The sequence below is a fragment of the Campylobacter volucris genome (genome assembly GCF_008011665.1).
In the GTDB taxonomy this organism is placed as follows: domain Bacteria; phylum Campylobacterota; class Campylobacteria; order Campylobacterales; family Campylobacteraceae; genus Campylobacter_D; species Campylobacter_D volucris_A.
The window spans coordinates 173,014-226,493 of sequence record NZ_VOWJ01000013.1 but is presented as its reverse complement, the minus strand read 5'-3'; the positions used below and the strand labels follow the sequence as shown (position 1 = coordinate 226,493).

General features: G+C 28.1%; 50 protein-coding genes and 1 pseudogene (1 of these 51 running past the window's edge). 26 read left to right on the top strand and 25 right to left on the bottom strand.

The features are described from left to right. The 3 genes and pseudogenes from FPD38_RS01915 to FPD38_RS08250 form a co-directional block, all read left to right on the top strand. A partial coding sequence (locus FPD38_RS01915; protein WP_187153078.1) for a bacteriophage T4 gp5 trimerization domain-containing protein occupies positions 1 to 776 on the top strand: 776 nt, incomplete at its 5' end. Positions 777 to 829: 53 nt separating this feature from the next. Beyond that, positions 830 to 1,744: pseudogene (locus FPD38_RS08255) on the top strand (ankyrin repeat domain-containing protein); the annotation flags it as partial. Then, positions 1,739 to 3,697, top strand: a complete 1,959-nt coding sequence (locus FPD38_RS08250; protein ID WP_315969944.1) for a BspA family leucine-rich repeat surface protein — start codon at positions 1,739 to 1,741, stop codon at positions 3,695 to 3,697. The pseudogene FPD38_RS08255 and the gene FPD38_RS08250, both read left to right, overlap by 6 nt. A 232-nt stretch (positions 3,698 to 3,929) precedes the next feature. Here FPD38_RS08250 and dnaE read toward each other — a convergent pair whose 3' ends face one another. Further along, the gene (dnaE, locus tag FPD38_RS01905; RefSeq protein WP_147555102.1) at positions 3,930 to 7,520 is read right to left on the bottom strand and encodes a DNA polymerase III subunit alpha; all 3,591 of its coding nucleotides are present in this window, start codon (positions 7,518 to 7,520) and stop codon (positions 3,930 to 3,932) included. 101 nt (positions 7,521 to 7,621) lie between these two features. Between dnaE and FPD38_RS01900 the strand changes: the two genes are divergently transcribed. Then, complete coding sequence (locus FPD38_RS01900) at positions 7,622 to 7,861, top strand: SelT/SelW/SelH family (seleno)protein (protein WP_261798267.1); 240 nt, start codon at positions 7,622 to 7,624, stop codon at positions 7,859 to 7,861. Positions 7,862 to 7,879: 18 nt separating this feature from the next. On the opposite strand, the gene FPD38_RS01895 is transcribed toward FPD38_RS01900, so the two are convergent. Then, positions 7,880 to 8,449, bottom strand: a complete 570-nt coding sequence (locus FPD38_RS01895; protein ID WP_147555101.1) for a DJ-1 family glyoxalase III — start codon at positions 8,447 to 8,449, stop codon at positions 7,880 to 7,882. 413 nt (positions 8,450 to 8,862) lie between these two features. Between FPD38_RS01895 and FPD38_RS01890 the strand changes: the two genes are divergently transcribed. Next, positions 8,863 to 11,265 carry an autotransporter outer membrane beta-barrel domain-containing protein gene (locus FPD38_RS01890; RefSeq protein WP_147555100.1) on the top strand — a complete coding sequence of 801 codons (2,403 nt, stop codon included), beginning with the start codon at positions 8,863 to 8,865 and terminating at the stop codon, positions 11,263 to 11,265. A gap of 14 nt (positions 11,266 to 11,279) precedes the next feature. Here FPD38_RS01890 and FPD38_RS01885 read toward each other — a convergent pair whose 3' ends face one another. From FPD38_RS01885 to FPD38_RS01870, 5 genes are all read right to left on the bottom strand, one after another. Then, positions 11,280 to 12,152 carry an N-carbamoylputrescine amidohydrolase gene (locus FPD38_RS01885; RefSeq protein WP_147555099.1) on the bottom strand — a complete coding sequence of 291 codons (873 nt, stop codon included), beginning with the start codon at positions 12,150 to 12,152 and terminating at the stop codon, positions 11,280 to 11,282. Then, complete coding sequence (locus FPD38_RS01880; RefSeq protein WP_147555098.1) at positions 12,112 to 13,035, bottom strand: cation diffusion facilitator family transporter; 924 nt, start codon at positions 13,033 to 13,035, stop codon at positions 12,112 to 12,114. The genes FPD38_RS01885 and FPD38_RS01880 overlap by 41 nt, the downstream gene beginning before the upstream one ends. After that, on the bottom strand, positions 13,032 to 14,009 hold the full coding sequence (locus FPD38_RS01875; protein ID WP_147555097.1) for an agmatine deiminase family protein: 978 nt from the start codon (positions 14,007 to 14,009) through the stop codon (positions 13,032 to 13,034). Before FPD38_RS01875 ends, FPD38_RS01880 begins: the two co-directional genes overlap by 4 nt. A 55-nt stretch (positions 14,010 to 14,064) precedes the next feature. Further along, positions 14,065 to 14,214: a hypothetical protein gene (locus FPD38_RS08120; protein ID WP_187153077.1), complete on the bottom strand. Its 150-nt coding sequence runs from the start codon at positions 14,212 to 14,214 to the stop codon at positions 14,065 to 14,067. A 137-nt stretch (positions 14,215 to 14,351) separates the two neighbouring features. Beyond that, a complete protein-coding gene (locus FPD38_RS01870) occupies positions 14,352 to 14,948 on the bottom strand; it encodes an MBL fold metallo-hydrolase (RefSeq protein ID WP_147555096.1) in 597 nt (198 codons plus the stop codon). A gap of 65 nt (positions 14,949 to 15,013) precedes the next feature. Between FPD38_RS01870 and FPD38_RS01865 the strand changes: the two genes are divergently transcribed. The 5 genes from FPD38_RS01865 to FPD38_RS01845 are packed head-to-tail and all read left to right on the top strand — an operon-like array spanning position 15,014 to position 19,546. Beyond that, a complete protein-coding gene (locus FPD38_RS01865) occupies positions 15,014 to 15,745 on the top strand; it encodes an NAD+ synthase (RefSeq protein ID WP_147555095.1) in 732 nt (243 codons plus the stop codon). Beyond that, positions 15,742 to 16,644, top strand: coding sequence for a tetraacyldisaccharide 4'-kinase (locus FPD38_RS01860; protein WP_147555094.1), 903 nt, complete (start codon positions 15,742 to 15,744; stop codon positions 16,642 to 16,644). Before FPD38_RS01865 ends, FPD38_RS01860 begins: the two co-directional genes overlap by 4 nt. Before the next feature lie 9 nt (positions 16,645 to 16,653). After that, positions 16,654 to 18,060 carry a threonine synthase gene (thrC, locus tag FPD38_RS01855; RefSeq protein ID WP_147555093.1) on the top strand — a complete coding sequence of 469 codons (1,407 nt, stop codon included), beginning with the start codon at positions 16,654 to 16,656 and terminating at the stop codon, positions 18,058 to 18,060. Next, positions 18,057 to 18,785 carry a 3-deoxy-manno-octulosonate cytidylyltransferase gene (gene kdsB / locus FPD38_RS01850; RefSeq protein WP_147555092.1) on the top strand — a complete coding sequence of 243 codons (729 nt, stop codon included), beginning with the start codon at positions 18,057 to 18,059 and terminating at the stop codon, positions 18,783 to 18,785. Before thrC ends, kdsB begins: the two co-directional genes overlap by 4 nt. Next, positions 18,782 to 19,546 carry a transporter substrate-binding domain-containing protein gene (locus FPD38_RS01845; RefSeq protein ID WP_147555091.1) on the top strand — a complete coding sequence of 255 codons (765 nt, stop codon included), beginning with the start codon at positions 18,782 to 18,784 and terminating at the stop codon, positions 19,544 to 19,546. Before kdsB ends, FPD38_RS01845 begins: the two co-directional genes overlap by 4 nt. On the opposite strand, the gene FPD38_RS01840 is transcribed toward FPD38_RS01845, so the two are convergent. Continuing rightward, the gene (locus FPD38_RS01840; protein WP_410002922.1) at positions 19,543 to 20,322 is read right to left on the bottom strand and encodes an amino acid ABC transporter permease; all 780 of its coding nucleotides are present in this window, start codon (positions 20,320 to 20,322) and stop codon (positions 19,543 to 19,545) included. The genes FPD38_RS01845 and FPD38_RS01840 overlap by 4 nt on opposite strands. 114 nt (positions 20,323 to 20,436) lie before the next feature. On the opposite strand from FPD38_RS01840, the gene dsbD reads away from it, so the two are divergent. Further along, on the top strand, positions 20,437 to 22,128 hold the full coding sequence (gene dsbD / locus FPD38_RS01835) for a protein-disulfide reductase DsbD (RefSeq protein ID WP_147555090.1): 1,692 nt from the start codon (positions 20,437 to 20,439) through the stop codon (positions 22,126 to 22,128). Positions 22,129 to 22,131: 3 nt separating this feature from the next. Here dsbD and FPD38_RS01830 read toward each other — a convergent pair whose 3' ends face one another. Further along, complete coding sequence (locus FPD38_RS01830; protein ID WP_187153076.1) at positions 22,132 to 23,307, bottom strand: NAD(P)/FAD-dependent oxidoreductase; 1,176 nt, start codon at positions 23,305 to 23,307, stop codon at positions 22,132 to 22,134. A gap of 104 nt (positions 23,308 to 23,411) precedes the next feature. Here FPD38_RS01830 and FPD38_RS01825 point away from each other — a divergent pair, with 104 nt between their 5' ends. The 3 genes from FPD38_RS01825 to FPD38_RS01815 all read left to right on the top strand — a co-directional run bounded on the left by FPD38_RS01825 (position 23,412) and on the right by FPD38_RS01815 (position 26,026). Beyond that, complete coding sequence (locus tag FPD38_RS01825) at positions 23,412 to 24,776, top strand: sodium-dependent transporter (RefSeq protein ID WP_147555088.1); 1,365 nt, start codon at positions 23,412 to 23,414, stop codon at positions 24,774 to 24,776. Between the two features lie 60 nt (positions 24,777 to 24,836). Continuing rightward, positions 24,837 to 25,295, top strand: coding sequence for a hypothetical protein (locus FPD38_RS01820; RefSeq protein WP_147555087.1), 459 nt, complete (start codon positions 24,837 to 24,839; stop codon positions 25,293 to 25,295). A gap of 149 nt (positions 25,296 to 25,444) precedes the next feature. Then, entirely contained in the window at positions 25,445 to 26,026 is a 582-nt protein-coding gene (locus FPD38_RS01815; RefSeq protein WP_147555086.1) for a hypothetical protein, read from the top strand. Here FPD38_RS01815 and FPD38_RS01810 read toward each other — a convergent pair. From FPD38_RS01810 to FPD38_RS01790, 5 genes are all read right to left on the bottom strand, one after another. Continuing rightward, positions 26,020 to 26,883: a pyridoxal-phosphate dependent enzyme gene (locus tag FPD38_RS01810; protein WP_147555111.1), complete on the bottom strand. Its 864-nt coding sequence runs from the start codon at positions 26,881 to 26,883 to the stop codon at positions 26,020 to 26,022. The genes FPD38_RS01815 and FPD38_RS01810 overlap by 7 nt on opposite strands. Beyond that, positions 26,870 to 27,811 carry an OmpA family protein gene (locus tag FPD38_RS01805; RefSeq protein WP_147555085.1) on the bottom strand — a complete coding sequence of 314 codons (942 nt, stop codon included), beginning with the start codon at positions 27,809 to 27,811 and terminating at the stop codon, positions 26,870 to 26,872. Before FPD38_RS01805 ends, FPD38_RS01810 begins: the two co-directional genes overlap by 14 nt. Further along, positions 27,798 to 29,129 carry a MotA/TolQ/ExbB proton channel family protein gene (locus FPD38_RS01800; protein WP_147555084.1) on the bottom strand — a complete coding sequence of 444 codons (1,332 nt, stop codon included), beginning with the start codon at positions 29,127 to 29,129 and terminating at the stop codon, positions 27,798 to 27,800. The genes FPD38_RS01805 and FPD38_RS01800 overlap by 14 nt, the downstream gene beginning before the upstream one ends. A 74-nt stretch (positions 29,130 to 29,203) precedes the next feature. Continuing rightward, positions 29,204 to 30,268, bottom strand: a complete 1,065-nt coding sequence (gene fbaA / locus FPD38_RS01795; protein ID WP_147555083.1) for a class II fructose-bisphosphate aldolase — start codon at positions 30,266 to 30,268, stop codon at positions 29,204 to 29,206. Further along, positions 30,268 to 31,083 (bottom strand): peptidylprolyl isomerase, encoded by an 816-nt coding sequence (locus FPD38_RS01790; protein WP_147555082.1) that lies wholly within the window; start codon positions 31,081 to 31,083, stop codon positions 30,268 to 30,270. Before FPD38_RS01790 ends, fbaA begins: the two co-directional genes overlap by 1 nt. An 81-nt stretch (positions 31,084 to 31,164) precedes the next feature. Here FPD38_RS01790 and nth point away from each other — a divergent pair, with 81 nt between their 5' ends. Continuing rightward, complete coding sequence (nth, locus tag FPD38_RS01785; protein WP_147555081.1) at positions 31,165 to 31,788, top strand: endonuclease III; 624 nt, start codon at positions 31,165 to 31,167, stop codon at positions 31,786 to 31,788. Positions 31,789 to 31,820: 32 nt separating this feature from the next. On the opposite strand, the gene gltS is transcribed toward nth, so the two are convergent. From gltS to FPD38_RS01765, 4 genes are all read right to left on the bottom strand, one after another. Next, entirely contained in the window at positions 31,821 to 33,029 is a 1,209-nt protein-coding gene (gltS, locus tag FPD38_RS01780; protein WP_147555080.1) for a sodium/glutamate symporter, read from the bottom strand. 115 nt (positions 33,030 to 33,144) lie between these two features. Then, positions 33,145 to 34,485 (bottom strand): TolC family protein, encoded by a 1,341-nt coding sequence (locus FPD38_RS01775; RefSeq protein WP_187153075.1) that lies wholly within the window; start codon positions 34,483 to 34,485, stop codon positions 33,145 to 33,147. A gap of 1 nt (position 34,486) precedes the next feature. Then, the gene (locus FPD38_RS01770) at positions 34,487 to 36,418 is read right to left on the bottom strand and encodes an ABC transporter permease (protein WP_147555078.1); all 1,932 of its coding nucleotides are present in this window, start codon (positions 36,416 to 36,418) and stop codon (positions 34,487 to 34,489) included. Beyond that, positions 36,415 to 37,548, bottom strand: a complete 1,134-nt coding sequence (locus FPD38_RS01765) for an efflux RND transporter periplasmic adaptor subunit (protein WP_147555077.1) — start codon at positions 37,546 to 37,548, stop codon at positions 36,415 to 36,417. The genes FPD38_RS01770 and FPD38_RS01765 overlap by 4 nt, the downstream gene beginning before the upstream one ends. Positions 37,549 to 37,679: 131 nt before the next feature. On the opposite strand from FPD38_RS01765, the gene FPD38_RS01760 reads away from it, so the two are divergent. Beyond that, positions 37,680 to 38,285, top strand: a complete 606-nt coding sequence (locus FPD38_RS01760; protein ID WP_261798266.1) for a nitroreductase family protein — start codon at positions 37,680 to 37,682, stop codon at positions 38,283 to 38,285. 80 nt (positions 38,286 to 38,365) lie between these two features. Here FPD38_RS01760 and FPD38_RS08245 read toward each other — a convergent pair whose 3' ends face one another. The 3 genes from FPD38_RS08245 to FPD38_RS01750 are packed head-to-tail and all read right to left on the bottom strand — an operon-like array spanning position 38,366 to position 41,620. After that, positions 38,366 to 38,506, bottom strand: coding sequence for a hypothetical protein (locus FPD38_RS08245; protein ID WP_261798265.1), 141 nt, complete (start codon positions 38,504 to 38,506; stop codon positions 38,366 to 38,368). After that, the gene (locus FPD38_RS01755; protein WP_261798264.1) at positions 38,493 to 40,376 is read right to left on the bottom strand and encodes a CocE/NonD family hydrolase; all 1,884 of its coding nucleotides are present in this window, start codon (positions 40,374 to 40,376) and stop codon (positions 38,493 to 38,495) included. Before FPD38_RS01755 ends, FPD38_RS08245 begins: the two co-directional genes overlap by 14 nt. Then, the gene (locus tag FPD38_RS01750) at positions 40,373 to 41,620 is read right to left on the bottom strand and encodes an MFS transporter (RefSeq protein ID WP_261798263.1); all 1,248 of its coding nucleotides are present in this window, start codon (positions 41,618 to 41,620) and stop codon (positions 40,373 to 40,375) included. The genes FPD38_RS01755 and FPD38_RS01750 overlap by 4 nt, the downstream gene beginning before the upstream one ends. Before the next feature lie 245 nt (positions 41,621 to 41,865). Between FPD38_RS01750 and FPD38_RS01745 the strand changes: the two genes are divergently transcribed. Genes FPD38_RS01745 through mnmH form a run of 7 tightly spaced genes read left to right on the top strand, consistent with a single transcriptional unit; the run spans position 41,866 to position 47,112 of the window. Beyond that, on the top strand, positions 41,866 to 42,810 hold the full coding sequence (locus FPD38_RS01745; protein ID WP_147555075.1) for an NAD(P)-binding domain-containing protein: 945 nt from the start codon (positions 41,866 to 41,868) through the stop codon (positions 42,808 to 42,810). Further along, positions 42,804 to 43,496, top strand: a complete 693-nt coding sequence (locus tag FPD38_RS01740; protein WP_147555074.1) for a tRNA1(Val) (adenine(37)-N6)-methyltransferase — start codon at positions 42,804 to 42,806, stop codon at positions 43,494 to 43,496. Before FPD38_RS01745 ends, FPD38_RS01740 begins: the two co-directional genes overlap by 7 nt. Then, positions 43,486 to 43,857, top strand: coding sequence for a YkgJ family cysteine cluster protein (locus FPD38_RS01735; protein ID WP_147555073.1), 372 nt, complete (start codon positions 43,486 to 43,488; stop codon positions 43,855 to 43,857). Before FPD38_RS01740 ends, FPD38_RS01735 begins: the two co-directional genes overlap by 11 nt. Continuing rightward, positions 43,833 to 45,071: a tetratricopeptide repeat protein gene (locus FPD38_RS01730; RefSeq protein ID WP_187153074.1), complete on the top strand. Its 1,239-nt coding sequence runs from the start codon at positions 43,833 to 43,835 to the stop codon at positions 45,069 to 45,071. The genes FPD38_RS01735 and FPD38_RS01730 overlap by 25 nt, the downstream gene beginning before the upstream one ends. Next, positions 45,056 to 45,646, top strand: a complete 591-nt coding sequence (locus FPD38_RS01725; protein ID WP_147555071.1) for a beta/alpha barrel domain-containing protein — start codon at positions 45,056 to 45,058, stop codon at positions 45,644 to 45,646. The genes FPD38_RS01730 and FPD38_RS01725 overlap by 16 nt, the downstream gene beginning before the upstream one ends. Position 45,647: 1 nt before the next feature. After that, on the top strand, positions 45,648 to 46,136 hold the full coding sequence (locus FPD38_RS01720; RefSeq protein WP_147555070.1) for an HIT family protein: 489 nt from the start codon (positions 45,648 to 45,650) through the stop codon (positions 46,134 to 46,136). Next, positions 46,129 to 47,112, top strand: a complete 984-nt coding sequence (mnmH, locus tag FPD38_RS01715) for a tRNA 2-selenouridine(34) synthase MnmH (RefSeq protein WP_147555069.1) — start codon at positions 46,129 to 46,131, stop codon at positions 47,110 to 47,112. Before FPD38_RS01720 ends, mnmH begins: the two co-directional genes overlap by 8 nt. Here the strand turns inward: mnmH and FPD38_RS01710 are convergent. Genes FPD38_RS01710 through FPD38_RS01700 form a run of 3 tightly spaced genes read right to left on the bottom strand, consistent with a single transcriptional unit; the run spans position 47,101 to position 50,532 of the window. After that, on the bottom strand, positions 47,101 to 48,624 hold the full coding sequence (locus tag FPD38_RS01710; RefSeq protein ID WP_147555068.1) for an inorganic phosphate transporter: 1,524 nt from the start codon (positions 48,622 to 48,624) through the stop codon (positions 47,101 to 47,103). The two genes, mnmH and FPD38_RS01710, sit on opposite strands and share 12 nt — an antisense overlap. 43 nt (positions 48,625 to 48,667) lie before the next feature. Then, entirely contained in the window at positions 48,668 to 49,768 is a 1,101-nt protein-coding gene (gene pdxA / locus FPD38_RS01705) for a 4-hydroxythreonine-4-phosphate dehydrogenase (protein WP_147555067.1), read from the bottom strand. Next, positions 49,765 to 50,532, bottom strand: a complete 768-nt coding sequence (locus FPD38_RS01700) for a pyridoxine 5'-phosphate synthase (RefSeq protein ID WP_147555066.1) — start codon at positions 50,530 to 50,532, stop codon at positions 49,765 to 49,767. The genes pdxA and FPD38_RS01700 overlap by 4 nt, the downstream gene beginning before the upstream one ends. A 55-nt stretch (positions 50,533 to 50,587) precedes the next feature. Here FPD38_RS01700 and FPD38_RS01695 point away from each other — a divergent pair, with 55 nt between their 5' ends. Genes FPD38_RS01695 through FPD38_RS01685 form a run of 3 tightly spaced genes read left to right on the top strand, consistent with a single transcriptional unit; the run spans position 50,588 to position 52,655 of the window. After that, the gene (locus tag FPD38_RS01695; RefSeq protein ID WP_147555065.1) at positions 50,588 to 51,565 is read left to right on the top strand and encodes a Ppx/GppA phosphatase family protein; all 978 of its coding nucleotides are present in this window, start codon (positions 50,588 to 50,590) and stop codon (positions 51,563 to 51,565) included. After that, positions 51,562 to 52,005 (top strand): GatB/YqeY domain-containing protein, encoded by a 444-nt coding sequence (locus FPD38_RS01690; protein WP_147555064.1) that lies wholly within the window; start codon positions 51,562 to 51,564, stop codon positions 52,003 to 52,005. The genes FPD38_RS01695 and FPD38_RS01690 overlap by 4 nt, the downstream gene beginning before the upstream one ends. Continuing rightward, positions 52,002 to 52,655 (top strand): DNA/RNA non-specific endonuclease, encoded by a 654-nt coding sequence (locus FPD38_RS01685; protein WP_147555063.1) that lies wholly within the window; start codon positions 52,002 to 52,004, stop codon positions 52,653 to 52,655. Before FPD38_RS01690 ends, FPD38_RS01685 begins: the two co-directional genes overlap by 4 nt. Positions 52,656 to 52,690: 35 nt before the next feature. Here the strand turns inward: FPD38_RS01685 and dnaK are convergent, their stop codons facing one another. After that, a protein-coding gene (dnaK, locus tag FPD38_RS01680) for a molecular chaperone DnaK (RefSeq protein WP_147555062.1) crosses the window boundary here: on the bottom strand, positions 52,691 to 53,480 show its 3' end. It continues 1,079 nt past the right edge of the window; only the last 790 of its 1,869 coding nucleotides appear in the window; its start codon lies beyond the right edge, outside the window — the gene reads right to left on this strand; its stop codon occupies positions 52,691 to 52,693.

The following is a 53,480-nucleotide window of genomic DNA, read 5'->3' as shown; positions in this document are numbered from 1 at the left end:
GAAAAGATAATACCGATGCAAAAGCAAGAAATGAAATCACTTTAAAAAATGATATAGACAAGGAAGAATTTTACATTCTAGCACAAAAAGATTATAAAGAAGAAATAGGCAACAACTATGAGCAAACCATAAAAAATAACAAAACCTCAGAAGTAGGAGCTTTATATACCGAATTCATTACTTTAGGGCATATGCAAAATATCATAGGTTTTAGAAATGTCAATGTAGGTGCGCAGTATCTAGAAAACACCTTGCTTTCTAAAGACACCAATGTGGGTTTAAGTAATACTTTAAATGTAGGAATTAGTAATGAAGTCAATATCGGACAAAATCATGAAGAAAAAATAGGAAATGATAAAAGAGTAATCATAAACAACAATCTAGAGCAAGATATCAAAAATGATTTTATCCAAAGAATAGGACATAATAAAAATGAAACCATAAAAGGTTCTTACGTGCTTCAAACCAATCAAAGTATAAAATTTCACTCCAAAAAAGATCTAAGCATAGAAACAAATGAGTATTTCAAAGCTGAAGCTGATGATTCTATTAGTTTTAAAGCTAAAAATAATTGTTCCTTTACAGCTGATGAAATAAATACTTTAGCTAATAAAGAAAGCACTTTAATAGCACAAGAACAAATCATCTCTCAAGTAGGTGAAAATACCACCATCACACAAACAAAAGATAAAATCATACTTCAAGTAGGAAAAATGCAAGTAATTATAGATGATAAAGGTTTAAGGGTAAAAGGAGGTGATTTAAGAGCAGATTAAAAGCAATTTTCTTGAATTAAAACTAAAATTACAAAAAAACTAAAGGAAAAACAATGAAAACATTAGAAGATATCAAAGCTATGAGCTATCAAGAAAAAGATGAATTAGAAGATTTAGTTCTTGAAATTATAGATAATAATGATTTAGTTAAGCTAAAAGATATTTTAAAGGATTATCCTGTAAAAATATCTTGTTATGAGCTTAATATTAAAGATGAGGATGGAGACTTTCCTTTATTTGATCCTTTTAATCTAATAATAAGAGCTGCACATGCTTGTGAAGATAATAATAATGATTTTTCTATTTTAGATTATTTATTTGATGAGTATGGTTTAAGTTTAAAAGATCCTAAATATAATTTTGCTTTTCATGATATGAAACATATCAAAGAAGCTAATGAAAAATACATCTTAATGAAAAAAGTAGAAGGAAATAGCATTATTTATCAAAATGCCCTAATCTATGATTATATACTCAATGCTGATAATCCAAATTCTCAAATCATACAATATCTAGTCAATCGTGGAGCTAAATTTGAAGTGCATAAAGATGACTTTGGTTGGACTCCTATGCATTTTTGGGTTATGCAAAATAATTATGAATTATTAGAACTAGCTATTAAAGGAGGGGCTAATGTGGATATGCAAACCTTGCTTGATCCAAAAAGCAAATATAATGAAACTCTTTTATTTGAAGCTGTAAAAGAACCTGAAACTTATAAGGTTACAAAGCTTTTAATCGAACTTGGAGCTAATGTGAATTTTATCACCCCAACTGCACCTTTAGATAATGCAAAAGGATCTAGAAATAAAAAACTTTTAAAAGATGCAGGAGCAATGACTTCAGAACAACTTGATAAAAAATACAATATATACTGGGATAGCAAAGAGTGTGAAAAAGATAAAAGCTATATGGAAAAATACTGTAAACTTTTAAACGATGCCATAAAAAAGGCTAAGAGAATGGAGAAAAAAGATGTAAATAAAGTTTCAACACAAGAAACTACAATAATTTTAGGAAAAACTCCTAAAGAGCTTATAGATGCTGTGCAAAATTTTAAAGTTTTAAAAGCTTTAAATTTATTACAAAATGGCGCTATTAAAAGCATCGACAAAGACATTTTAAAAATATGTGATGATGCTATAAATGAGTTAATCGATAAAGTTGTAGTAGATTCTAACAAAGGTAAAAATATAGGAGATGGTATTTATATAGAATTTAGTGAATTTATTTGCATTGATTATAATAATGATGGTTATAAAGATTATAGCAAGAGCGTAAGGAAAGAACTCAAAAAAAGCAGTCTTTACGAACTAAGAAAGATTTTAGAAGATATTATAAAAGGTAAAAGCATAGAAAGCACTTTGCGCGATTGTGCTTTTTATAATAAAAAAGGTAAATTTAAACCAAAACATCCAAATCTTTGCTATATTCCATTTAATCTTTTTGAATTAAAAATATTAGTAGAGATGGAATTTATATCTTTAGGGCAAATTGATTTAAGTTACATAAAAGACCTAAATCAACTTTTTGCTAGTTATTCTATGGAAATCATTCATTTGCATACAAATAGGAAAGATTTTAGCGGGATAGAGTCTTGGGATGTGAGCCAAATCAAATACATGAATGGACTTTTTAAAGGATTAAAAGATTTTAATGCAAACTTAAGCAAGTGGAAAGTTACAAATGTAAAAGATTTTGAAGAGATGTTTTATGATTGTGAGTCTTTTAAAAGTGATTTATCTAAATGGAAACCAAAAAAAGCTGAAAATATCAATTCTATGTTTCATGGAGCAAAATCTTTTGACTGCGATTTAAGCGAATGGAATCTACCAAGCGAATTAGTAGAACAATCAAACAATATATTTAGCGACTGCTCTTTACAAAATAATCCACCTTCATGGTATAGAGCAGTATTTGATATGGATAATCCAAGCTATGAATTATTATGTAAGCTTGTTAAGGCGCGTGATTATAAGCAAGCTAAGATTATTTTAGAAAAAATAATTCCTTTGCAAAATGAACAATACGAACATATCACTCAGCTTTGTTTTTATGTACCAAAAGGGACAGTAAGCAATGCAATGCCAGATGAGGATTTTTTTAGTACTCTTGTAAAAAACGCAAAATCTCAAGGCTTTCATATTCCTATTAGTGATGAAGTGATGCATATTTGTTTGCGTTTTGATAAACTAGAATATGCTAAATTTCTTAGAACATTAGGCTATAAAGTAGTAATTACTAAAGAAAACAAATTTGGTTTATCTGTTGCATTAGAACATAAGTTGAGCACAGAAATTAAAAATATTTTAGAATTTATCTTGGATAATCTTGATAGTAAAATCGATACTACATTTTTTGAAAACATTAGACTTAATCAAACGCCTAATATAAGATTTTGCAATGCAGATGATGAAACACTTGATTTTTTCTTTCAAGAATTAATAAAGCGTTACCCTAAAGAGATGCTTGATGAAAAACTACTAGTTATGTTTGTGCATAGCGATCTTATTTATTTACTTTTTAAACATGGATTAAAAATAGATTTAAAAAATATACCATATGATCTAAATATAGTAGGAAGGTATTACTTAGCGCCGATTCGGAAAATGCTCGCTTATGAAATAAAGGGAAGAGTATCAAGATTTTTACAGCTTTTAAGACATAATTTATTGCGTGCAGATTCTATTATAGAATATCATACTGGAGTAAAAGCCCCTGCGTTGCTTATTTTTTTAGATAATTTTAAGGATAGATTAGATCTTGATGGTAAAGAATACCCAATAAAAGACATTTTAATAGAATTTGCAAGCCATAATGTAGATATACAAAAGCTTGGAACTTTTTATGATAAAGATTTTTATGAAATTTTAAAATCAAGCGAATATAAACAAGAAATATTGACAATTTTTAAAAAATAAATATATAAATATTTAATAAACAAAAATGGTTTTTTATATATTTTAGTTATCTTAAAATTCTGCCTTAATAAAATAATTAAATTTTAACTAAAAAATATATAAAAACCTTCTTTGAGACATTTTACAAGACAACCTTGTGATTTTTCAAAATGGCATTGAATTTTATCAACTTAAATTTGCATATATAAAATCTCATATAAAATAAAATTCAAACCTATTTTTATTTAAATACTTAAGTTTTGCATTTTTGAGAAATTTCTTCAAAAACCTCTTTAGAAATCACAAAACCTGTATGATAAAGCAAACAACTACCCACATCTAATACTTTTAAAACTAATTTTTTATTATTAGTATCTTTTGGATTGTGTTTAGAATTTGCTAAAGAATAAATCTCATAAACCATATCTTTACTAAGCTTATTTATATCAAGCTCTATAATATTTTCTTCAAATTTAGCAGGTTCTTGAGTATATTCTTCTTTTACTTCTTTTTTTTGAAAATTTTTCTTTTTATTGAAAGATTTAATCTCATTTTCCTTAGCTTCTTCTAGGGTATAAATTTCATTTAAACTAAAACTTAGATCATTGTCATTGTTTTTATATCGAAGTAAAAATGCAAATGCTTGTTCTTTTTTTTCTTTGAAAATATTTTCTACTTTTTCCACCTGAGCTTCAAAAATAATCATTTCAAAAGAAGAATAAAGATCTAAAATTTCTGCTTTAGCATATCTTTTTCCATTTTTGCTCATCATAGATTTAAAATCTTCAATTTTACCAATGGTTAAAATTTCACCCTCACCTTTTAATTCTTCAAAATCTATGCTTTTATAATACTCTATACCTTCCATTTGCGAAGAAAATTTATCCAAAGGATGTCCTGATACATAGATTCCAAGCATTTCTTTTTCATACCCAAGCTTTTCCATCAAATCAAATTCGTTTTTATTTTCTCGAATTTCTACCTTAATATCTCCTGCGATCTCATCTTCTCCAAAAAGCGAAGCAGTAGAATTTCGCTTAACTTCAGCAATTTTTTTACTTGTTTCAGAAATAAGCTCAAGATTATCAATTAAACATTTTCTTGTATAGCCAAAATCATCAAAAGCGCCTGATTTAGCTAAATTTTCTATGGTTTTTTTATTAATTTTACTTGGATCAATTAAGCTTATAAAATCATTAAAATCGCTAAAACCACCATCTTTGCGGATATCCATGATATTTTCTATAGCAGGAATTCCCACACTTTTTATAGCTCCAAGTCCATAAATAATCGCTTCAGAACCATCTTCAAGCTTAATAGCACTAAATTCTCTTTGAGCTTTGTTGATATTTGGAGGCAAAAGCTTGATGTTCATTCTTTTCATTTCTTCAATGTATTTTGCTATTTTATCTACATTGCTTTCTTCGCTAGTTAAAAGTGCAGCCATAAATTCACTCGGATAATAAGTCTTTAAAAAAGCTGTTTGAAAAGTAATAAGTGCATATGCTGCAGAGTGAGATTTGTTAAAACCATACTCAGCAAATTTTAAAATAAGCTCAAACAAATCATCAGCTTTTTTCTCATCATACCCTTGTTTTTTAGCTCCTTCTAGGTATTCGGCTTTAAGATTGTCTAAAATTTCTCTTTTTTTCTTACCCATAGCACGACGCACATTATCAGCTCCTCCTAAAGAAAAACCGCCTATTTTTTGCACAATCTGCATAACCTGTTCTTGATAAACTATAACTCCATAGGTATTTTCAAGTATGGGTTTTAGTTCTTCAAAAGCATAGCTTGCAGCTTTTCTACCATGCTTAATCTCGATAAAATCATCCACCATTCCACTATCAAGTGGTCCTGGTCTATATAAAGCCAAAACCGCAATTAAATCTTCAAACCTTTCAGGTTTTAATCTAGCATTTAAGCTTTGCATGCCTCCTGATTCTATTTGAAAAATTCCTAAAGTATTTCCACTTTGTATGGTTTTATAAACCTTAGGATCATTTACATCTATTTTTTCCCAAATGACATCTTTGTTATATCTTTTTTTAATAAGTTTGATTGCATTATTAATTACTGTTAAAGTTTTAAGTCCCAAAAAGTCAAATTTGATTAAATCTACATCTTCAAGATATTCTTTAGAATACTGCGTAACCAAATGCCTTTCATCGTTTTTACTTTGTCTAAAAAGTGGAGCTTTATTCCACAAAGCTTCATTAGATATTACAACTCCTGCTGCATGCATACCTGCATTTCTATTTAATCCTTCTAATGCCTTAGCAAAATCCCAAACTTGATGCCCTTTTGGATGAGAATTTATAAATTCAGCTATTTTTGGTTCTTGTTCATAAGCTTTTTCTAATGTGATCTTTAGCTCTTCGGGGACTAATTTTGCCAATGCATCAGCATCAGGTATGCTCATATCACAAACCCTAGCTACATCTCTAATCACCCCTTTTGCCAAAAGCTTACCAAAAGTAATTACTTGTGCTACTTTTTCAGCTCCATATTTATCGATAACATAATCAATCACCTCCCCTCTTCTATCTTGACAAAAATCCACATCAATATCAGGCATAGATACACGCTCAGGATTTAAAAATCTCTCAAAAAGAAGATTATAAGGTATAGGATCTAAATCTGTAATTTTTAAACAATACGAAACCAAGCTTCCTGCTGCACTTCCACGACCTGGTCCCACCGGTATATCTTTTTCCTTAGCTGCTGCGATAAAATCATGAACTATTAGCATATAGCCTGAAAATTTCATATTTTTAATGATGTTAATTTCTAAATCAAGCCTAGCTTTGTATTCTTCATGCTTACTCTCATCAATAAATTGAAGTCTTTCTTCTAAACCTTTTTTACAAAGATGCTCAAAAACTATATCATCATTATCAAAACTAAATTCTTTATCTTCAATTAAATTAAGATTATATTTGCTAGCATATTCTCTTGTAAATTTAAAATTTGGAGGAGTAGGATCTCCTAGCTTTAATTCTAAATTACATTTGTTTGCAATTTCTTGAGTATTTTCAATAGCTTCAGGGATATCTGCAAAAAGTTCGCTCATTTGCTGTGGGGTTTTCACATAAAATTCATGCACTTCATGTCTTAAACGCCCTGGATCATCAAGCTTAACACCCATAGCTATACACATAAACACTTCATGTGCAGCCGCTCTTTCTTTAAAGGTATAATGAGTGTCATTAGTGGCTATGATTTTTATATCAAGCTCTTTGGAAAGTTTTATAATAGACTCATCGATAAATTTTTGATCTTCAATCCCATGGCGCATTATCTCAAGATAAAAATCATCTCCAAAAACTTTTTTATACCACAAAGCTGCTTCTTTTGCTCCCTCATAGCCTTTTGCGCCAAATTTAATATTTCTTTCATTTTTTGTATTTAAATGCCAATTTACCTCTCCTTGCAAGCATGCTGAAGAGCAAATCAAACCTTCACTATGTTTCTCTAAGAGCTTTTTATTAATCCTTGGGTAATAATACAAACCATGGATATAACTTTGAGAACTTAAAAACATTAAATTTTTATAGCCAATTTCATTTTTAGCAAATAAACAAAGATGAAAGCGTTGTCTTGAGCTTTTATCGCTTAAATCATCGTGATTATGCAAATACGCTTCAAGGCCTATAATAGGCTTTATCCCTTCAGCTTTCATAGTTTTATAAAAATCAATCGCACCAAACATATTACCATGATCAGTCATAGCAACACTGGTTGCACCTTGTGCTTTTAAGGTTTTAGCAAGCTCTTTGAGTTTATTTGCTCCGTCTAATAAAGAATATTCTGTGTGTAAATGTAAATGTGTAAATTGGCTCATACTATCCCTTAATAATTTTTCGTAATTATAAAAAAAATCTTTAAATTTAAAATAATTGGATAAAAAATGTATAATATCACACTTAAAAAAAGGAGTAAAAAATGGAAGTAAAAATTTATTATTGTAATTTTTGAAACTACAAACCACAAGCTGCAAGGGTTGCAGAAGAAATACAAAATGAGTTCAAAGATGCACAAATTTCTACCATAGAAAAAGGTGGAGGACATTTTATCGTTGAAGTAAATGGTAAAATCATTTATTCAAAAAAAGATTTATTTAATTGTGAAGTGGATAGATTTCCCCATGAAGGAGAAATCACTCAGCTAATCAAAACGATGTAATCTCTCAAAATTGAGAGATTATTTTGTAAGTGACACAAGCATACCTTCATAAAGTTTTTCATAAATTTCTACCGAACACAAGTGTTTAGCAAGCTCTAAACCAAACAATATCGCTGTAGCAGGTCCTGCTGAAGTGATGACATTTTCATTTACCACAACAGCTTTGGAAACTCTAACTCCATCAATACCACTTTCACATCCTGGATAACAAGCAAATTCTCCATTGATCACTCCTGCTTTAGCTAATACTATAGGTGAAGCACAAATTGCTGCTACTATTTTTTTATCTGCATGAAGATCTTGGATGATTTTTATGATGGTTGGGTTATTTTTGAGATTCATCATTCCTTCAAATCCACCAGCCATAGCAATGGCATCTAAATTTTTAGTATCAATCTTAGCTAGCGATGTATCTGCTTTAATGCAAATTCCATTTGCTCCTTCAACCATAAGCTCATCATCTAACGAAGCGATAATAAGCTCTAAATTTCCACTCATTTTAGCTGCTCTTTTTAAAACATCAGCTATGCCTATAAATTCAGCCTCTTCAAAACCCTTTGCAAGGGGTATTAACACTTTTTTAGTCATTTTTTTTCCTTTTACTATTGGTTATAAAATTATACAAAATATTAATAATTTTAAAAATATAATTCATACGATTAATAAAAAATTAATAATTATTTTAATAAAATGAATTAGTCTAAATGAAATTAGAATTATAAAATATATAAAGGATAAATATGAAAAAATTTCATATACATGGGGGGGGGTATGAAGCCTCGTTTATATAAACATACTCTACTGGGGGGGGGTATAAGAAAAAAATAATCCTTTCTTTAGCCTGTATTAGCTCACTTTATGCAAACACTCCAAAAATTGATTATGATATAGAAGTTAGTAATAAAAACATAACTTTTAATGGAAGTGCTTCAAATTTTAACGAAGAAAGAAAAAAACAAATTCGAGAAGACTTAGAAAAATGGAATAAATTAAAAATTCCAATGATTGATGGAAACGATCTTAATGTAAAAGTGGAAAATTCCGATAATTTATGGTTTATTGAAGTAAAAGACAAAATAGGACAAGTAGATATAAAAGATAGTTCATTAAAACATATGGAATTTAGTGCCGGTGGAGCCAATAACAGTTCTATCAACATTAATAACAGTAGACTAACTGGATGGCTTAGTCTTACAGGAAACAATTCTATAGAAAATATAAAAATATTTAATGGTGCTTATGTAGATAAAATACAAATAAACTCTTATATCACTGGTGGCATAGAAGTAGATGGTGCAAATAGTTTTGTTAGACAAATAACATGGCTTGGCGGAAATGGAACCCTTGTCAAAGATATCATTGCTAAAAATAATGCTTTGATAGGATATATTGATCCTATAGAAACTAAAAAAGTAGCTGCAGAAGATGGAGGACATATCTATCTTATCTACAATCATTATTTTTTAAAAAGCAACACTAATATATATGCCAAAGACAATGGAGTTATTCACTATATAGTTAATAATTCCATGAATTTAGCAAATATATATGCACAAAATGGCACGATCAAAAATTTTTATAATTTAAACAGCGAAACTAAAAAAATAGAAGCAAAAGAAAATGGAGTCATAGAAAATATAGTTAATAAAGCCACTATAAAAAATATAGGTGCAAATCAAGGAAAAATAGGAAATATATCTAATCATTCTAATATCAACACTATTTCAATTAGCAATGGTAGCTCCATAAACAATATACTAAACACAAATAACGCCAAAGACTCTAGCACAACCCAAGCATCTATAGCTAAAATAGAGATAAAAGATAAAAAAAGTGTTATCAAAAACATCATTAATGATGCAAAAATAGGTGAAATTGATAATTCAGGAAGTATTAAAAACCTTGAAAATTATGGCGAGATAAATAGTTTATCAAATAAAAATGGTTCATATTTATATATACAAAATTTTGGAAAAATAAACGCTATAGACAATCAAGGACATACCACAATAAAACATGATTTATCTAGCGTTATAAGCAAAAATAGATCTAACCATACCCCACTAAGTATAAAAAATGAAGGGAGTGGGGGTGTATTGATAGATGGATATTATTTTAACAAACCTGAATTTAGCAAAGAAGAACAAAAGCGCAATTCTATACAATTAAGCGGTAATAATATAAATGGAATAAATATAAAAAATATAGTCTTAAACGATAAAGATGTTGTTAAAGATAAAATTTATGATTCTAGTACTTTTTTTGAATACACACAAAAAAATCAAAACACTATAAACAATGGAGAAGGTGTTGATGCAAATGAAATCATAAGTCTTACTGGAATTTATGACTATGAAAGTGTTGGGGTGGATAAATACAAGGTAAAAGAAATAAATAAAAATGAATTAAGCGGGGAATCTTTGATAAAATCCTTGGCAAATTCTTCAAGATTAAGATATATTAATATTTCCAATATACTAGATGAAGTTACATCTAAAAATTTTAAAACAAATAATCATAATTTAGATATTTTAAATTCAATGGAAGATATTTTTATACAAGGAAATTATCAAACCGATGATCATTCTTTCTTCTTACCATATTATACAAAATCAAATATAAATCTATACAACTCCTTGAAATTAAGCTCTAAAACAAATGGTTTTATAGCAGGTTCTCAAAGAAAACTGCTAAAAGATAATGGTATAGTAAGCTTTTATTTGGGCTATGAAGACTCTAAGCAAGAAAGAAACGATCGAAAGTTAAATTTAAAAAACGATACTTATCATGGTGGAGTAAGTTATTATAAGACATTAAAAAAAGATGATACATATCATTATTATCTAAAAACTGATGTAAATTTTGATTATACACATTCAAATATAGAAAAATCATACACCACTACAATAGAAACAACCAATGCTAAAGCAAAAACTTTTGGTTATGGTGCTGATATATTATTTGGTGGTAATTACTATATGCCAAAATACAATTTAAAATTAAATCCAGAGTTTGGGTTATCATATAAAGGGATAAGTTTTAATGATTTTAATTTATTGCATGTTGGCGGTTTAAATGAGCACTATTTATCTCAGCAAACAAATTTTATAGATAGCGTGGTTGCATTAAAATTCCAAATGCCTTTAAGCGAAAAAATCAAAACAAATTTAAAATTTGGAACCTTATATAATATATACAATGATGCAAAAGAAAAATTGCAACTTGGTAATAATCAACTTATAACAAATGATATAAGTTTTTCAAAATGGTATATATTTACACAAGCAGGGTTATCTTATGCTATAAATAATAATATGGATATATCATTAAACTATAATGGAATTTTTACCTTTGAAGAAACACAAGCACATACAGCATTTTTAAAAATGTCTTTATGGTGGTAAAAATAAGAGATTTGTTAATCTACAAATCTCTTGGTCAAATCATCATAAAATTCTATGCGTCTATCGCGTAAAAATGGCCACCATCTACGCACATTTTCGCATCTTTTCATATCTATCTCTACTACCTTACATAACTCATCTTCATTGTTTGCCATAAAAAGTTCTTCACCTTGAGCTCCAAAAACAAAAGAATTTCCCCAAAATCTTATGCCATCTTCTACGCCACTTTCATCTTTTTCAAAACCTACTCTATTTATACTCACAACAGGCAAGCCATTTGCTATGGCGTGAGCTCTTTGTATATTGATCCAAGCATTTAATTGTCTTTGTTTTTCTTCTTTGTCATCTTTATCAAACCAACCAATAGCTGTAGGATATATCAAAATTTGCGCACCTTTTAAAGCCATAATCCTAGCCGCTTCAGGATACCACTGATCCCAACATACTAAAACTCCAAGCTTACCAAGACTTGTTTTTATAGGCTCAAAACCCAAATCACCTTGCGTAAAATAAAATTTCTCATAAAAACAAGGATCATCAGGTATATGCATCTTGCGATACTTTCCTGCTATTTTTCCATCTTTTTCAAAAACCACACTTGTATTATGATAAAGCCCGGCACTTCTTTTTTCAAACAAAGAAGTAACCAAAACTATCCCATTTTCCCTAGCTATATCTGACCAAAAATTTATATCTTTTTCATAATCATTTGCTAAATCAAAAAAATCCACATTTTCACTCTGACAAAAATACTGAGTTTGATGAAGTTCTTGCAAACATACAAGCTCGGCATTTTCTTTTTTAGCTTGTTTTATAAATTCACAAGTTTTTTTTATAGTGTTTTCTTTATTTTGATGAAATTTTTGCTGTATCAAAGCTACTTTCATTTTTTACCCTTTCTTCTTCAGAATCATCATATGGATCAAGATGAATTTGTATATCCCACTTATCATCTTTATAGTTTTTTCTAATCTCATCTTCTATATTATCAGCTATTTTATGTGCATTTAGTAAAGAAATTATAGGACAAAACACTAAATGCACACTAAGATATTTTTTATCAGGACTTTGACGCGTTTTTAACTGATGGAAGCTAATAATTTCAGGATGTTTTTGGATACAAGCTTGTATCCAATCGACTACTTTTTCATCTAAAGCTTTATCCATTAAAAATTCCAAGCTTTTTTTAACAATCTTAAACGAAGAAAAAGCTATATAAAAACTTACCAATATCCCAAAAATAGCATCAATAATATAAAATTGTGTAAAATAAATAATCACTAAAGCTAATAATGTAAAGAAATTTGTTAAAACATCGCTTTTATAATGCAAACAATCAGATTCTACAATCAAACTTTGAGTTTTTTTAGCTACATAAGACAAAAACAACACTAAAATAAAAGTTACCGCTAAGGCAAAAATCATAACATAAATGCCTAAATTTAAATTATCAACTCTTTCTTGATGGTAAATTTTTACTATACTTTCATAAAAAATATAAACACCTATAATAAAAATCACAAAGCCTTCAAGTAATCCCATTAAAGCTTCTATTTTGGAATAACCAAAATTATATTGATTGTTTGATTTTTGAGAAGCTTTTTTTAGCGCTAAAAAATTCAAAATAGAAATAACAAAATCCACCAAAGAATCAATCGCACTAGCAAGTATAGCTACCGAACCTGTAATAAAACCGATGATAAATTTCACAATAGCTAAAAAAATAGCACAAATACTAGCACTAATAGTTGCGATTTTGGCTAAATTCATCTTATTCCTTGATAGCGATTTTGACAAGAACAATGCAAAGAGCCATTTTGCCTTAAAAATACCCTTGCATCAACGCCAATTACTTCTCGATCTTTACAAGCTTTTTGCAAAGCATTGATTATGATGTTATCGTTTGTATCATTATAAGTTGGGACTATTAAAGCATTATTGATAAAAACAAAATTTGCATAAGTAGCCCCAAGTCTTTTATCATTATAATAAATAGGCTTTGGCAAAGGTAAAGGTAAAAGATTAAATTTAGTTTTTTTAAGCTCATTTTCCATAGCTTTTAAAGCTTCATAATGCTCATCATTTTTATCTTCACAAATACAATATGCTATGGTATTTTCATTTATAAATCGTGCTAAAGTATCTATATGAGAATCTGTATCATCGCCTTTTATAAAGCCATTTTCAAGCCATACAATTTCTTTTAATCCAAAAATATCTTTTAATTTTTTTTCAATTTGTGTTTGATTAAAGTGTAAATTTCTATTTTCATTTAAAAGGCAAGTGGTAGTAGTAAGCATAACTCCATCCCCATTAAAATCAATGCTCCCACCTTCTAAAATAAAATCTATTTTTTCTAATTTTCCTTGTAATTTATTTTTAAAAAGTTTAGAATTTACAGCATTATCTAAAGAGCTTTGAAATTTATCTCCCCAAGCATTAAAGGTAAAATCAAGCCCTATAAGTTTTTCATCTTCATAAACATCAATAGCACCAAAATCTCTAATCCAAGTATCATTAGTTTCACACTGAAAAAAATCTACATTTTTAATACTTTTAAATCTTGCAAAATCACTTTCACTAGGCGCGATTAATAACACTTTTTGAAATCTAGCTGCAGCTTTTATAAATTCTTCATAACTTTGTAAAATTTCTTCTAAATAAGGCTTCCAGTCAGTATCCTTATGAGGCAAAGAAAGTAAAAGTGATTCTTGCTTATGCCATTCAGCTATGCTTTTTCTCATTATAACACCATTTTTGATAATTAAAAAAGTATTTTAGCATTTTAATTGCGGTTTTTTACTCTTTTTTTAAAATCCAAGCAAAATACCAAAGTCCAAAAGACACAACCAAAATAGCAAATAATTTCACATCATAAATATCAAAACCCATATACAAAATAGAATACATAAAACCAAAACCACCCATGTAAATACAAATTTTACTCATAAAGCCGCTCTCAACAGCTTTAAAGCATGGGCACTTGTGAAAGAATTTCTTTTTTTCTTGTGTTCTTTTAGATCTAAAAAAACTTAAAATTGCACTCAAAATTAACAAAAAACATAGAAAATACAAAACATTTTGCATTAAAAATACCTAAGCCAAGCTGGTATAGCATTTTGTTCTTCTTTTAAACTAGTCTTTTGACCATGACCTGGTAAAAGTTCATAATCTTTTTCATAATTTAAAACTTTTAATAAACTTTCTTTCATTAAATTAGCATCAGAATATGGAAAATCCCATCTTCCTATACTCCTATAAAATAAAAAATCGCCACTAAAAAGCACATCTTTACCACATAATTCTATCATACAACATCCTGGAGTATGCCCTGGAAAATAATGAAATTTGAAAATAAACTCATCAATTTTTACTTCGTTTTCATCTTCAATCAAAACATCTGCAAGAGAGTGCTCAAAACCATAATTAAAAGGATCTTGCAACATAAAAGCATCATTTTTATGAATATAAATTGGGATATGATAAGTATTTTTTACCTTAGCATTATCAAATACATGATCATAATGGCCATGAGTGTTTAAAATCGCAAGAGGATTGTTGGCATTTTCTTTTACAAAATCCAAAGCATTTTCACCTGGATCAATGATGATTTGTTTATTATTATAATCAACAATATAACAATTTGTCTCATAAGGACCACAAGGACATTTTAAAATACGCATATAAACTTCCTTTTAACTAAATCAAAATATAATTTACTAAATTTAATTTAATACTAAGATTTTTTATGAATTATACAAAATTACAAGAATTATTAATCAATTTTATAAAAAAACAAGCTCGAAATAAAAATTTAGTCCTAGGATTAAGCGGCGGGATAGATTCTGCTTTGGTGGCTCATCTTTGTAAGATTGCAGTAAATGAGAGACTTTTTACACTTTTAATGCCTACAAAAAACTCCAATAAACAAAATTTAGACGATGCATTAAAACTTTGCAAAACACTGCAAATCCATCATGAGATTATTTATATTGATGAAATTTTACAAAGCTTTGAAAAAGCAAGTAAAGATTTAAATTTAATCCGCAAAGGAAATTTCACAGCAAGAATTCGCATGAGTTTATTGTATGATTATTCTGCTTTAAAAAACGCCTTAGTTGTAGGCACTTCAAATAAAAGTGAATTAATGCTTGGCTATGGAACTATTTATGGAGATTTAGCTTGTGCTTTTAATCCTTTGGCTACTCTTTATAAAAGTGAAATTTTTGAATTTGCTAAGTTCATAGGCGTGCATGAAAATTTTATTAACAAAGCTCCTAGTGCTGATCTTTGGCCAAATCAAAGCGATGAAAACGATCTTGGCTATACTTATAAGCAATTAGATGAAGTTTTAAAAGCTATAGAAAATAATGAAAATTTAGATCATTTTGATGTAAATTTAAAAAATTTGGTTTTAAAACGCATGCAAGAAAATGCTTTTAAAAGAAAACTTCCCACTACACTAGAAAGCATTATATGACTTGGCTTGATAAGTATTTTTTTAAACCTAATTTTTATCAAAAACTATTAGCATTTTTGCTTTTACCTTTTAGTTTTTTATATACTTTAATAGCTATTTTAAATACCAAATTCAAAAAAGAAGTGCAATTTAACATACCCATTATAAGTGTAGGAAATTTAACCATAGGTGGAAATGGAAAAACCCCAATTTGTAAAGCTATTGCAGCTGAATTTGAAAAAAATTTCATCGTTTTAAGAGGTTATAAGCGAAAAAGCAAAGGGCTTATAGTTGTTAAACACAATCATCAAATTTTATGCGATATAAACAAAAGTGGCGATGAAGCTATGGAATATGCGTTAAACGAAGAATGTTTTGGTGTTATAGTAAGCGAAGATAGGATTTTAGGTATAAAAAAGGCTATTGAATTAGGTGCTAAAATAGTTATTTTAGATGATGCATTTTCTAAATTTCATATTAAAAAATTTGATATTTTGCTTTTTGGAAAAGAAAAGCCTTATTTTAATTTCACCTTGCCAAGCGGGGCTTATCGTTTGCCAAAAATTTATGAAAAAAAAGCTGATTTTATCGCCTATGAAGGGAAAGATTTTACGCGTTATTCTTATGTAAAAGAAAACCAAAAAGCTATTTTAATCACTTCCATAGCTAAGCCTTTTAGGTTATATGAGCATTTTATCAAAGCTAGGGCTTGTTATTTTTTTGCTGATCATTATGCTTTTAGCAAAGAAGAGCTTGAAACGCTTTTAAAAAAACATCATTGTGATACTTTAATGCTAACTTTTAAAGATTATGTAAAAGTGAAAGATTTTGGTTTTAAAACAGAGCTTATAAAATTAGAAATTATTTTAGATGAAAATTTCAAAGAGTGTTTAAAAGCTTATGTAAAAGAATTTAACTAAAGGATTATAATGTTATTACATTCTACTCAAGATATTACCCAAACTTCAAGTTTTTCAAATGCTTTATTAAACCCAAGTGCTCCAAATAACGCACTCTATGCTCCTTTAAATTTACCACGATTAAATCCTGAAAATTTAAAAAATTTAAATTATAAAGAACTTGCTTTAAAAATTATTAGTGCGTTTGATTTTGACATCAATTTGCAAATTTTTCAAAAGGCTTTAGAAGTTTATGATAATTTTGATGATAAAAATTGTCCTATCAATATCACAAAAATCAATGAAAATTTATATATCAATGAACTATATCATGGGCCAACTAGAGCTTTTAAAGATATGGCTTTACAACCTTTTGGGGTGCTTTTAGAGTATTTAAAAAAAGATGATTTTTATTTAATCATGTGCGCAACAAGCGGCGATACAGGCCCAGCTACCCTAAAAAGTTTTGAAAATAAAAAAAATATCAAAGTAGTTTGTATTTATCCAAATGATGGCACAAGCAAAACCCAAGCCTTGCAAATGATTCATTCTAAAGCTTCTAATTTAAAATCTATTGCTATAAAAGGAAATTTTGATGATGCGCAAAACGCACTAAAAGCACTTTTAAATGATGAAGAATTTAAAGCTGTATTAAAAAAAGAAAATATCCACTTAAGTGCGGCTAATTCTGTTAATTTTGGAAGAATACTTTTTCAAATTATTTATCATTATTATGCAAGTTTAAAACTAGATAAAAATTTAGATATTATCATTCCAAGTGGAAATTTTGGCGATGCTTTAGGTGCGTATTATGCAAAAAAAATGGGAGCAAAAATTTCAAAAATTAAAATCGCTTCTAATAGCAATAATATTTTGAGTGAATTTTTTAATAGCGGAAAATATGATTTAAGAACAAAAACTCTCCAAAAAACCATCTCTCCAGCTATGGACATACTTATATCTTCTAATATAGAAAGATTGCTTTTTGATAAATTTAAAGATCAACGAACCAAAGAATTAATGCTAAATTTAAAAAATGAAAAATTTTATGAACTTAGTTTTGAAGAATTAAAGCTTTTGCAAGAAGATTTTGAAGCTGATTTTTGCACCGATGAAGAATGTATGCATTATATAAAGCAATACCAAGATTATCTTTTAGATCCGCATACTTGCACTTGTTTTAAAATGCTAGATCCAAACACCCCTACTCTAATAACCTCTACTGCACAATGGAGCAAATTTACACCAAGTATGTATAAAGCTTTGTTTGATAAAGATTGTTTAGATGAAAAAAAAGCAATGCAAGAAATTGCTAATCAATTTAATCAAAACATTCATCCTAACATAGCTTATTTGTTTGAACAAGAAGATATAAAGGTAAAAACTTATAAGATTAATGATTTAAAACAAACCATTATAGATTGGATTAAACAATGATTATTATACCAGCAAGATTAAAATCAACCCGCTTTGAAAATAAAATATTATGTGATATAAATGGTCTTCCTATGTTTATTTATACAGCTAAAAAAATGCAAGAACTTGATGAAGTTTGCGTAGCTGTAGATGATGAAGAGATTTTAGAGTTAGCACAAAAATACAACATAAAAGCGATTTTAACAAGTAAAAATCATGAAAGTGGTACAGATAGAATCAACCAAGCTTGTGAAATTTTAAATTTAAGCCAAGAAGAAATCATCATCAATGTCCAAGCTGATGAGCCTTTTATAGAAACACAAAATATAAAAAAATTTAAAGAATTTAGCCAAGAAGCTTTTGAAAAAAATGAAGCTTTTATGACAAGTTGTTATAAAAATATAAAAGATTTAGTAAGTGCTCAAGATCCAAATTTGGTTAAGGTGGTTATAGATTGTAATGATTTTGCTTTATATTTTTCAAGATCTAAAATCCCTTTTGAAAGAGTAAGTTATAAAGAAAATTTCAAAGCACATTTAGGAATTTATGCTTATAAGGTAAAAAATCTAAAAGAATTTTGTGCTTTAAAAAATTCAGCTCTTGAAGAATGTGAAAAACTAGAACAATTAAGAGCTTTAGAAAATGGTAAAAAAATTAAAATGTTACAAATTCAAACTCAAAGCATAGGTATAGATACCAAAGAAGATTATAAAAAAGCTTTAAATTTTTTAAAAGGATTAAAATGAAAAAAATTATTTTATTGTTTATCTTGGCCTTTTCTCTTAATGCTAGAGATTTAATAGTGGGAATGGAATTAGCTTATCCTCCTTTTGAAATGAGTGATAATGCAGGAAATCCAAGTGGAGTAAGTGTGGATTTTTTAAAAGAATTTGCCAAAGAAAATAACTATACTCTACAAATTCAAAACATAGCTTGGGATGGACTCATACCAGCCCTTAAAAGTAAAAAAATAGACTTGATTATGTCTTCAATGAGTATTAGCGAGCAAAGACAAAAAGTGCTTGATTTTACCATACCTTATGCAAAGGCAAATTTAGCAATCTTAAGTGCTAAAAAATCAAACATAAATTCCATTAATGATTTAAATCAAAAAGGGAAAATCATAGCTTTAAAAAGAGGTACTAGCGCGCATATTTACGCTCAAAAACATCTTAAAAATGCCAAAATTTTAGTTTTTGATAAAGAAAACGCTGCAATTTTAGAAGTAGTTCAAGCAAAAGCTGATGGTTTTATATACGATCAAATGAGTATTTATAAAGCATGGCAAAAAAATCCTGAACAAACCAAAGCTATTTTTACTCCTTTTGAAGAAAAACCCGAACAATGGGCAATAGCTTTAAATAAAGACAATGTAAAATTAAAACAAGAGCTTAATGAATTCATACAAAAATCAAAAGAAAATGGTTTTTTTAACTTCTTAGCTCAAAAATATTTAAAAGATATACAAGATATTTTTAAAGAACAAAAACTTGAATTCTTCTTCTAAGAAAGCTTTTTTTCAAGCTTTCTTGAAAAAATAGATATAGGCAAAGTCAATACCAAATAACAAAGTGCCAAAGGAATATAAATTTCTAAAGTAGAAAAAGTAAAAGCATTTATCTCTTGAGCATTTTGAGTAAGTTCTGAAATGGCTATTACGCTTAAAAGAGAGCTATCTTTTATCAGATTGCTTAATTGGCCACTAAGTGGAGCTAGAACATTTTTTAAAGCTTGTGGAAAAATCACACTTTTATAAATTTCAAATTCACTAAGCCCTAAAGCCTTGGCACTTTCGTATTGAATTTTATGCACGCTTAAAATTCCTGCCCTAAAAATTTCACAAATATAAGCACTAGAAAAAAAAGCTAAAATTAACACTCCACACACATAACGATTATCAAGTCCTAAGCTATCTGCAAAAATATAATAAATCAAAAGCACTTGCACTAGCAAAGGAGTGCCCCTAATAAGCTCTATATAAACTCTTGCAAACATATTTAAAATTACAATCTTACAAAGACTCATATAACACAAAATCAAAGCAAAAATCACACCTATTATCAAAGATAATAAGCTGATTATAAAAGTAGTGAAAAATCCAAAAATCATTTTATCTTTGTATTCTAAAATAGCTAAAAAATTAAAATTATAAGTAGCATTTAAAAAGATAAAATAAAAAAATGAAAACATAACACAAGCTAATATAAAAGCATTGATGATAAAAATTTTAAAATTTAAGCTTTTTCTTTCGTTAAATTTATGATTTAATATAAAAAAATTCAATCGATTCCTTAGTTATTGAAAAATAATTTTATAATTTATTTAGGACAAATATTAACCTAAATTTACCACAAATAAGTAAAATAAAGTCTTTGATTTAGATAATTAAGGAAAAAAATGCGTTTTTTGATAGTATTTGTATTTTTTATAAATTTTCTTTTTTCTGGTGAAGTTTTAAAACTTGATGAAGCATTTAAACTCAATACCCACTCAAATAATCAAGGAATTTTTTTAAAAATCAATCTGGCTGATAGAATTTATCTTTACAAAGATCAAACAAAACTTATGCTTGATTCTAAAGACATCACTTCTTTGCTTAATTTTCCAAAAACTTCTCAAAGAGAAAACAAAGAAGTTGTTTTTAACCAACTTGAACTTTTTGTGCCTAAATTATTGCTTGATGATTTTATCAAAGCAAACAAAGCAAAACTTAGCTTAGCTTATCAAGGGTGCTCTGAAGATGGCTTATGTTATCGTCCTGTGTATGTTGATTATGAAATTTATAAACAAAATAATAACTATCAAATTAATTCCATCAAAGATCAATTTAAAAATATAAGTGAAGATGAGCAAATTGCTATAAATTTAAGTAAAGATAATATTTTCATAACTTTAATCACATTTTTTGGATATGGCTTATTATTATCTTTAACTCCTTGTATTTTACCTATGATTCCTATACTTTCATCTTTAATTGCAATAAAACTACAAAACAATTCATCTAGAAAACACAGCTTTTATCTTTCTTTTGTTTATGTATTTTTTATGTCTTTAGCTTATGCTATAGCTGGAGCTTTAGTAGGACTTTTGGGAGCTAATATACAAGGTTTATTACAGCAAACTTGGATCATTATAACTTTTGCTGGAATTTTCATCTTACTCTCACTTTCCATGCTTGGACTTTATGAATTACAGCTTCCTTTAAAATTTCAAAATTATATAAACAAAAAAACACAAGGGAAAAATGGTTTTATAGGTGTTGCAATTATGGGATTTTTATCTGCTTTGATAGTAGGACCTTGTGTTGCTGCACCTTTAGCGGGAGCTTTGCTGTATATCACAAAAAGTGCAGATGTGTTTTTAGGAGCTTTATCATTATTTATAATGAGTTTTGGTATGGGCATACCTTTGCTTTTACTAGGTCTTGGAGTAGGATTTTTAAAAAGCGGTGCTTGGATGCTTAAAATAAAATTGTTATTTGGCTTTTTAATGCTTGCTATGGCTATTTGGATGCTAGAAAGAATTTTAAGTGCACAAATCATTTTAATGCTATATGGGGTATTAGGGGTATTTTTTGCTTGTTTTATGGGACTTTTTGACGAAGTAAAAAGTAATTTTGATAAATTTAAAAAAGCAAGTATGATTTTAGTTTTATGCTATAGCTTAAGCCTTATTTTAGGTGGCTCTATGGGTTCAAAAAACTTATTAAAACCTTTAAATTTTTGCACTACTATAGAGCAAAATTTATCAAGTTTAAATTTCAAAAAAATTACAAATTTAGAAGAATTAAACAAAGAATTACAAAATTCTAATAAACCTGTGATGTTGGATTTTACTGCTATTTGGTGTGAAAATTGCAAGCTTTTAGAAGAATATACCTTTAAAGATCAAAGTGTGCAAAATTTATTGAGCAACTATACACTTTTGCAAATTGATATTACCAATAACACTAAAGAAGATTTAGAAGTGATGAAAAAATTCAATGTTTTTGGGCCACCTGTGATGATATTTTTTAAAGATTCTCAAGAGCTAGGACGCATTGTAGGCTATGTAGATGCTAAAGAATTTATGGCCAAGGTTCCTCAATAATTTTTATCTAAAAAAGCCTTTAATGCCTTCAAGCTGGTATTGCCATAATTTTTCTATAAAAATTTTAAGCTTTATGGCTATTTTGCCACTAATTGCTTTATGCAATATAGTCCCTATGGCATAATCTTTACCTATAGAACATATAGTATTTCCACTTATAAATTTAAATTCTTTTTCAAATTTTTCTTCTTTGATTAGCTTTGTTAAGGCTTTTGCTATATAAGCACCTTGTCTTAAAGCTAGTTGAGCTGTTGGAGGATAAGGGGTATTAGTTTGTGGATTTTTACAAATGCTATTATCCCCTATAAAAAAATATTTATGAGAATCTTTAATATTTAGTGGATGTAAAAATTCATCAACTTCTATGCGAGATCTTATACTAGGAAAATCAAGACTATTTTCAATCACATGATTCCCCCTTATACCTGCTGTCCAAACTATGGTATTTGCTTTAATAGATGTTTGATCTTCTAATAAAATTTCATTTTTTTTACATTCTATAATTTTAGATTTTTCATATACTTTTATGCCAAATTTTTCTAATTCGCTTTTAGCTTTTTGGGATATTTTTTTCTCAAACATTGGTAAAATATGATCCATAGCTTCTATAATACAAAGCTGTATTTTTTGATAATCAACACCCTCTTTTTGACAAAAATTTATAAGCTCTTTAGCTAAAGATGATACAAATTCAACTCCACTCAAACCACCGCCACAAACTGCTATTTTTAAATCATCTTCATTTTGAGAACTTTTATAATTTTTAATTTTTTTATAAATTTTTTCATTAACCTTTAAAGCATTTTCATAATTATCTATACTTAAAGCATATTCTTGCATACCTTTAATGCCAAAAGTTTCCTTTTCAAACCCCAATCCACAAACCAAAATATCAAATTCATACTCATTATTTTTAGCATAAACTTTGTCTTTAGAAATTTTAATAACTTCATCTTGTATAAAATCAATCTTTGAATTTAACAAAGGTAAAATATCAAATTTAGGCCATAAAACATCTTCACCAGAAGCCACTTTATGAAGTAAAATCGTATGATAATGATAAGAATTGTTATTGATTAAACTAACTTGTGCATTTTCAAAAAATTCATCTTTTAAAGCTTTGATAGCAGATAAACAAGCATAACCAGCACCTAAAAATAAAATTTTTTTCTTTTGCACGCAAAATCCTTTGTAGTTTGATAAAAAAATAATTAATTTTTTGGCATAATGGTATAATTTTTTATCTTAAAGAATTTTTTATTTAAATTTATCAAGGAAATATCATGCAAAGACAAACATGGAGCAATACTCTTACTTACATCCTAACCGTAGCAGGAGCTACCATTGGCTTTGGAGCTACTTGGCGTTTTCCTTATTTAGTAGGAGAAAATGGTGGTGGTGCTTATGTGTTAGCTTTTTGTATAGCCATGATTTGCATAGGAATTCCTGTTATATTAGTAGAAAATGTCATCGGAAGAAGAAGAATGCTAAATTCTGTAGATGCTTTTGGTGGTACTACTAGCAATGGAGTTAAGATTAATGAGTCTTGGCAAGGAGTTGGATATTTAGGACTTTTAGGTAGCTTTGGAATCATGGCTTATTATATGGTCATAGGGGGTTGGGTTTTAGCTTATATATTTAAAATTATTATTGGAGAATTTAATCTTTCAACTCCAATAAGTGCAGAATATACTAGTAATTTTTACAATCTAACTATAGAAAATAGTCCTTTACTAATAGGAATTTTCACTACTTTGTTTGTAGTGATTAATTGGATTATACTTAAAAAAGGTGTGATTGATGGGATTGAAAAATCTGTTAAATATCTCATGCCTTTTTTGTTTATTTGTCTTTTAATGGTAGTAGTAAGAAATTTAACCCTTGAAGGGGCTAATGAAGGAATTAAATTTTATTTAACTCCAGATTTAAGTAAAATCACTCCTAAATTATTTATAGATGTTTTAGGACAAGTATTTTTTGCGCTTTCTTTAGGTTTTGGAGTGATGATTACCTTATCTTCACATTTAAATAAAAATGAAAATCTTATAAAAACTTCAATCTACACAGGTATTTTAAACACTCTTATAGCAGTCTTAGCAGGGTTTATGATATTTCCTGCTTTATTTAGTGTGGGTTTAACTCCAGATAGCGGACCTTCTTTAGTGTTTAAAACTTTACCTGTGGCATTTTCACATATACCTTTTGGAAATATCATTTGTGTGTTTTTCTTTTTATTGTTAATCGTTGCTGCCTTAACCACAAGTTTGCCAATATATCAGGTTATAATCAGTGTGCTAGAAGAAAAATTTAAACTTGCTAAAAATACCGCTATAAATCTTACTTTAGGGAGTATTTTTGTGCTAGGAAACTTACCTTGCATACTCACCTATGGACCATTAAAAGATATTACCATTATAAAAAATAAAAATATTTTTGATAGTTTTGACTTTATAAGCGGTAATATCTTTTTCGTATTGACTGCATTTTTTTGTTGCATTTATGTAGGTTGGGTACTTAAAAAAGATGCTATTTATGAGCTTTCTAATCAAAACACCCTAAAAGGAAGTATTTTTAAACTATGGTATTACTATGTTAAGTTTATCATACCTTTGATTATCTTAGTGATTTTTTATTTTGGTATTTTTTAATTTAATAAAAGACTAATTTTTATATAATAATAAATTATATAAAAATTAGGAGACAAAATAATGAAAACTACCTTATGTCTTTTAGCAACTCTTATTTTTAGTGGGTGTGCGCAACATATTGCAAAGCTTGACTATCAACAAGCTAAAGCTTATGAAAATCAATACCAAGAAGAACTTAAAAATTTATCCCTACCTAAAGAAAATTTCAAAATGGTTCAAGTAAAAAACAAAAAAGAAAAATGCCTTATATTAACATCAAAAGACACAAAAGATGAATCTTATGAAATTTACTGGGATGAATTGTGTAAAAAAGGATATGCACATGGGTTAGGAAGAGAAATAGAAAAAACTCTCTTTACGCACATGGAGCAAATAGGAATCTATAAAAATGGAAAAGTTGATGGATATTACTATCGATCAGATATAAATAATAATCTAAAAATTTTAGCATATAACAATAACAAAGATACTTATTTTATTGATGAGCTTATCGTTAAAAATAATAATTCTTTAATATAGTTCGCAAAGCTGGGAAATTCAACAAACACAATGCCTTATATACAACATACTCACCTTTTTCATACAATGTATAATATACTCAAAAATTTCAAAATTACTCTCTTGAAATTTTTGATTTTTCAAAAAATAATCTAGATGCAAGAATGGGCATGATTTTTACAATAGGATCGGACAATATTAAAAATGGTTTTGAGGTTACTTCTATGAAAAGTGGAGGATACATAGCAAATGAATTTCAAAATAACAAACTAATTAGAAATGTACAGCTCCCTCAAGAATATTTCTCTGAAAAAAGCAAACTTATAGAAGATATAGAACAAATAGCAAAACTTGCCATGGAACATTCAGTAAAAGCTAATATAATCAAAGAAAAATACAAAAAGAAAATTTGTAAAGAATCTATAAAAGTTAATTTTATAGATAACAACGAATATAAAGAAATTTGCAATGAAGACGCTGAAAACAAAGAACTATCTAAAGAAATAGAAATACAAATTGCAAAAATAAAACAATATAAACAAGAAATACTAAAGCAATACAATGAAGAAAGACTAATAAAAGCAAAAGAATTAGAGGCACAAGCTGCCATGGAAAGAGCAAGAGAGCAAATAAGATATAATCAACAACAATATTGGCAAAATATAATGCTAAATAATCAACTTCAACAATTAAATAATAATATGATGTATGATAGATTTACCCCAAAAACACATCATATATATATTTATTGATATTTATACTCATAACGCTTTAACATGCTTATATTTCCATCAAGCCCGCCTTGATGGATGTAAAGAATTTTATTTTCAAAAACTTCACTATTTGCCAATAAAGTTTTAAAACCTATCATATCATAAAGCAAATCAAACTCTACTTCACATTGTATTTTTAAATCTTTATAAAGTTCATATAATTCCAAATAAGGTTTTGCAAAATGATATTTTTTAGGTGGATTTAATATAGTTAAATTACTAAAATTATAATTTAAATCTAAAGTTAAAATTTGTTGCTTTAAATACTCACTATCGCCTATACAAGCACAAGTAAAAACTTTAAATTTACTATGTTTAGCTAAAAATGCTGCTGAAGTTCCTGTGCCAGAAGGTAAAAAAACATCTACTTTTTCATTAAGTTGTTCTTGAAGCTCTAAAGCTAAGTTTATATACCCCATTTCAGCTTCTTTAGTAGCAATACCCTCTTCCAAAAAAATATCATTAGGTTTTTTTAAACTTAGAGCTTTAGATTTTCTATTTACAAATTCTTTATTTTCTATGATGTTTGCACCGTATTTTAAAGCAATCAAATAATTTCCATGAGGATTTTCTTTTAAAAAAGAACTAATTTTTTCACATACAAAAATTAGTTTAAAATCATTTTCATGACAAAAAATAGCCAAAGCCGCTAAAGCATTACTTTGAGAAGATCCATAAGAGATTAAAACTTGACCTTTTTTAAATTGATGCTTATTAGCATCTAAAAAGGCTAATTTTCTAGCCTTGTTGCCATTAACTTTTCCAAGCAAATCATCTCTTTTTAAAAAAAATTCAAAATCATTATATTTTAAAAGATCTATCCTACTTGCTATCAAGGTATTTTTCAACCTTTTCTAAAGCATTATTGGTATTGATATTAAATTTTATTTCTATTCTACGACTTGCTTCTTTGTCTTCTTTTCCATCTTTTATAACAACATCTGAATATGATCTACCACTTGCCATTAATAATTTTTGAAGCCTAGGATCTTTATAAAAAGAGTAAATAAAACTCATCACCGCATAAGCTCTTTTTTGTGATAAATCAAGATTATATATATAAGATCCTGCACTATCTGTATGTCCTTCTATAACTATATTCTCAATACTTGAAAGTATATTTTCATCTTTTAAAATACCATCAAAATATTGAGTTAATATAGCTTTTAAATTTTCTTTAGCCTGAGGTTTTAAAGTAAAAGAATTAGTATCAAATAATACTTCTGAAGGTAAAATAATAGCGCCTGAATTTACATCTAAAGTAATATTACTATCAATCTTTGCTCGTAAATTTTTAATAGTGTTTTCTTTAATTAACCCTAGCTCTTTGATTTTATTTTTTGCTTCTTCAAAATCAGTCTGCAATTCTTTTATTTCTTCATCTTTTTTATTTAATCTTTCAAGTAAGGTAAAAATTTGTTGATCTTTTTCATCTAAAGATAAATTTAAATCCTGATTTAATTTTACATAAGAGCTTACATTTGCTTCTAATTCTTGCTTTTGTTTTGAAGTGCTATTTAATTTTTGATTTAAATTTTTAAGTATATCTTCTTTTTGACTTAACTCTTCTCTGTTTTCTCGCAGCCTCTGCTCTTGTTTTTCCAAATTTTCCTTTATAATTTTTAAATCACTTTGGGTTAAAACATATTTTACAACAATAGCCCCGATTAATAATACAAATACAAACAACAACCCAGCCATCAAATCAGCATAGGCTATCCAAAAATTATTATCTTCGTTATTCTCTTGATTATTTTTTATCATCTATTTTTTCATCTTCTTTTTGATTTTCAAGTTTAGCAATAACTTGTGAAGTTTGTTCATCTAGTTCTTTACTTTCAAGTTTAAATTCTTCCATCATTGAAATTTTTTCATCAATGTTTTTTTCTTCTTCATAAGCTTCTTTGAAAGTATGCATTCCTTCTATAATGCTAGATTTAAATCCCTCAAAAAGTTTCATTTGATTTTCAAGCATAAGATTTTGATATTTTTCTATATTATTAGCAAAATTTTCTACCTTATCATCAAGCATTGTAACACTTTTATCAAGATGAGAAATTTTATCCGAACTAATATCTAAAAGTCTATTATATTGTTCAGAAATTCTAAGAGTAAGATCTTTTACATTCGAATTTAACATATTTACTGCATTAGCTATTTCTGTATAAGTTTTTACTATATCTTTTTGTTCTCTTTGAGTTTTTGAAAGATCACTCATAGTTTGTTTTACATGCTCACTGCTTAATCTTACAGCTTTTTCTTCAGCATTTACCAATTCTTGAAAAACTCTAAATTTTCTATCTATGGTGTTATCAAGCTCTTTAAAAAATTCTTCATTACTTACATGCTCAAAAATCATACCAATTTTTTCAAAATGCTTCAAACTTTCTTGTAAATATTTTCTATCTATCTCTTCTTTTGACCAAAAAAAGTCACTTGTAGCATTTTTTTGACGATTAAGAAGTCTTTGAAATTTACTTAATCCATATTTTTCAAAGAAAATCCACCAAAGTGCTAAAAAAATTCCATAAATAGACACATAAAACGCTGTCCCAACTCCATTTAATAAAGCTGAAATTTCTTGCTCTAATCCTGCTGTATCACTAGAATTAAAATTAGGCATAGATATAGCTATACTTATAAATGTTCCTAAAATTCCAAGCATAGGAAAGATAGCTCCACCAACCAAAGCAAAGTTTTCATTTCTTAAATCTCTTGCATATGCATAAGCAAAATCATCAAAACTTGCATTTGATTTTGTTTCTTTACCTATGATTAAAAAGTGTTTCATAATATAGCGTTTTAATACAAGTTTAAATTCATCCTTTTGCTGCTCAAAAATACTTGAAGCATAATCAGCACTATGTCTTGCAAAAATAAGTGCTACAATATAAATAATTCCTATCATTACAACACTATGCAATTCTACTTTAAAATCAATCTTATCAAAATATCCCAAAAGAATCAAAAGATACAATATAGTCGGGATAAAAATAATTTTTAAATAAGCAACTATACCTGTGCTACCTTTTCCATCTGGTAACACAAGATCTGAAAATTCATCTGTTGTTTTTGCTTCCATTATTATATACCTTATGTTAATTTTACTCTAAAAATTTATATCTTCACAGGAAAATTAACTAAGAGCATATGCTCTTAGTTTCTATCAATACAATTTAAATCACTAAACGCACATTCTAAGCGTTTAATCATACTTTCTTCACCCGCTCTTAACCAAACTCTTGGATCGTAGTATTTTTTATTTGGCTTATCCTCTCCATCTGGATTGCCAATTTGTCCTTGTAAATATGCCTTATTTTGAAGTTCATATTCTCTAACTCCATCCCAAAAGGCCCATTGAGTATCTGTATCAATATTCATTTTTATCACGCCATAGCTTAAAGCAGCTTTAATATCGTTAATATCACTACCACTACCACCATGAAAAACAAAATTAATTGGCTTATCTTCATTGAGATTAAATTTATTTTTAACATATTCTTGAGAATTTTTAAGAATTTCAGGTCTTAAGATTACATTACCTGGTTTATAAACTCCATGAACATTGCCAAAACTAGCTGCAATTGAAAATCTATCACTAATTTTAGAAAGTCTTTCATAAGCTAAAGCCACATCTTCAGGCTGAGTGTATAATTTTGCATTATCGATATTTGTATTATCTACACCATCTTCTTCACCACCTGTGCAGCCTAACTCTAACTCCAAAGAAATTCCAAGTTCAGACATTTGCTCTAAGTATTTTTCACAAGTACTCAAATTCCTTTCCAAATCTTCTTCACTTAAATCAATCATATGAGAACTAAATAAAGGAATATTATTTTCTTTTTTAAATTCTATATTAGCTTCAATCAAAGCATCAATCCAAGGAAGAAGCTTTCTAGCAGCATGATCAGTATGTAAAATAACAGGAACATTATAAGCTTTAGCCATTAAATGCACATGTCTTGCTCCACTTATAGCTCCCAAAATATCAGCCTTAGGGCAAGCTTTACCCGCTACAAATTTAGCTCCTCCATTAGAAAATTGAATAATCACAGGTGAATTAACTTTTTTAGCACTTTCTAAAACAGCATTAATAGAATTTGTTCCTATAACATTTACTGCAGGGATGGCAAAACCTTCTTTTTTAGCATGATTATAAACTATATTTAAATCATCACCACTTAAAACACCTGGTTTAACAAGATCTAAAATACCCATTATTTGTATTCCACTTGTATTTTCTTGCGAAGCTCTTGTGCTTTTGCATTGAGTAGCTTTTGAAATTCTTCCATTTTGAAATTATTTTCAATACCTGATTTTACTTCATTATAGCTCATAGTACTTTTTGCCTTAGCATCTTCTTTTAAAATCACATGATATCCAAAATCACTTTTCACAGGAGTTTTAGAAATAGTTCCTTTTTTCATAGAAAAAGCCGCATCAGCAAATGGTTTTACCATAGTTGATTCAGAGAACCATCCAAGCTCACCACCTTGAGCTGAAGAGCCTTTGTCGATTGATTTTTCTTTTGCTAATTGCTCAAATTTTTCTTCCAATGCCTTACCATTAAGCTTGCTAAGTTGAGCAATAATATCTTTAGCTTCTTTTTCGCTAGTTACCAAAATATGTTTAGCTTTTACTTGAGCTAATCTTGTATATTCGTCTTTATGCTCATCATAATATTTTTTTATTTTTGATTCTTCAATTTTTATAGAATCAAAAATTTTCTTTTGATAGATATTTACTAAAATAGCATCTTTTGCACGCTCTAACTCTTCTTTGTATAAAGGATCATTTTCTATTTTTTGAGCCTTTGCATCTTTTAATACAAGCTGTTGAAGAATGTATTGATCGATGATTGCTTTTTTTTGTTCAGCCGGCAAATCAGTAACTTTAGCACCTCTTAACATAGGAGCAAAAAATTCATTTACTTGCGTATCAGTGATATTCGTTCCATCAAAAGTAGCTACAACAGCAGCATTCAAACTCAATCCTGTCAATAAAGTCGCAGCGACTAAAGAAACTTTTTTCATTGTTTTTCCTTTTAAAGTAATTTTCGTAGTATTTATTATAACTAAACTTTATTTAAAGGCGATTAACATAAAATAAGTTTTATGAAAAGAAATTTAGAAATTAAACAATTATTTTTAAAACATTTTGGACAAGCCAAAACAGAATTAATCTTCAACAATGCCTATGAACTAATAGTTTGCGTGATGCTTTCAGCTCAATGTACTGATAAAAGGGTTAATCTTATAACTCCTGATTTGTTTAAAACTTATCCTAACATAAAAGATCTAGCTAATGCTAACCTTGCGAGTTTAAAACTGCTTATAAATTCATGCTCTTTTTACAATAACAAAGCTCAAAATTTAATCAAAATGGCTAAAACAGTGTGTGAAAAATTTAACGGAGAAATTCCTATGGATGAAATTTCTTTGAAAAGTTTAGCTGGAGTAGGACAAAAAACTGCACATGTAGTAATGATAGAATGGTGCGGAACTAATTGCATGGCTGTAGATACACATGTATTTAGAGTTTCACATAGACTAAATCTTAGCAAAGCAAAAACACCAGAAGAAACAGAAAAAGATTTAACTAAAATTTTCAAAGACAATCTTAATTATCTTCATCAGGCAATGGTTTTATTTGGTAGATATACTTGTAAGGCAAAAAATCCTTTATGTAAAGGATGTTTTTTAAATCATCTATGTAAAAGCAAGGATAAAAAAATTTAATCTAGTGCTAGTAAAATAGCACTAGAAATTTTTTAATGAAAAAATGGCAAATATAAAAAGGCATTGATCACTAGGGCATTAACTATATCTATAAAAAATGCTCCCACTAAAGGCACAATAATAAAAGCCATATGACTCATTCCATAGTGATTTGTAACTGTTTGCATATTTACCATAGCTGTTGGAGTCGCACCGAGTCCAAAACCACAATGTCCAGCCGCTAAAACAGCCGCATCATAATCTTTTCCACAAACTCTAAAAGTGATAAAAATTGCATAAGCAATCATCATCGCAACTTGAACCACTAAAATAACTAGCATTGGTAACGCAAGAGTTACTAAGTCCCATAAATTGATAGTCATTAAAGCTAAAGCCAAAAATAAAGACAAGCTTACATTACCTAAAACAGAAACTTCTCTATCAAAAACATGATGAATTTTGGTAACAGATAAAACATTTCTTAAAACCACACCTGTAAAAAGACAATACACAAAAGTTGGTAGAGTAAAACCTGTGCTAGCCTTAATATATGCAGATAAAGCACTACCAATCAATAAACATAAAGCAATTAATGCTAAAGATTCTATAAAAGATGATGGAGTGATTAATCTTTCTTTTTGTGGAGATTCAAAATTTAACATACCATCTTGTTCATCATTTTGTTTTGGCACTACTAGTTTATATTTATCAACTAAATATCTTGCAACAGGTCCACCAATAATACCTCCTGAAATAAGACCAAAAGTAGCACAAGCAATAGCAATAGTAGTAGCACTTGAATACACATAAGGTTCTTTTATAAATTCAGCTGCCCAAGCTGCACCTGTTCCATGCCCTCCACTCATAGTAACAGACCCTGCAATAAGACCCATGAGCGGATTTTGCCCCATAGCGGTTGCTACACCTATACCAACAATGTTTTGCGCAAAAAGCAAACCTACTACAACTACTAAAAAAATCGCTAATTTTTTCCCACCTTTTTTTAAAGATGCAAAATCGGCCAACAAACCGATACTTGAAAAAAATGCTAACATTAACGGATCTTTCATAGAGCTATCAAATTTAATATCGATAGAAAAAAAACTATGCAAGATAAAAAGAATGATTGCAGCTATACTCCCGCCTACTACTGGCTCGGGTATATTATAATCGCGTAAAAATTTTACTCTTTTGATGACAAATACACCTAAAAGTAACACTATAACCATAGTGACTAATGTTGCATAAAAATCAAAAATCATACTTCTCCCTTGTTTGATATATGAATTAATTTTAATAGATAAAGACTTTAAAATAACAAAATTTACACAATCTTACTTATGACATTATTACAAAATGAAACATATTATAAAACAACTAATCTGAAATTAAAACTATACTATGATATAAATTTATATTTTTAAGCAAAGCTAGCCTTGCTCTAGTGAGTTCTTGTAAAGAATTCACTAACAAAGTATCTGCATCAAGATAATCTTTTAATTCATTGCGTCCTAGGTTGTATTTTTCAAGATACAAAGAAGCAATTTGAGCTTGATTAGTGCTGATTTTATCAGTAAGTTTTAATAATAAGTTAAAATATTTATCATTTTCATAACACAATTTAAAATCATTTAATGTCTTTTGCAAAGCGTCTTTATACTCTAATAGTCTTATATTGTATTCATATTCTGAAATTTTTATATTTTGCTTAATTCTATAAAAGTCTAAAAAAGGTAATTCTATAGTTACATTGCCTCCTAAAAATAAAAATTTAAAACTATCATTGAATTTTTCACTAGATCCGTCTATACTACTAAGTATTTTTATACTCGGTAGTATATTTTTTTGCACACTAGAATAATTTTTATAAGATGATTTTAATAAATTTAACTTAGCCTGCATTTGCGGTGTATAGGCAAACATTTTCAAATCTATATCAAAATTTACTTTATCTAAAGAAAAATCTTTCAAAGTGTAAGTAGAAATTTTTTGAAGTAATTTTTCATTCTCAAAGCCTAATAAATCTTTTAAATTTTTAAGTGTTGCTTCTTTATTTTGAAGATTAGTAATGATATTTTGCTTAGTATTAAGAAGTGATTTTTTGATGTTTAAAAGATCAATATATTCTATTTTTCCAAATTCTAATTTACTAGTATAAATTTCTAACATTTGCTCAAGATTATTATAATGCTCATTAAGCAAAATATCTACATCGTTAAAATATGCCAAATCAAAGATAGAATTTATAGTTAGATTAACTATATCTAATTTTAATTTTTGCAATTCATATTCGCTAGATTTAGCTAAAAATTCACTAGATGCAACTTTATCTGAAATTTTAGCATATATATCAAGCTCATAATTCAACATTAGGCCATTAGAAAATCCAGAATTTTCACTCCCATTTTCTAAATTTCTTTTTATATTTGCACCTAAATTTCCGCTCAAAGTTGGATAAAAATCAACCTTTAAAAGTTTATATCTAGTTAATGTGCTTAAAAGATTAATTCTTGCTACATTTAAGTCTTTATTGTTATCTATTACACTTTGAACAATTTGGTTTAAATCTTCATTTTTATACCTTTTCCACCAAGGATAACTAGCGTTAAAATCTTCAAAAAATTTTTGCGAAATTTGTTCTTGTTTAATCTGCTCTAATCTTACACTAGTGCAAGCATTAAAAAATAAAGCTAATACAAATATTATAAAAATTTTCATTTTATTCCTTTGATAGAGCATTAATAGGATTTAAATTTGCAGCATTTTTAGCTGGAAAAAATCCAAATACAAGCCCAATAAAAACAGAACTTAAAAGCCCTAAAAATACAGAATTTAAAGAAAGTATCATTGTAAAACCTATACTTAAAGAATTAAAAACTTCTACTATCGCAAAAGAAAGTAAAACACCAAAAATAGCACCAAAAGAACAAATCAAAACCGCTTCTATTAAAAACTGCATTAAAATATCTTCTTTCCTAGCTCCTATAGCCATTCTGATACCAATCTCTCTTGTTCTTTCGCTCACAGAAACTAGCATAATATTCATCACCCCAATGCCTCCTACTATCAAAGAAACCACAGCTATAGAAGATACTAATAAAGTTAAAGTAGCTGTATTTTCTTCTACTGCATTCTTAATAGCATCAGAATTAATAGTAAAAAAATCTTTTTTACCTCGTTTGATTTTTAAAATTTTTACCATAGCTTCCTCTGCCAAAGATGGATTAACTTCATCTTTGACCTTGGCAACTATAGATCTTATTTGCTTATCACCTGTGATTTTATTTATCAAGGTAGTGTAGGGAATATAAATTTTTATAGTATTTTCATCGGCTCTAAAACCCTTATTATCTCTTTCGCGTTTTAAAACACCTACTATAGTTAAAGGTTGTTGATTAAAAATGATACTTTTACCTAAAATACTTCTGGTATTAGCATTTTCAAATAAAATTCTCAAGGCATTTTCATCAACTATACATATATTTGTATTATCCTTAATATCTTCATAATTAATAAACCTCCCATCTACCATCACAAAACCTCTAAGTTTTAAATGATTTGGCCCTACTCCATAAATTCTAGCTTGCAAAGAATTACTTTTATAAGTTACAACCCCAACCTTACCCACATCAGCTTCTACAGCCTCTAAATAAGGCAAAGAGCTTAAAGTCTTTAAGTCGCTTAAATTCAAACGCGTTTTACCTGATCTTATATCTCCTAATCCTCTTCCAGATACTACTTCTATGGTATTTGTCCCAATAGAGCTTATAGAAGCTAAGATGCTTTGTTGAGCCCCAAGACCTAAAGCTACTACACAAACTACTGAAGCTATACCTATAATAATTCCAAGCATAGTCAATAAAGATCGTAGTTTATGAGCGATGATAGCTGCTATTGACATCTTAAAGCTTTCAAAAATTTGATTTTTTAACAAAGCAAAACTTTTTCTTTCTTTATCTATTATTTTTTTATCAGGATTTATGAGCTCTTTTGGATTGCTATCTTTAATAATTTTTCCATCTTTAATTTCAATAACTCTTTTTGCCATAGCAGCTATACAAGGATCGTGTGTCACTAAAACTATAGTATGGCCTTGCTCATTAAGTTTAGTTAAAATTTCTAAAACTATTTTTCCACTTTTAGAATCAAGAGCTCCTGTTGGCTCATCAGCCAAAATTAACTCACCACCATTTATTAACGCTCTTGCTATAGACACTCTTTGCTGTTGTCCGCCACTTAATTGATTTGGTTTTGAAAATTCTTTATGATCAAGCTCTAAAAATGAAAGTAATTTTTTAGCTTTTTCCAAACGCTCATTTTTATTTTTACCTGCATATACAGCTGGTAAAGCTACATTTTCTTTAGCATTTAATAAATTAAGCAGATTGTATCTTTGAAAAATAAAGCCTATTTTTTCTCTTCTAAGCCTTGCTTTTTCATCTTTTGAAGCTTTATTAACATCATAATTATCTAAAAAATATTCCCCGCTACTTGGCTCATCTAAAGTTCCTATGATGTTTAAAAGAGAAGTTTTACCGCTACCTGATTGACCAATAATAGCTACAAATTCACCTTTGCAAATTCTAAGACTAATATTATCTAAAATAGTAGCAGTATTAATCTTTTTAGAAATACTTTTTAAAAGTATCATTTTGCACTTTTACCTATAATGACTAAATCATTTTCATTCAAACCTTTTAAAATTTGTGTATTAAGACTATCTTTGATACCTAATTGCACAGGAGTTTTTACTACAATTTTATCATCTTTTAAAATTTCTACATAATATCCATTGATATCGCTATGAATTGCCAAAGTTGGAATTACCAAAGCATCTTTTTCAATTTTAATAGCTATTTCATTTTCTGTACTCATGCCAATTCGCAAAAAGTTATTTTCATTTTTTACAAAAAATCTAGCATAATAATACACAGCATTTGCACTAGTATTTGAAGTAGAATTTAAATTTGAATTACTAGTTGCATTAGTGATAGTAGTATTTGCTGGATCTATGCTTGAAATGATAGCTTCATATTTTTTATCAGGCTCGTTTAAGATGCTAAATTTCACACTTTTGCCTACTGCAATTTTATTAATATCTGCTTCAGCTATTTGCATACGAATTTCCATCTCGCTTAAATCTGCTAAACGCACTATACTTGGAGTATTTTGATTTGCATTTACGGTTTGTCCTTCTTCGACTGCTACATTGATGATTTCACCCTTACTTGGTGCTTTAATGGTTGTATAAGCTAAATCTTTTTGAGCATTTTTTAAAGAAATTTCAAGTTGGGTTGTTTGGGCTTTTAATTCTGCTACATTTGCTCTTAAAGCATAAAAATTATTTTTTAAATTTTCAAGATTTTCTAAAGAAGTGGCCATTTTTTCATATAGTTTTTGCTCTCTTTGATACTGCCTTAAAGCTATATCTAAGGCAATTTTTTTACTTTCTAAATTCGCTTTAGTACTTTCAAGTTTTGCTTTGGTAATATCAAGATCATTTTGTTGTTTATCTTTATCAATTTGAGCTATTAATTCCCCTTCATTTACATGATCTCCTAAATCAACATAAAGTTTTACTATTTGCCCGCTAACTTGTGCACCAACATCAACTTGAGTTTTAGCATATACTTCACCGATAGCCTCTATGCTTTGAGTTATATCTTGTCTTTGAACTTCAACGGTTAAATAATCAATTTTTTCTTTATTAGCAAACAATAAAAAATACACACAAATTCCAAACACGATCAACAATAATATCAAATAAACAATTTTTCTCATACAAACCTTTTTTTCTAAAATAATAAAATATTTTTATAAAGCCAAAATAAAATTGTATCAATATAAGATATTATTTTAATAATTTTAAAGTATTATTTAATTAGCATATAAAAACAAAAAAAGGAAAAATTATGGATTATCTACAACTCATGCAAAATCGCTCGTCTATTAGATCTTATCTTGATAAAGAAATTTCCAAAAAAGACTTAAGTTATATATTAGAATGTGCTAGATTGTCTCCGAGTTCATTAGGTCTTGAACCTTGGAGATTTTTAATCTTTCAAAACAAAAAACATAAAAAAGAAATTTCTCAAATAGCTAACAATCAAGCCCATGTGCAAAATTGCGCAGCTATTGTTGTAGTTTTAGCTAGAGCTGACTTTAAAGAATATTTTGAAGAAAAAATGAAAAAGAAAAAACTAAGTCAAGAAAAAATAGACATGTATTTAAATATATATAAACCTTTTATCGATGGCATGAATTTAGAACAAAGCTTTGCTTATGCAAGAGAACAATGTCATATAGCCTCTACCAATATCATTAATGCAACTTTCAATTTAAATTTAGGAGCTTGTGTAATAGGTGGATTTGATCAAGATAAAATCAATCAATACTTAAAACTTGATATAAACAAACAAAGAGTTTCTTTGCTAATTACCCTAGGATATCCTAGCACTGAAATAAAAGGTGAAAAATTTCGTTTTGATTTTAATGAAGTGGTGGAATTTAAGGATTGATTTTAAAAAAATAATTCATGTATCATATAAAATATCATTAAAGTTTAATAATTTCCAAAGCGAATTTCACTTTGGAAAGCTCATAAACTATTTCTTTTTATTTTATGATCGTATTTTTTTTCAAATACAAGTTTTTCATTTTCTTTAACTTTCATATCTCCTTTTATATAAAAATACTCCATATCACTTGTTTGAGTTAGTATAATGTCAGTATCTATCATACAATTTTCTCTGCCTATTTTCATTTTTTGGGTAATGGTGTATTTTGGCACTTAGCGGATCATTATTTTTTAAACTAAGTTCTCTTTTTAAGTTATGTTCAACCAAAACATCAACCTCATCAAACCTATAAACACCCTCTCCAAAAACTCCTCCAACTCCATCTGTAATGCAAGTCCAAGTATCACTTAAAATATCATAAGATATAGTTCTATCAACCTTACCTTCTTTTAGTAAAGTCAAAGGTGTCAAAGGCGCACTTTGTGGCTCTAAATTTATTTTGTTGCTATCTTTACCATTAAAAATTGGTAATGAAATTTTACACTCACTTAAATCTAAAGTTAAAGTTGAAATTTCTGGCATAGGCCAAAACATAGGCCAAAAGGTATTTGCCAAAGAAAGTCTTATCTTAGAACCTTTTGAAAATCTATGTCCGCATAAATCAAGCTTTAATTGTTTAACTATAAATTTATCTTTTTCTAAAGGCTCAAATTTTTCTTTATTATCGCTTAATGCTAAATTCAATACCCCATAACTCACTCTTTGCACAAAGCCATCATCTCTTACTTCGCTAAGTTGTGCAAATAACATAGCTTTTTCTTTATCACTTGAAAATTTTACATTAAGTAGTGGAAACCCCAAAACATCTAAATTATCTTGTAAAATTTCACTTTCAAAAATTACAGCCATTCCATCATCTAATCTTTGATCACATGGACTTTCTCCTAAAACTCCTGCCCCCATCCATTCACCTGCTAATAGACCATGATTTAAAGGAGTGTTTATTTTTATAAAAGCATTACTTTTTTCTTGTTTTAGTTGATATGGATTTACATAATAATGTCCATACTTAATATCTTTTTGTATATCATCAATACCAACAAAACGACCATCTATAAATTCTATCTTAGAATTTGGTTTTATAGAATTTTCAATATAAGCTTGTATCATAGGACAATCTAAAACATTATTGTCTATATTTTTTAGCCATTTATCCCACCATTTTAAAGCTTCTTGTAAAAATCCCATAGCTGGAAGTGGAGCTCCATCGTGTGGATAAACATGAGCCCAAGGTCCTATGATAGCCTTTTTTGGCACTTTTAAACCTTGCATTAGAGTAAAAACTGGATTGGTATAAGAATCAGCCCATCCATCTAAAGCAAAAACAGGAACTTCTATGTCATTATAATTTTCACTTACTGAACCATGTTTCCAATACTCATCTTTTAAAGTATGCTCAAGCCATAAAGCTGGCCATAGTGGCATATTTTCAAGTCTATTTAACCATTTAGCTCTTCCATTTGGATCAATCTTTGGATCTACAAAGCGAGATTGGTAAGCTAGCATTATATTGCCCCACCAAAAATTATCATTTAATAAACAACCACCCTTATAATGTATATCATCATTGTATCTATCATCAGTAAAACCTACCACTATAATGGCTTTTAAATTTTTTGGCTTTCTAGCTGCTACTTGCAAGGAGTTAAACCCTCCCCAAGACTTACCCATCATACCTATATTTGCATTGCACCATTCTTGCTTAGCTATCCATTCTATAACTTCTAAGGCATCATCTTGCTCTTGTTTTAGATACTCATCTTTTAAAAGTCCATCTGATTCCCCACTTCCTCTCATATCTACTCTCACAACAGCATAACCATTTCCAGCAAAATACCCATGCATAGGTTCATCTCTTGTCCTTGTACCATCATTTTTTCTATAAGGTATATATTCTAAAATTGCTGGTATTTTTTCATTTGTTTGTGGTAACCAAATTCTAGCAGATAACCTAACTCCATCTTTTAAAACTATCCATTCATTTTCAATAACTTTTACTTTATATTTAAAATCTTTTATAATTTTTTTCATAATTTTTCCTTTTTGTTGTATTTTTTAATCCATACACTGCAAAATATCACACCTAAAATAGCCATAATTATCATGATGCTAAAATAATAATGATATCCTTTTACCCCTGCATATCTATCAAGCAAATCTCCAGCTAAAAGTGGAGCAAAAACTTCAGGTAAATAACCAAAAGTAGATACTATACCTATGGCCATTCCTGTTAAATGTATAGGAATTTTTCCCTCACTTAATAAAGAATAATAAATTCCAAAATTAGAATACATTGCCACATAAACTACTACACATGAACTAGTTAAAACAGCCATTTGCAAAAATCCACTTAAATTTGAACTAAGCATTAAAAACATAACACCAATACCCATCATTACAAACCCTATTAGCATGACTTTAGCCTTACCATAACCATCGGCCACAAAACCACCTATGGTAGAAGATACAGGACGAATGTATTGAGCTAAAACGGTTAAAATAGCTGCAAAAACTGCTGATGTACCTATAATATTACTTGCATAAGGAGTAAAATAATAAAAACTCATATTAAAAAAATATGTACAAAAAGTAATCACTACAATCAACCAAAGGGCTGAATTTTTTAACAATACAAACAAGTCTTGCAATCTTAATTTTTCACTCTTTTCTTCCACCTTATCTTTTAAAAGAAAAAATAACAAAATAGCACTGATAATAGGCGCTAAAGAGTAGAATACAATTACCATTTCAATGCCTTGTGAAGCTAAGGATTTGGTTTGAAAATATCCAAATATACTTGTAGCAATAGCCAAATGAATAGCTCCAACAACACCTCTACCTCCTTCAAAAATCCCATAAGCTCTAGCTTGTTCTTTAGAATTTGCTAGACTTCTAACTATTTTAATCAAAGACGGCCAAAAAGTAAGTAAAGATGTAATACCCCAAATTCCATATATAATAAGCAATACGTTCAAAGAAGTAAAATACAAATGTAACAATCCTCCACACCCTGTGGCAATTAGAGAAAAAATTAATAATTTTTTTGGAGCAAACCTATCAGCTAAATATCCACCTAAGGCATAAGAAAATAATCCAAGTAATCCATAAGCACTTCCCAAAAGCCCCATTTGGAAATTATTAAGATTATAAAGTGCCATATAATCATCATAATAATACTTTCTAAAATAAGGTAATCCATAAATTATAGATCCACAAAAAGAAAGCAACAAAAGAGTAAAAAAATTATTTTTTAAATTTTGTATTTTTTGTGTCATATTTACACCTCCTTATTTTTATAATATATAATTTTTAATCTTTTAATATAAAAATAAATAAAATTTTATACAAAAATTATTTTATTTGGTTTATTTTTACACATTGAAAATATATATAATAAAAAATTATTATTTTTAAATTAAAATCATTATACGGCAAGAGTAAAATTTATGGTTATATTTTATTTTTTATTATCATTTTTTTGATAAATTTTACTAATTAAATATATTTACAAAGGGAAAAGATGAAAATTTTTGATATGGTAGTTATTGGTGCTGGACCTGCTGGTATCGCAGCTGGAGTAGAAGCAAAAATAAAAAATAAAGAAGTAATCATACTAGAAAAAGCTGATGCAATTTGTCAAACTTTAGTTAAATTCTACAAAGAAGGCAAAAGAGTTGATAAAGCTTATAAAGGTTGTGATAGCACAAATCATGGTCATATAGATTTTAACGATGGAACTAGAGAAAGCACTATAGAAACTTTCGAAAAAACAATTAAAGAACATAATCTTGAAATTAAATTTTCAAGTGAAGTTGAAAGTATTAAACAAGATGGTGAAAATTTTATAGTTAGCACTGCAAATGAAAACTATATTTGCAAAAACGCTGTAGTTGCTATAGGTAGAATGGGAAAACCAAACAAGCCAAGCTACACTCTACCTATGACTTTAACTAAAATTATAAATTTTAACGCTAACTCTACTAGCCAAAATGAAAAAATTTTGGTAGTTGGCGGAGGAAATTCAGCTGCAGAATACGCAATAGATCTAGCCAAAAACAACGATATTACACTTTGCTATAGAAGAGAAACTTTTTCAAGATTAAATGATATCAATCTTGAAAATTTACATAAAGCATTTAACGAAGGTGCTATTCAAGCAAAACTTGGCATAGACATTATAAGCATTGAAGATGAAAGTGGCAAAGCTAAGGTCAATTTTACTGATAATTCTAGTGAAATTTATGATCGTATTATTTATGCTATAGGTGGTTCAACTCCACTTGATTTTTTACAAAAATGCTCTATACAAGTAGATGATAAAGGCATTCCAAGTTTTAATGAAAATAAAGAAAGCAATGTTAAAGGTTTGTTTGTAGCTGGAGACATAGCTAGTAAAAATGGTGCTTCTATCGTTGTGGGTTTAAATGATGCATTTAAAATCTGCAATCATCTTTATAAATGTTAAAGCTCTTTCAATATCCAAAAGGCTATCGTTACAACAACGATAGTCTTTTACTTTTTGATTTTTTATCCAAACAAAATTTACAAGGAAATATTTTAGATATAGGTTGTGGTTGTGGAATTTTAGGCTTATTAATAAAACAAAAATTTCCAAATTCTAAAGTCTTTATGCTTGATATACAACAAAAAAATATTGATTTAACTTGTAAAAATTCTATAGAAAATGGCTTGAATGTTAAAACTATTTGTCAAGATTTTTTACATTTTAAAAGTGATGTTAAATTTGATTATTTAGTTTCCAATCCTCCATTTTATAAACAAAATACTCAAAAAACAGATGATTTACATACGAACATTTCAAGATATCAAGAATTTATGCCGCTTGAAAAAATGATAGCTAAGATGAATTCTATAATCAAACCAAATGGAAAAATTTATATGTGCTATGAGGCTGAATTTTTAGATGCAATTTGTGCTTATTTTATGCAATATAAAATAAAACTTACCAAATTGCAATTTATCCACTCTAATAATGCTAAATCAGCAAGATTAATGCTATTAGAAGCTAGAAAAAATAGCAAAGGTCCTATTGAAATTTCACCACCGCTATTTATATATAAAAATGATAAATTAAATCAAATCGTAGAAGAAATTTACAAAACAACTGGAACAATTAGTTATGATTTATAATAAAGATTATGATTACACTTTCGATGAAAATGCTTGTCAAAAATGTCAAGGCAAATGTTGCACTGGAGAAAGTGGCTATATATTTGCCAATCAAGATGAGCTCTATAAAATAGCAAATTTTTTAAATTTGAGTTTTGAAGAATTTCAAAAACAATACCTCATCAAAGTTGGCTTTAAATTTAGTTTTAAAGAAGAAAAATACAAAGATGGTTATCGTTGTATTTTTTTTGATACAATGCATAAAAAATGTCTAATCTACAAATACAGACCAAATCAATGCAAGACTTTTCCATTTTGGGAGTATTTTAAAACACATAAAAAGGAGTTGCAAAAAGAATGCATAGGAGTTTGCTTTCATTAATTATATTAATATCTATTTTTAGCTATAGCTTCGCCAAAAACGAACAAGAGCTTCTAAAAGCTTTGATTTACGAAGAATATTCTGAGTATAAAAATGCTTATGAAATTTATGCAAAATTATTTAAAGATAGTAATGAAAGTATATATTTACAAAAAGCTTTATTTTTAGCTTTAGGTAATAATTTTAAAGAAAAAGAACAACTTTTAAAAGACTCAAAAGACTTTTTACATTTACCTGCCATAGCAAGATTGCATGCTTTGTATGCTTTTGAAAAAGGCAATTACCAAGAAGCAGAAAATTTGATTTTTAGTCTTATCAAGAAAAACAAACAAGATTATAGAAATTATGAGTTATTGGGTGATATTTACACAAGAAAAGGATTATTTACAAAAGCTTTAAAAGAGTATAACAAAGCTTATGAACTTTTTGCTCATGAAAATCTTTTACTTAAAATAGTAGAACTTAATGTAAGAACTAAAAATATCAATCAAGCTAAAAAAGATTTAGAAACTTTTAGAAAAAATTATGGATGTTCATTGAAAACTTGTACTTTGCTTTTAAAAATTTATCAAGAGCAAAACAATACTCAAGCTAGCACAGAATTGCTTCAAAATTTATATAAAATCAACAATGATATAAAATATATCTATGCCATTATAGAGCTTTTAAGCAAAGAAAAAAAATACACTCAAGCTTTAAATATCGCCAAAGAATACAATATAGACACAGATACTAAAGTATTTTTATATACTCAATTAAAAGATTATAAAAAAGCTTATGAAGAAGTTTTAAAAAAATACCAATTAAGTAAAAATAAAAAATACCTTTCAATGGCTGCCATTTTAGAATTTGAAAATTACGCAGATGCAAAAAGTAAAAAAATCACTGATAAAAAAAGACTAGAATCAATCTTAAAAAAATTTGAAGAAAGTGTTGATATACGCAGTGAAGCTTTGTATCAAAATTTTTATGGCTATACTTTAATAGAATATGGTATAGACATTAAAAAAGGTATAGAGCTAGTAGAATGGGCTTTAGAGCAAGAACCTGAAAATCTTTATTATCTTGATTCACTAGCTTGGGGGTATTATAAACTAAATGATTGTAAAAAAGCTTATGAAATTTTACAAAAAACCTTACATGATAAAGAATTTTCAAATTCACCAGAAAGCAAAGAGCATTTAGAGGCTATAAAAAAATGTTTGAAAAAATAAACTTAGAGCAAAATTTCAAACAAAGTCAAAAAAAATTAGAGCAAAAAAAAGAAAAAATTCCCTATGATGTTTTAGGAAGAAGTCTAGCTTCCAATGCTTTTTATCCTAAAGACTTGTATTTAATGTTGCTAAAAAATCAAGTTTCAAATATTTTATTTTTAAATGATTTAAATTTTAAAAAAGATGATTTTGATGGAGTTATCATCAATACTTTTTTAGAAGATGTGCAAAATCTTAGTCTTTTTAGACGCTATAGTCAAAAACCCATCATACAATTTGATTTTATTTTTGATGAATATCAAATTTTAGAAAGTCTAGTGTATGGCGCAGATGCATTTTATATACAGCCAAAAATGCTTACAACATTACAACTTAAAAAACTCTATAGTTTTGCTATTCATTTAGGTTTAGAAGCTATATTTTTCACACAAGATAAAAGTGATATAAATCATTCTATACTAGCAGGGGCAAGAATTTTTCATATAGAAGATGAAGAGCTTTTAAAATTTTTACCTAAAAATAAAGCCATCATAAGTAAAAATATCAAACACCTTCACGCTTGTATAAAGGATTAAAATGGAATATTTATACGCACCTTGGAGAGATGCATATTTTAATCAAAAAGATAAAAATTCTTGTCCATTTTGCAAATGCAATGAAGTCTTAGATCAAGATGAGACTTTTGGAGTAATTTTTAGGGCAAAATATTGTTTTGCAATTATGAATAAATTTCCTTATAGTCCTGGACATTTTATGATCATACCTTATGAGCATACTGAAAATATAGAAGATTTAGATGATAAAATTTGGATACAAATGAGTCAATACGTGCAAATTGGTGTGAAAATTTTAAAAGATGAGCTTTTTGCTAAAGGTGTAAATATCGGTATGAATTTAAGCGCAGCAGCAGGAGCTGGCATAGCACCTCATTGTCATTATCATTTAGTGCCAAGATGGCAAGGAGATACTAATTTTATTACCACTATTGCAAATACTAGAGTATGTGGAAGTGATTTAAAGCAAATTTATAAAAAATTACGCAAAGCTTTTTTAGCTTATGTTTGAAGAAGTTGAATTTAATCAATTTCAAAATTACAATTTTGATTTGATTATAGATGCTAGAAGCCCTAGAGAATTTAAACATTCTCATATTAAAAATTCTAAAAATTACTATGCTCTAAACGATGAAGAATTTAAAGAAATTGGAACTATTTACACTAAAAATAAAAGTCTAGCAAAAGCAAAAGGTGCAAGTTATATTTGTAAAAATATGAGTGATCATATTAAAGATATTTATGATAAATACAAAATTAGATCTTTGGTGGGGATTTATTGTGCTAAAGGTGGAATGAGATCAAAATCTTTATCATTAATACTTAGTGAGCTTGGATATAAGGTTGTGAGATTAAAAGGTGGTTATAAGGGATATAGAAGCTATTTGAGTGATTTTTTCAAGCAAAAATTAAATATAAAATTTTACTGCTTATGTGGTAACACTGCAAGTGGTAAAAGTGATTTGTTAAATTTATTAGATAATGCTTTAAATCTTGAAAAATTAGCAAATCATCAAGGATCAAGTTTTGGCAAAATATACGGAGAACAACCGAGCCAAAAAGCCTTTGAAGATGAGCTATTTCATTTTTTAAAACACTATCCTTATAAAACTTGTTTTATAGAAGCTGAAAGTAGGCAAATTGGAAATTTAACCTTACCATTAAATTTATACCAAGCCATGCAAGATGTTGAAAAAATTTGGTGTGAATGCTCTATAAATTTAAGAATTGATAGAATATTAAAAGATTATTCTAAAATTAAAAAAGAATATTTTTATCATTGTGTGGAAAAAATCTCTCCTTATATTAGCAAAGATTTCAAACACAATCTTTTACAAAATTATGAAAATAATGATCTTAAAAATTGTGCTTTAATGCTTTTTGAGTACTATGATAAGGTTTATAAAAAACCTTTAAAAATAAATCATTACATCAATACAGATAATTTACACCAAGCAAAAAAATATCTTATAAATTTACAAGATTAAAATTTGAACAAATATCATAAAAATAATACTTGATAAAATTCCTGCTACAGGCAAGGTAATCACCCAAGCAAGGCCAATAGGCTTCATCATATTCCATTTTGCATCTTTGTTAAATACCCCTATTCCAAGTATCGCTCCGATTAAAATATGTGTTGAGCTAACAGGAATTCCTAATTGAGTTGCCAAAAGTATAACTATACTAGCACCAAGTTCAGCACTAAAACCAGTAGTTGGTTTAATTTGAGCTAGTTTTGAGCCAACGGTTTGGATAACCTCTTTACCTAAAAACCAAAGTCCAATAACCAAAGATATACCAAACATCAACATTACAGCAAATGGGACTGGTGAGCTTGGATTAATTGTATTATTTTTAAGTACATCTAAAATTGCAGCAAATGGGCCTAGAGCATTGGCAATATCATTAGCTCCATGCGAAAAAGCAAAACTTGAAGCGGTAAAAATTTGAAACCATGAAAAAATCTTTTCTATAGTTTTATTTAATTCTGTTTTTTTCATCAATCTAACAACCGCTAAAGTTACTATATAAGCAAAAATGGAAATAATAAAAACTATCCATAAATTTTGCATTAAATTTAAGGTAGAAACCTTATTTAATCCTTTAAATAAAAACATAGAAGAAATCACTAAAGCAGCTACACCAGCTATCAATGGCACATGAAATTTCATCTTGCTAAAAACATCGATATCTTTTTCTTTATCTTTTAATTGTTTAATTTTTAATTTATATTCACTTTTTTTCTCATCATCATCTAGCACTATAGCGCTTAATTCTTTAATTTGCTCTTCTTGAGATTTATTTTGTAGATTTTTAAAATACTCTTCTTTAAATATTTTCTTCTCTTTTTTAATTTCTTTTATTTTGACATTAATAAGCGAAGAAGGCTCTAAAATTCGTTTATAAATGTATGAATAAATCAAATATGCAACAAGTCCTCCAAGCAAAGGAGAGATAATCCAACTTGCGACAATTTTATAAATTCCATTCCAATTTACCATAGAAAAAGCTTCATGCTGATTAAAAAACACAAAACCCATAGCAATACTAGCACCAACTATACCGCCTATAATACTATGAGTAGTAGATACGGGCAATCCTTTTTTACTAGCTATTAAAAGCCAAATTCCTGAACTTAACAATGCTGAAAGCATAATACATACAAATACCATAGGATTAATACCATTTGGTAAAACCACAATACCGCTTCTTATGGTATTTGTCACAGAACCACCTGCAAAAACAGCTCCGCTTAATTCAAATACAGCAGCAATGATCAAAGCTTGTTTTATCGTAACAGTTTTAGCACCCACACTTGTTCCAAAGGAATTTGCAACATCATTGCCACCTATATTAAACGCCATAAAAATCCCAAAAACACTTGCAAGGATAAATAAAATCATAGAATTATTAGGTATATAATTATACCCCCAAATAAAAAAACACAAAACGCTAATTATAAAAATAAAAAACGCTATCATATTTTCCTTATTCAAGTGCCCTCCTTAAGGAATAATTTATCTGTCATTTTAGTGATTTTTACTTATTTTTTTCTTTTATTTTTGAAAATTCTAAAGCTGATTTTACAGCTTGGATATAACTTTGTAAATTTATTTTTTTATTCTTATATGCTATATCATAAGCTGTTCCATGATCAACACTTGTTCTAATAATGGGCAAATTTAAACTCACATTAATGCTTTTTTCAAAATACAAAGCTTTTAATGGAGCTAATGCCACATCATGATACATACTAACTAAATACTTACATTTTTTTAAAGAAGAAGGTATAAAAGCACTATCAGCAACCAAAGGCTCGTTGATAAAAATATCTTCTTTAAAACTCAATGCCTTTTCTTTTTCACTAAGCAAAATATCATTGTTAAGCACATTTAAATTTAAGCCATCATCTTTTAAAAAAACATTGGCTATTTTAATAGCTTTTTTTATTTGAATTTCTTCTTCTCCACCTATAACCCCATCATCACTTGCATGTGGATTAAAACTTAAAACGCCTATAGGTTTAAATAGTGTGCATTGATAAAATTGAATTAAAAATTTAGCAAGTTCTAAAGCATTGATATGCTTATAAACTTCTCTTAAAGCAATATGTTCAGTATATAAAGCCACAAATAATTCTTCACAACCTAGCATCATAATAGCATCTTTATCAAAAAAAACCCTTAAAGCTTCAGTGTGACCTTTATAGTTAATTTGACTCATTTGCCAAGCTTTTTTGTTAATAGGCAAAGTTATTAAAGCATCTAAATAATTTCTTGCACATTTACTTGCCGCTTGAAAACTTAAAAACGAATAAGCTCCAACTTTTGCATCAAGCATACCTGCATTTATGGTAAAATCAATATCCACTTCTTGATCTAACAAGGCAGTGTAAGTATAAATTTTAAAATTTCCTTTTTTTTCTTTAAAGATAAAATTTTCTTGCTCTTTAGAAGAAAATTCTACTAAATTAAATTCATCCTGCAATGTTATATTTAAAAGCTTACTTGCTTTTAAAAATATTTCATAATGAATAAAATAAAAAGGCTCGCAAATTTTTATAAGCTCTTTATGTGCTTGCAATAAAAGTTGCATGCTAATACCATTTAAATCTCCTATACTAATTGCGACTTTTTTCATCTTTGCATCAAAGCTCTCATTTGTAAAATAGCTTCTTTTAAACCTATAAAAATAGATTTTGCTACTATACTTTGACCTATATTTAATTCTTCAATTTCTAAAATATTGACTATATTTTTTACATTTTGATAATTAAGTCCATGACCCGCTGCAACTTTAAGTCCTAATTGTTTTGCAAATTTAGCACTTTCTTTAAGTCTTAAAAGTTCTTCATCTAAAAGTGTTTTTAAATCATTTTTTTCTAAAAGTAAATTAGAAATTGCATAAGAAGTGTAGTTGATATTAGTATATAAAGCATTATAAATATTTGCATAAAGCCCTGTATGAAGCTCTATATAATCAGCATTTAACTCTTTGGATTTTTCTATATCTTTCAAATTTGGATCAATAAATAAAGAAGTTTCAATTTGAGCTTGTTTTAACTTTAAGATGACTTCTTGTAATTTTTCATTATTTAAATTTAATCCACCCTCTGTTGTTAGTTCTTGTCTTTTTTCTGGTACCAAGGTAACCCTTGAAGGTTTGTATTTTAAAGCATATTCTATCATATCAAGAGAGCATTCAAGATTGACTATACATTTGCAATATTTTAAAATATTTTCTAAATCTTTTTCATTTGCATGTCTGCGATCTTCTCTTACATGTATGGTTATTTGATCGCACAAAGGTGAAACCAAAAATGCAGCTTCTAATAAATCAGGATCATTTACTTTTCTAGCTTCTCTTAAAACAGCAATATGATCAATATTTACCCCTAAAAGCATAAGTTTTCCTTATATTTTTTTAGATATTATACTTTAAATTTTTTAAGGAGTATTGGTGCTAGGTATAGATTTAGGTTCAAACACCTTAAGAGCTGTTTTAATGGATGAAAATTTTAATAAGCTTCAAAGCGAAGAATTTATCATAGGTGCTGCCAAAAATATGAAAAATTCAAACATTAGTGATGAAGCTATCCAAAAATTATTTGATGCATTAAATACTTTAAAAAACAAAAATTATGATTTAAAAAACGCTAAAGCAGTAGCTACAGCAGCTTTTAGAAAAGCTAAAAACACTAAAGAAATTTTTGAAAAAATCAAACAAGAATTTAAACTCAAAATCACGCTAATTGATCCAAATACTGAAGCAAGATTAAGCATTTTAGCCATGCAAGAAAGATTAAAAAGATTGCATATTTTTAGGAAAGATTTTAATTATTGTGATTTAGGTGGCGCTTCTTGTGAAATTTCAAATGCTAAAATTAGCAAAAGTTTTGATTTTGGTATTATAAGTTTTTATGAGAAAAATCATTTTAAACACTCTAAGCATAATGCTTTTGTTAAATTTTTCAAAAAAAACCCTAAGCAATTAAAACGCGTAAAAAATAAAATTTTAAAAATTCATTTTAGTCCTTATCATCCTCATTTTAAACAATTATTCCTTAATGCTTTTAAAGAAACTATCATGGCTAAAAAGATATTAAAAAGTCAGTATTTTGTTTTAAATTCAGGTGTGCCTACTACACTTTGTGCTTATAAACAAAAAATCAAATATAAAGATTATAAAGAAGAAAAAATCAATGGTAAAATGCTAAATTCTAAAGATTTTTTAAATTTTGCTATAAAAATTTGGAATTTAGAGCAAGAAAAAGCTAAAATTTACTTAGGTGATAATAGAAAAAAATACCTAATAGCTGGTGCTTTACTTCTTTATGCTTTATTTGATAAAGAAAAACTCATCATCATTGATGATGGGATTAGAGAAGGAGTTTGCATAGCTCATTTTAAAAACATCTCATATAAAGGAATACAATGAATTTAAAAGAACAAATTTTAGAAGATATCAAAGATGCGATGCGAAGTAAAGATGATTTCAAAAGAAATACTTTAAGAACTTTAAATGCTTGTTTTAAACAAATTGAAGTAGATGAGAAAATCGCTCTTGATAATGATAGAATTTATAAAATCATTGCCAGTGAAATCAAAAAAAGAAACGAAGCTGTCTTAGCTTTTAACAAAGGCTCTAGAGAAGATTTAGCACAAAAAGAATTAGCTGAAATTGCTATTTTAAGCACATATTTACCAAAGCAACTAAGCGATGAAGAATTAGAAAATGAGCTTAAAAAATTAATAGAAAAATTACAAATTAGCTCCTTGAAAGAACAAGGTGTACTAATGAAAGAGGCCAAAGTACTTTTTGGAGCAAGTGTTGATGGAAAAAGATTAAATGAGATGGTTAGAAAACTTTTAACATGAAAAAAATACTTTCTTTATGCACTTTAGCTTTAAGTTCTTTTGCATACACCCAATACGAGCTCGATCCTAGCTTTAAAAAGTATTTTCAAAATTGCTCATTATTGATGGATAAGTATTATTATATTAATTGCTATGATTATACTTATAAAGGCACAAAAGCAATAGCTTACAAACTTGAAGCTAGAATTTTAAACCAAGGACATATTAAAAAACGCCCTAAATTTTCAGAAGATACCAATATACCTAAAAAATATAGAACTTATTGGCAAGATTATATAAAAAGTGGCTATACAAGAGGTCATGTGGTACCTAATCAATCCATGAATGCTACGCCACAAGCTCAACTTAGCACTTTTTTAATGAGTAATGTTACCCCTCAAAAAAAAGATATTAATGCAGAAATTTGGAATGAAATTGAGCAAAGAGAAAGATATCTAGCTAAGAAAAGCCAAGAATTGCAAGTATTAAATTTAATACTTTATGATAAAAACCCAAAACGCATAAAAAATAATATAGCTATACCAAGTTTTTATGTAAAAATTTTAAAAGCAAAAAATTATACTGAATGCTATAAAGTCCCAAATAATGATAATTTTGCAAAATTTGATAGAAAGTATTTCAAAGAAGATTGTAAAAAATATATTGATTAACTAAGCTAGAAGCTTTATCGCTTCTAGCCTAGTCTTTATTCAACCTCGGCATCTATTACATCATCATCTTTTTTCTTTTTATCTTCGCTTGGCTTTTCATCTTTTTTATACATATTTTCAGCTAATTTATGAGAAACCTCGCTTAATGCTTTCATTTTGCTTTCTATCTCTTCTTTAGAAGCATTTACATTTTTTAAAGTTTCTTTTAAATCATCAAGTGCTTTTTGGATATTTGCCTTATCCTCATCACTTACTTTTTCTCCAAGCTCGCTTAAAGATTTTTCAACTTGATGCACTAAACTATCTGCAGCATTTCTTGCTTCTACAGCCTCTTTGCGTTTTCTATCTTCTTCTTTGTGAAGCTCTGCATCTTTTACCATATTATTAATTTCTTCTTCGCTTAAACCACTAGAACCTGTGATTTTAATCTCTTGAGCTTTACCAGTTGCTTTATCTTTAGCACTAACTGTCAAAATTCCATTTGCATCTATATCAAATGTAACTTCAATTTGTGGCATACCACGAGGCGCTGGTGGAATTCCTTCAAGATTAAAATTACCTAAAGATTTATTATCACGGCTAAATTCTCTCTCACCTTGTAAAACATTTATAGTAACTGCACTTTGATTGTCTTCAGCAGTTGAGAAAGTTTGCTCTTTTTTTGTAGGTATGGTTGTGCCTTTTTCGATGATTTTAGTCATAACTCCACCTAAAGTTTCAATACCCAAAGAAAGTGGAGTAACATCAAGTAATAATACATCTTTCACATCACCTTTTATAACTGCTCCTTGTATAGCTGCACCAATTGCAACAACTTCATCAGGA

Excerpts from the sequence above, each read along its gene's own strand:
- FPD38_RS01820 (WP_147555087.1), top strand. The coding sequence starts at position 24,837 with ATGAAAACTACCTTATGTCTTTTAGCAACTCTTATTTTTAGTGGGTGT.
- FPD38_RS01685 (WP_147555063.1), top strand. The coding sequence starts at position 52,002 with ATGAAAAAAATACTTTCTTTATGCACTTTAGCTTTAAGTTCTTTTGCA.
- FPD38_RS01750 (WP_261798263.1), bottom strand. The coding sequence starts at position 41,620 with ATGACACAAAAAATACAAAATTTAAAAAATAATTTTTTTACTCTTTTG.
- FPD38_RS01770 (WP_147555078.1), bottom strand. The coding sequence starts at position 36,418 with ATGATACTTTTAAAAAGTATTTCTAAAAAGATTAATACTGCTACTATT.
- dsbD (WP_147555090.1), top strand. The coding sequence starts at position 20,437 with ATGCGTTTTTTGATAGTATTTGTATTTTTTATAAATTTTCTTTTTTCT.
- kdsB (WP_147555092.1), top strand. The coding sequence starts at position 18,057 with ATGATTATTATACCAGCAAGATTAAAATCAACCCGCTTTGAAAATAAA.
- FPD38_RS01765 (WP_147555077.1), bottom strand. The coding sequence starts at position 37,548 with ATGAGAAAAATTGTTTATTTGATATTATTGTTGATCGTGTTTGGAATT.
- FPD38_RS01880 (WP_147555098.1), bottom strand. The coding sequence starts at position 13,035 with ATGAATTTAGCCAAAATCGCAACTATTAGTGCTAGTATTTGTGCTATT.
- fbaA (WP_147555083.1), bottom strand. The coding sequence starts at position 30,268 with ATGGGTATTTTAGATCTTGTTAAACCAGGTGTTTTAAGTGGTGATGAT.
- FPD38_RS01725 (WP_147555071.1), top strand. The coding sequence starts at position 45,056 with ATGTTTGAAAAAATAAACTTAGAGCAAAATTTCAAACAAAGTCAAAAA.
- FPD38_RS08245 (WP_261798265.1), bottom strand. The coding sequence starts at position 38,506 with ATGATAGATACTGACATTATACTAACTCAAACAAGTGATATGGAGTAT.
- FPD38_RS01690 (WP_147555064.1), top strand. The coding sequence starts at position 51,562 with ATGAATTTAAAAGAACAAATTTTAGAAGATATCAAAGATGCGATGCGA.
- FPD38_RS01860 (WP_147555094.1), top strand. The coding sequence starts at position 15,742 with ATGACTTGGCTTGATAAGTATTTTTTTAAACCTAATTTTTATCAAAAA.
- FPD38_RS01735 (WP_147555073.1), top strand. The coding sequence starts at position 43,486 with ATGATTTATAATAAAGATTATGATTACACTTTCGATGAAAATGCTTGT.
- mnmH (WP_147555069.1), top strand. The coding sequence starts at position 46,129 with ATGTTTGAAGAAGTTGAATTTAATCAATTTCAAAATTACAATTTTGAT.
- pdxA (WP_147555067.1), bottom strand. The coding sequence starts at position 49,768 with ATGAAAAAAGTCGCAATTAGTATAGGAGATTTAAATGGTATTAGCATG.
- FPD38_RS01870 (WP_147555096.1), bottom strand. The coding sequence starts at position 14,948 with ATGCGTATTTTAAAATGTCCTTGTGGTCCTTATGAGACAAATTGTTAT.
- FPD38_RS01700 (WP_147555066.1), bottom strand. The coding sequence starts at position 50,532 with ATGCTTTTAGGGGTAAATATTGATCATATTGCTGTTTTAAGAGAAGCT.
- FPD38_RS01865 (WP_147555095.1), top strand. The coding sequence starts at position 15,014 with ATGAATTATACAAAATTACAAGAATTATTAATCAATTTTATAAAAAAA.
- FPD38_RS01845 (WP_147555091.1), top strand. The coding sequence starts at position 18,782 with ATGAAAAAAATTATTTTATTGTTTATCTTGGCCTTTTCTCTTAATGCT.
- FPD38_RS01755 (WP_261798264.1), bottom strand. The coding sequence starts at position 40,376 with ATGAAAAAAATTATAAAAGATTTTAAATATAAAGTAAAAGTTATTGAA.
- FPD38_RS01805 (WP_147555085.1), bottom strand. The coding sequence starts at position 27,811 with ATGATAAAAAATAATCAAGAGAATAACGAAGATAATAATTTTTGGATA.
- FPD38_RS01745 (WP_147555075.1), top strand. The coding sequence starts at position 41,866 with ATGAAAATTTTTGATATGGTAGTTATTGGTGCTGGACCTGCTGGTATC.
- FPD38_RS01800 (WP_147555084.1), bottom strand. The coding sequence starts at position 29,129 with ATGGAAGCAAAAACAACAGATGAATTTTCAGATCTTGTGTTACCAGAT.
- FPD38_RS01885 (WP_147555099.1), bottom strand. The coding sequence starts at position 12,152 with ATGAAAGTAGCTTTGATACAGCAAAAATTTCATCAAAATAAAGAAAAC.
- thrC (WP_147555093.1), top strand. The coding sequence starts at position 16,654 with ATGTTATTACATTCTACTCAAGATATTACCCAAACTTCAAGTTTTTCA.
- FPD38_RS01790 (WP_147555082.1), bottom strand. The coding sequence starts at position 31,083 with ATGAAAAAAGTTTCTTTAGTCGCTGCGACTTTATTGACAGGATTGAGT.
- FPD38_RS08120 (WP_187153077.1), bottom strand. The coding sequence starts at position 14,214 with ATGAGTAAAATTTGTATTTACATGGGTGGTTTTGGTTTTATGTATTCT.
- nth (WP_147555081.1), top strand. The coding sequence starts at position 31,165 with ATGAAAAGAAATTTAGAAATTAAACAATTATTTTTAAAACATTTTGGA.
- FPD38_RS08250 (WP_315969944.1), top strand. The coding sequence starts at position 1,739 with ATGGAGAAAAAAGATGTAAATAAAGTTTCAACACAAGAAACTACAATA.
- FPD38_RS01775 (WP_187153075.1), bottom strand. The coding sequence starts at position 34,485 with ATGAAAATTTTTATAATATTTGTATTAGCTTTATTTTTTAATGCTTGC.
- FPD38_RS01875 (WP_147555097.1), bottom strand. The coding sequence starts at position 14,009 with ATGAGAAAAAGCATAGCTGAATGGCATAAGCAAGAATCACTTTTACTT.
- dnaE (WP_147555102.1), bottom strand. The coding sequence starts at position 7,520 with ATGAGCCAATTTACACATTTACATTTACACACAGAATATTCTTTATTA.
- FPD38_RS01825 (WP_147555088.1), top strand. The coding sequence starts at position 23,412 with ATGCAAAGACAAACATGGAGCAATACTCTTACTTACATCCTAACCGTA.
- gltS (WP_147555080.1), bottom strand. The coding sequence starts at position 33,029 with ATGATTTTTGATTTTTATGCAACATTAGTCACTATGGTTATAGTGTTA.
- FPD38_RS01740 (WP_147555074.1), top strand. The coding sequence starts at position 42,804 with ATGTTAAAGCTCTTTCAATATCCAAAAGGCTATCGTTACAACAACGAT.
- FPD38_RS01720 (WP_147555070.1), top strand. The coding sequence starts at position 45,648 with ATGGAATATTTATACGCACCTTGGAGAGATGCATATTTTAATCAAAAA.
- FPD38_RS01760 (WP_261798266.1), top strand. The coding sequence starts at position 37,680 with ATGGATTATCTACAACTCATGCAAAATCGCTCGTCTATTAGATCTTAT.
- FPD38_RS01815 (WP_147555086.1), top strand. The coding sequence starts at position 25,445 with ATGATTTTTACAATAGGATCGGACAATATTAAAAATGGTTTTGAGGTT.
- FPD38_RS01890 (WP_147555100.1), top strand. The coding sequence starts at position 8,863 with ATGATTGATGGAAACGATCTTAATGTAAAAGTGGAAAATTCCGATAAT.
- FPD38_RS01895 (WP_147555101.1), bottom strand. The coding sequence starts at position 8,449 with ATGACTAAAAAAGTGTTAATACCCCTTGCAAAGGGTTTTGAAGAGGCT.
- FPD38_RS01730 (WP_187153074.1), top strand. The coding sequence starts at position 43,833 with ATGCATAGGAGTTTGCTTTCATTAATTATATTAATATCTATTTTTAGC.